Raw genomic sequence first — 42,404 nt, 5'->3', positions numbered from 1 at the left:
CGCTGAGGCCTGGGTTTGGCTCACCGAAGCACGCCGGCTGATGCGGCGGCTAACCGTCTAATTTGTAAACACCCTCTTAAATGACATAGTTGTGACTCATGTCGGATGACTAGTCCGCCCGATGGTTCTACTCGAAAAGGTAGTTTAGATCTCCTTCGTCGCTCGTATTCTCAGCACCATGATCGTGCACTTCCTGAGATGCTGACTCCGCGGGCACCTCTGGCCCGAACAGGGTGTCTGGTAAACGGGTAGCGAGCTCCGGTAGGAGCCAAACCATAAGGAGTGCGGCCAGCTGCAGCACCACGAACGGCAGTACACCGCGGTAGACCACACCGGTTGTGACTGTGGGGGGCGCCACACCGCGCAGGTAAAATAGCGCGAAGCCAAAGGGCGGGGTGAGGAAACTCGTCTGTAGGACCATGCCAATGAGTACCCCCAGCCACACCGGGTCGATTCCGAGTTGGATTAGTGCCGGTGCCGTGATCGGGATAACAATGAAAATCAGCTCGAGGGTGTCCAGGAAGAAGCCGAGCACAAACATCACCGCGAGCACGGTTAGCAGTGCGGCGGAGGGCCCCCCCGGCACACGGGAGAGGAGGTCGGCAACGAAGATATCTCCGTCCAGTCCCCGGAACACTAGGCTGAACAGCGACGCGCCCAGGAAGATGGTGAAGATCATCGCTGTGATGGTTAGGCTGGAAGTCAGTACACTGCGGAGCAGTTCCGTGGTGAGCAACCGCCGTGCCGCGGTCAGAGCCAGCGCCCCGACAGCACCTACTGAAGCAGACTCGGTGGGAGTGGCCAGACCTACGAGGATAGAGCCCAGTACGCCCACGATTAGGGCCAGAGGCGGCGCCAATGTGACGCCCACGCGAGAGAAGGATGGGCGTCCACTGGTTGCCGTGGAAGCGGGCGGGCAATGCTGCGGTCGCCATACAGCTTGGGCACCCACCCAGGCCAAGTAGAGTGCCACCAGCAACAGGCCTGGTAGGAAGGTACCGGCGAACAACTGCCCCACGGACACCGGATCAGGCGCGGGATTGTCCAGGGCCATCTGGGCGCGCTGATTGGCGGTCTGCAGCAGGGTAGCCACGAATATTAAGATCGTGGACGGCGGGATCACCTGTCCCAGGGTGCCGGAAGCGCAGATTAGCCCGGAAGCGAGCCCTGGGTCGTAGTGTGCGCGTAGCATGCTGGGCAGGCTGAGTAGCCCCATGGTCACCACGGTGGCGCCAACGATGCCGGTAGAGGCGGCTAGCATGGCGCCCACCAGCGTGACCGAAATGCCGAGCCCGCCGGGCATCCGTCCGAACAGCCCGGCCATAGTCTCCAGCAGGTCCTCGGCGATGCGCGAGCGCTCCAGGCATACGCCCATGAACACGAATAGCGGCACGGCCACCAAGATCTCATTCGCCATAATGCCGAAGTAGCGAGACGGCAGCCCGGTGAGGAAGATCAGATCGAAGATTCCGAGCGTTTGCCCCAGGAGCGCGAATAGCGTGCCTACGCCGGCCAGGGTGAACGCCACCTGGTAGCCCGCCATTACCGCGGCGATGGCGACCCCGAACATCAGCAATGCCAGTGTCTCGCTCATTGCGGGTCCGTTTCCAGTGCGCCCCCGGGATGCCCCAGGAGGAACAGGCTGCGGCGTATGATGACGGAAATGCCCTGGAGGAGCAGCAACACCGCAAATAGGAGAATTACCGTTTTGAGCGGGTAGACGGCTGGCAGCCCGCCGTATTCAGGTGAGGATTCGCCGACCGCCCATGAGCGGACCACATAGGGGAAAGCGGTCAGCAGTACCAGTAACAGCCAGGGGATGAGAAACACCAAAGTTCCCACAATATCCGTCCAAGCCTGGCCGCGCGGCGAACGCCGTGCATAGAATAGATCCACGCGGACGTGCCCGCCGACCTGCAGGGTGTAGGCAGAGCCGAGCATGAACACGATAGCGTGCTGCCAGACATAGAGTTCTTGGATCCAGACGTACCCGAAGGAAAAGGCATAGCGCAAGAAGGCCGCCAAAAAGCACACGACCACAGCCCCCAGGATGAGCCATCGCACCGCTCTGGCCATTCTGCGGTTAAGGGCATCGATTGCGTCCGCCACGTGGGCAAGGTGGGTTATCCCACCTTTGCCCGCCGTGGGACCCGGAGTGGTCATCGCCAGTAGTCTCCCAGACTAAGAGGGATAGTCGTAATCCAACGACCGGGCGTTGAGGAAGCCCTGCTCGGCAATGCTGGTGTACGCCTTCATGCCGCCCCGCGCTGAGAGGTAGGAGTCGAAGATCCGGCGGGTGAGCTCGTCGCCGTCGTCGCGCATCTCCGTAAGCACTTTGTTGGACGCATCACCCATCGCACGGAGGATCTCCTCCGGTACCCGGCGCAGCTGCACGCCGTGCTCCTGGGTGAGTTTGCGCATCGCCGGCGCGTTCTTGTAGGTGTACTCCGCCCAGCTGTCGGTGTAGCCCTGCAGGCACGCAGTGCGGACAATCTGTTGCAGATCACGCGGTAGCTCGTTGAACTTCTCCCGGTTGACTACGGCGTTGACGATGGTACTGCCTTCAATGACCCCGGGAGCATAGTAGTTCTTGGCTACCTGTTGGATGCCAATGGCGATGTCGTTGAACGGGCTAACCAACTCGCAGGCGTCTACGGTACCGGACTGCATGGCCTGGAATAGCTCGCCCACGGGCATCTGTACCACGGTGGCACCCAGCTGGGACATCACCGCCGCGCCCAGCCCCGGCGTGCGGAACTTTAACCCGCGCAGGTCCTGGACGGTCTCAATGGGCTCGCGGAACCAGCCGAACATCTGGGTTCCCGTGTTACATGCCATGAACGGCTTCAGCCCAAACTCGGCGTAGGCCTCATCCCATAGCTCCATGCCGCCGCCGTGGAGCAGCCAGCCGGCATACTCGTTGCCTACCAAGCCGAAAGGAATGGTCGTGAACAGTGCGAAAATGGGGTTCTTGCCCATGTGGTGGAAAGAGGCATCGTGGCCCATTTCTACCGTGCCACTGGACACCGCGTCGAACACTTCCATCGCCGGCACTACCTCGCCGGCGCCGTGTACCGTTACAGTGAGCCTGCCGTCGCTCATCTCTGTGATGAGCTGGGCCACACGCTCGGCGTTTGTTCCAACACCGGGAAAACCCTTGGGCCAGGCCGTCACCATGCGCCACTCGCGACGCTCACTCGCGATGGCCGGCATGCCCAGCGTCGAAGAGGCCGCCGCCACGCCGCCAGCGCTGGCCAACATACCCCCCTTCTTGAGAAAATTCCGCCGCCCGGTATCATGTTGGCTTGCGCCCGTGGTCGTATCGCTATTGTCGGTCATCGTAGCTCTCCTCATTCTGTCAGTTTATCGTTCTATTGCTTGCTGACTTCTGTTTTGCGGTGGGCCGCTAATCCAGGCAGTCAGGCTCGCGGGCCACGGTCTTGCGACCCCAGTACGCAAATGTTGCACGCACCACCGATCGCAGCATGAGAAAGTCATGGGCGTCTCCCGCCAGTTCCGGGTTCACCGCCTTCATAGCGCCGACCGAGGAGGCCAGGATCTGCATGCGCGCGGCATGCTCTATCCAGAAAGCCAAGTAGGTGGCTTCTTCGATGGATTCGCAGGCAGTGAGCATGCCGTGGTGGGCGAGCAGAATGGCGCGCTTGTCGCCGAGGGCTTCTGAGATGATTCGTCCCTCTTCATCGGCGATGGGCACGCCGGGCCACTCGGATAGGAATGCGCACTCGCCGTAGAGCGGCATGGTGTCCATGTGAGCGGCCATCAGCGGCTCGCCCAGCGTCGACAGCGCCGATATGTACATGGGATGGGTGTGCACTATGGCGTTGACGCCCGGGCGGTTGCGATAGATCCACATGTGAAAGCGGGTGGCAGGGTTGGCCATCCCGTCGCCATCGAGCACCGTGAGATCGTCGTCCACGCGTACCAAGCCCCTAGCGGTCACTTCATCGAAGCCGTCGCCAAAGCGCAGGGTCCAAGAGGTGCGTGGTTCGTTTTCATCCCGTGCGGAGATCTGGCCAGCCAGGCCGGGTGTGTGTTCCTCATGAGCCAGTATTCGCGCGGCAATGGCGAGCTTCTGGCGAAGGGACCAGTCAGCCCCCTTGAGATGGTGTTCCATCTGGGCGCGAACAGACTGGGATGTGTCTTCGGGGAATTGCATGTCTCCTCCTCCCGACCGGTGCTCGGCACGCTGCCGGCGTGCCGGTGTGATTGACTTAGTGCTCCCGTCGGAATATCAGGCAGGGCAAAGCGGCCGAAGCTAAGTGGATGACCACCAGAACCCCGGGCCCGGTGTCGATGCCGACAGTCCCTTTATATCTTTCATACAATCAGGGTGTGGCGTCTTGGACAGGCGTGCCAAAGGAGTTGACCCATTGTGCCAGTGACTGAATCCGCGGCGAGTCTAGTGCGAGAGAATGCCGTTCCGGCCCGGTTCAGCACGGCGGAATTGCAGCCAGGGTCTCGACTAGCGGCATTGCGTACTTGGCTCGATGAGGTGGCATTGCCGGGAGAGCTACATGCTGCTGCCCCGCGGGCTCGAGTTGACCGTATCGGCACCGGTGGTGACTGGGAGGTTACGCGCATCGTCACGGCGCCGTTGGCCGTGATCCACGCGCCCAACCATGTCGCTGCGGGACCTGGTGGCTATTTGTTGTGGTTGCAACTACGGGGAGAGGCTGTGTTCCGCCAAGGCAGCCGGACGGTGGCCGCACGCACCGGCTGCATTGTGGTGCGCAGCGCGGATCTGCCATCGGAGGTCACGGTTACCCGTCGGACTTGCGGTATTCTGGTTCGTGCGCCACGGGCGGCGACGAGCCTTCCCCTGGGCCACGTTGTGACGCTGGATGCCGATAACGGATCTTGCGCTGTGATCCGGCAGTTTCTCCGTGGGCTGGCAACTTCTGGCGTTAGTGCCAATGCTGTGCTGGAGCAGGCTCATGGCACCTTAGCTGGCCTGCTCCATGACGGGCTCAGCGCCAGTTTGCGCGAGAATACCTGTGGCCGGGCCCAACCGATCCTCGCCCGGATCGAGGCTCGGCTAAGCGATCCCGGGCTGGATGCATCACAGATCGCGGCGGAGATGGGGATCTCGTTGCGTACTCTGCACCGAAGTCTCGCCGCTGCCGGGGTAAGTTTCCGCCGCTATCTGCTGCAGCAACGCCTTTTTCGGTGTCAGCGGGACTTGGTGCGTTGCCCCCATGAGTCGGTCACTACGATCTGTCTACGCTGGGGCTTCAGCGACTTGTCCTACTTCTGCCGGGTCTTTCGCCGGCATACCGGCATGACACCTTCTCAGGCGCGACGTTAGCTTATGCGTCTTCATGTCCCTGAAGGGATTCGCCAGTTCGGGGTCATGGCACAACGCTGCGCCATCTTTATTCAAGGAATAGGCGTAGATGGTAGCGCTTTAGTGACCGAAGGGTCCACTCCGTGCCCTTGCAGCACTCACTCATACTGGCCGGCGCAGCCCGTGCCGGCGCATCTTCTGCCATAGCCCTTTGCGGGAGAGGCCCAGGCTTTCGGCGGTGCGGGTGATGTGCCAATCGTGGGCGGCGAGCGCCCGCTCGAGGTGCTCGCGTTCTGCGTCGCCGAGGTGTTGGTCGAGCCGGAAGTCGCCTCTCCCAGGGTGTGCCTCGGGCAGCAGGTCGGCGGCGGTAAGCACCGGCGAGGTGGCGAAGATGCAGGCGCGCTCGATGGCGTGCTCGAGCTCGCGGACGTGGCCGGGCCAATCGTGGGCCAACAGGGCGTTGCGGGCGTCGTCGGAGAGCCGGCGGGGGCCTGCGGGATCGTGGCGCGCGTGCTCGGCGAGGAAGCGCTCCGCTAGCCAGAGGATGTCATCGGGGCGCTCGCGCAGCGGGGGAACCCGTAGGCTGACGACATTGATGCGGTAGTAGAGGTCCTCGCGGAAGCGGCCCGCCGTGACCTCGGCCCGAAGGTCCCGATGGGTGGCGAAGATCAGCCGGGCGGTGACCGCGCGCGGTTCATCGTCGCCGACGGGGGTATAGTTCCGCTCCTGCAAGGTGCGCAGCAGCTTTGCCTGCATCACCGCTGGCATGTCGCCGATCTCGTCGAGGAGCAGGCTGCCACCGCACGCCTGCTCGAACGCTCCCGGCCGGTCGCGTTCGGCGCCGGTGAAGGCGCCGCGGCGGTGGCCGAAGAGCTCGGACTCGATGAGCCCCTCCGGGACCGCGGCGCAGTTGAGGGCCACCATCCGGCCGCTGCCCCCGCTCAGCTCGTGGAGCCGCCGGGCGACCACCTCCTTGCCGACACCCGTCTCGCCGAGCAGCAGCAAAGGGGTGTCGGGATGGCGGGCAAGGCTCTGCAGCCGCGCCTCCAGTTCCCGCATGGCCGGCGAGACGCCGAGCGGGGATTCCCCGCGATAGGCCTCGCAGGCGTCGCAGCGGCAGACCTCGTAGAGCCGACGTACCAGCTCCCGCGCGTCCACCGGCTTGATGAGATAATCCGCAGCGCCCTCCTTGAGCAGCGCCACCGCCTCCTGCACCCGCGCGTAGGCGGTCATGAACACGGTGGGGGGCAGGGCGGTCGGGGCATCGCGCTGCAGGCGCCGAAATAGCGCGCCGCCGTCGCCGTCAGGCAGGCGCAGATCACAAAGCAGGAGGTCGGCGGGCGCGGAAATCAGCCGCGCGTAGCCGGCCTCGGCGGTGGTCACCCAGTCCACGTCCAGACCGTCCAGCGACAGGCGCTCAGAGAGGGTTTCGCCGAGGATGGGATCATCCTCCACCAGCACCAGCTGGGGGCGTGCCGCCGTTGTCGCCGGTGAAGGGGAGCTCGACCCGAAAGAGGGTGCACGATTCATCGCTTTCCACCTCGATTCGCCCGTTGAGGCCACGCACGATCTGGTCGGTGACCCACAGCCCGAGGCCGCCACTGCCACCGTCCACGTGGGGTGGGCGGAACAGGGCATCGCGGCGGCGAACTGGAATGGCTGCGCCGGAGTTGGCCACCCGTAACACCAACGTTGCCTCGCCGGCCTCCAGGGTACAACGGACGTGGCCTTCGGGCCCGCTGGCCTCCATGGCGTTGAGCAGAAGGTTCAGCAGGACCTGCCGCACCGGTGTCGCCGGCAGCGGGATCGGTCCGTGAAGGCGGTTGTCCCATTCCAGCACGCCACCGCGGTGGTGGCTCACCGCCAGGGTCCGCACATCCTCCGCGTCCTGCGCGGTGAACGGGTGCCCGTCCACCCGGGCCTCCACCAGCAGCGCGGAGACGGTCTCGCGGATCTGTGCGAGGCCCCGTTCCAGCAGGTCCGCGGTATGGTGGACGTCGGCGTCGTCGCTGCGCCGGCGCAGGGTGTCCACGGCAACCATGAGCCCATTGAGGGGATTGTTGATCTCGTGGGCGACGCCGCCCGCGAGCTCGCCGATGGTGGCAAGGCGCTCCTGGCGGACGAGCCGCGCCTCCATGGCCTCCTTTTCCCGAAGCGCATCGAGCATGCCGCGGAAACGGCCGGTAAGGGCGCCGATTTCGTCGTCACGCATCGGCTCCGGGGCGCGGATCTGCCCTGGCGGGTCGTGGCCCACCCGGGCCATGGATCGGGTCAGTGCGGTCAGTGGCTCGCTCATACGTTTGCCCCAGAGCCAACCGAGGGGGGCGAGCAGCGCCATTAGCGCCAGGATGGAGAGGGCAGCGTCGCCGGTGATATCCCGAAAGCGTGGCCACATCAGGGTGTCGGGATAGATCAGCAACAGCGCGCCGATGGCGACGCCGTCCTGGTGGATGGGCTCGACCAATACGCGTCGGCCCTCGAGGGCTCGGGGCAGGTCTAGAAACTCGCTGGGGATGCCGTCCAACGCCCCGGCGATACCCTCGAAACCCGGCGCGGCCTCATCAAGGGGTTTCGCCGTCGGGAACGCCTGGGGCCGATTGGCGGCGAAGACGCGAAGCTCATCGTCGACGACGACCAGTGTGGTGCGCTCGTCGAACAGCGCGCCCTCGCTGCCACGCAGGGTGTTGAAGGCCTGCCAGACGTCGTCGTGGCGGAGCGCCGGCTTTACCGCGGTGGCCAGTGCCTGGCCGAGCTGCCGGCCGGTGCTGACCAGGTCGCGCTCGACGTTGCGCCAGGTCTGGCCGGCGATCACCGCTGCGAGCACCACCGTGGTCAGGGCGCTGGCGGCGATCAGGCTCAGCGGGATCCGAACTCGGTAGCTCCGCAGCGCCCGGCGTAGCCTCATGGCAACCGCCCTTGCTCCAGCATGACGCGGATGCCGTCGTACAGTCCCTTGGAGCCGGCGAAAAAGCCGTCCAGGTTGAGGGCATCCAGCAGCTCTGCGCCCCGTGGGTCCTCCTCCATGTGGGTGAGTACCCGGCGCAGGGATTGACGCAACCCCTCGTCGGCGCCGCGGCGGATCACGATGGGCGGGAATCCGAAGCGTTGCGAGTGTTGCACCACCCGGGTCTGGCGCGTGAGCTCGGGCTCGAAGCGCGCGAGGGTCTCCCAGACGTAGCCGTCCACGGCGCCGGCGTCAGCGAGCCCCGCCGCCACCGCCTCGACGACGTGGCGGTGGCCCCAGGCGTTGAAGCTCGCGCGGAACAGCGTGTCCGGTTCCAGGCCCTGTTCGCGCATGGCCACCCGGGGGTAGAGCGCGCCGGAGTTGGAGTCCGGGTCGGAGTAGGCGAATACCTTGCCGCGGAGATCCGACCACTCACTGGTGGAACGGTCCGAGGCGGGGACGATGAGATAGGAGCGATACAGTGGCCGGCCCTGGAACAACGGCACCGCCACCAGCTCCAGGAGGTGCTCCTGGCGCAGGAAGGGGGCACCGCAGATCCAGGCCGCATCCACGTGCCCCCGGGCGAGCAGGTCGTTGATTTCACCGTAGCTGGTGCGCTGGATGAACTCCACCGGCCGCTCCAACTGCGCCGCCAGGTAGTCCCGCCAGTGGTTGAGCAGGCTGACCCGATCGTTCAGGAACACAGGGGTGAGCCCGATGCGGACGGGCTCCGGCGCCGCCGGCGCCTTAGTCGCCAACATTGCGGCGACAATGCAGACCATGAGAATTGGGAGCGCCCTTCGGAGACTGCGTGCTGCGCCGTCCGCCAGCACCCGAAATCTTTGCCGAGATGCCATGGGGCTCCTCCAGGCCGCATGCGAGGGTGAATCCATTGTAACGCCGCTCATGGGGGGGGTCGGTCGTTACCAATCGGTAACGATGCGTCTCGCGATGGTTACCAGGCGGTAACTCATCATACAGGGAGGCCCTGCTGCCAATACCGTGGTGCCGGGGCTGGGGTTACTTGGTCCGGGACTTGCTAGCCAATCGGGCGGGACACGGCAATGATCCGTGTCAATGACACCCGCTAAGGAGGAGAGCATTCATGAGCGGAATCTCGCGACGGAAGTTCCTGCAGGCCAGCGGTGCCGGCGCTGTCGGTGGTGCCCTGGCGCCCTGGAGCGCGGGGCATGCGCAGTCCGGCCCACAGCAGGTGGGAGACGCGACCCTGCCCTATCCCGAGCATGCCCTCGGCAAGGCCGGCGAGTTGGAGCCGGGCAGGCCCGTGACCTTCAACTATCCGGACGAGCAGTCGCCCTGCCTGGTGATCCGCTTGGGCAGCCCCAACCCGGTGGGTGTGGGCCCGGATGGCGACATCGTCGCCTATTCCCAGCTCTGCACCCACATGGGCTGCCCGGTAGCATACTCCGCCGAGGAGAAGACCCTGCGCTGCCCCTGCCACTTCACGGTGTTCGACCCGGAGCTCAAGGGCCAGATGGTCAGCGGTCAGGCGACAGTGAACCTGCCGCGGGTGCTGCTGCGCTATAACCCCGATGACGACAGCCTCCACGCCGTGGGCGTCGAGGGGCTGATCTATGGCCGCCAGGCCAACGTCCTCGAGACCGCGTAAGGGAGGCAGGGATGTACGAATACACTGACGACCGCATCGCGCTGCCGCCGGCGGACGCCGAGAAGACGCAGATGACCTGCCATTTCTGCATCGTCGGTTGCGGCTATCACGTCTATAAGTGGCCGGCCAACCGGGAAGGCGGGCGCGCCCCGGAGCAGAATGCCCTGGGGCTGGACTTCCGCCGGCCGGTGGGCGCCATGCAGCTGACCATGACCCAGGCGATGACCAACATCGTCCAGGACCGCGATGGCAGCTATCACCGGATCATGATCGTCCCGGACAAGGAATGCGTGGTCAACGACGGCCTCGCCTCCACCCGCGGTGGCCAGATGGCGCGGGTGATGTATAACCCGCAGACGACCGTGGGGGCGAACCGCCTGAAGTACCCGCGGGTCTATGCCGGCGACGAGTGGCTGGATACCAACTGGGAGCATGCCCACGCGCTGTGGGCGGGCTTGACCAAGCGCATCCTTGATGAGGACGGGCCGGATCAGCTGGCGTTCAATCTCTTCGATCACGGTGGCGCCGGCGGCGGCTTCGAGAACACCTGGGGTACCGGCAAGCTCATCTTCTCCGGCCTCGGCACCCAGACCGTGCGCATCCACAACCGCCCGGCCTATAACTCCGAGTGCCACGCCAGCCGGGACATGGGCATCTACGAGCTCAACAATGGCTACGAGGACGCCGAGCTCGCCGACTGCATCCTCTCGGTGGGCGCCAACGCCTACGAGTCCCAGACCAACTATTTCCTCGCCCACTGGTTGCCCAATCTCCAGGGGGCGACCACCGGCAAGAAGCGCGATTTCTTCGAGGACGGGGAGACCGCGGGGCGCGCCCGGATCATCTTCATCGATCCCCGGCGCTCGCTCACTGTGGCCGTCGCCGAGCATGCCGCGGGCGCCGAGAATGTCCTGCACCTGGCGATCAAGCCCGGCACGGATACGGCGCTGTTCAACGGTCTCATGACCTATGCCGTGGAGCAGGGTTGGTACGACGCCGAGTTCATCGAGGCGCATACCGAGGGCTTCCAGGAGACCCGCGACGCCAATAGGATGGACCTCGCCGAGTGTAGCCGGATCACCGGCGTGGCGGAGGCGGATATCCGCAAGGCAGCGGAGTGGGCCTACAAGCCCAAGGAGTCCGGGCATCGGCCGCGGACCATGCACGGCTACGAAAAGGGCATCATCTGGGGCAACGACAACTACCGGACCCAGTCGGCCCTGGTGGATCTCGTGCTCGCCACCCATAACGTGGGCCGCCGCGGCACCGGGGTGGTGCGCATGGGCGGCCATCAGGAGGGCTACTGCCGGCCTCCGTACCCGGGCGGGCGCCCCGCGGTGAACGTCGACGAGGAGATCGTACGCGGCAACGGACGGATGCTCACCGTTTGGGCCTGCAATGCCTTCCAGACCACGCTCAACGCCGAGGAATACCGCAAGGCGGTGATGCGGCGCAGCGAGATCGTCAAGCAGGCCATGCGGCGGTTGCGCGGTGCCTCCATCGAGGAGACCGTGGAGGCCGTCTACCGGGCGGTGCGCTATGACGGCGGGCTGTTCGTCACCCTGATCGATCTCTACCCCACTAAGTTCGCCGAGGCGGCCCACCTGATGATGCCCGCCGCCCATACCGGCGAGATGAACCTCACCTCCATGAACGGCGAGCGCCGGATGCGGCTGGCCGAGCGTTTCATGGATCCGCCCGGGGTGGCCAAGCCGGACTGCCTCATCGCCGCGGACATGGGCAAGACCCTGGAGCGGCTGTACCGGGAAGAAGGCAATGATGAGATGGCGAAGCGCTTCACCGGTTTCGACTGGGCCAGTGAGGAGGATGCCTTCGAGGATGGCTTCCGCCGGGCCGGCCAGCCGGATGCCCCGGTGATCCACAGCCAGGGCGGTGACACCGGGCACTTGGTGACCTACGAGCGCCTGCGTGCCGCCGGCAATAACGGTGTGCAACTGCCGGTGAAGGAGTACACCGACGGTACCCTGGTGGGCACGCCGATGCTCTATACCGACGGCAATTTCGACACCGACAACGGGCGGGCGAAGTTCCTGCCGGCGCCGTGGAACGGGTTCCCGGCCACGGTGGAGCGCCAACGGCGGAAGTACCGCTTCTGGATCAACAACGGCCGTACCAACCAGATCTGGCAGAGCGCCTACCACGATCAGTACGTGGAGTTCCGGCGCGGTCGTTATCCCATGGCCCCGCTGGAGATCAACCCGGCCGACGCCGAGGAACTGGGCATCGAGTCCGGGGACGTGGTGGAGCTCTACAACGACTACGGTGCCACCTACGCCATGGCCTATCTGGAGCCGGACATCGGCCGCGACCATGTGTTCATGGAGGCGATGTACTTCAACGCCGTCATGGGCGATCTGGTCACCCCGTGGACGGATCGCAACATCATCCCCTACTACAAGGGGACGTGGGCGGACATCCGCCGTGTCGGCCGCATCGAGCGCTTCAGCGAAGGCGTGAGCTTCAAGCGGCGGCGTTACGTCTGACCCCAAACCCAGGGGCGCTGGCGCGGCCGGCGCCCGCTGGTCTGCGTTTGTGCTCGGGCGTGGTGGATTCTCGCCTGACGGCCTCCATCCACCCGACGTCGTTGGGCATCCGTCCGGCCTGGCGGGGTAGAAGCCGGCCTCGCCGGCGAAGAACCGCCGGGCGCGGCGGTTTGTGGCGTAGGGTGGACGGAGCGTAGCGTAGTCCACCTGCTTTGTTATACCCGGCCCTTCAGCCGTTGCTCACCTTGCGCGAGGCGCGCTTGCGTTCGTGCTCCTTGAGTAGCTTCTTGCGCAGGCGCACGGCGGCGGGCGTGACCTCGACGAGCTCGTCGTCGTCGATGAACTCCAACGCCTGCTCGAGGGTGAAGCGTGTCGGTGGGGTGAGGATGATGTTCTCATCGGAGCCGGCGGCGCGGACATTGGTGAGCTGCTTGGCCTTCATCGGATTCACCACCAGGTCGTTGTCCCGGTTGTGGATGCCGATGACCATGCCCTCGTAGACCTCGTCGCCCGGGCCGATCAGCATCTGGCCGCGGTCCTGGAGGTTGAACAGCGCGTAGGCCAGGGCCTTGCCGGCGGCGTTGGCGATCATCGCGCCGTTGATGCGCTGGCCGTAATCGCCGCTCTTCACCGGCCCGTAGTGGTCGAAGACGTGGTACATCATCCCGGTGCCGGAGGTCGCGGTGAGGAACTCGGTGCGGAAGCCGATCAGCCCGCGTGCGGGGATGATGTAGTCCAGCCGCACGCGGCCCTTGCCGTCGGGGAGCATGTCGGTGAGCTCGCCACCGCGCCCGCCGAGCTTCTGCATTACCGCGCCCTGGTAGTCCTCGGCGGTGTCGACGGTCAGCTGCTCGTAGGGCTCCTGCTTGATGCCGTCCACCTCGCGGACGATGACCTCGGGGCGGGAGACGCCGAGCTCATAGCCCTCCCGGCGCATGTTCTCGATAAGCACCGCCAGGTGCAGCTCGCCGCGGCCGGAGACCCGGAACTTCTCCGGGTCCTCGGTGGGTTCCACGCGCAGGGCGACGTTGTGCTGGAGCTCGCGCTCGAGGCGCTCGCGGATCTGGCGGGAGGTGATGTACTTGCCTTCCCGTCCGGCGAACGGCGAGGTATTGACCTGGAAGGTCATGCTGACCGTGGGCTCGTCGACGGTGAGCGCCGGCAGCGCCTCCACGGCCTTGGGGTCGCAAAGGGTGTCGGAGATATGGACACCGTCGATGCCGGTGAAGGCGATGATGTCACCGGCCCGGGCCTCTTCCACTTCGGTGCGCTCGAGCCCGAGGAAGCCGAGCACCTGCAGGATGCGCGCATTGCGCCGGTTGCCGTGGCGGTCCACCACCGTGAGCTGCTGGTTGGGACGCACCCGCCCGCGCTTGATCCGGCCGATGCCGATCACGCCGACATAGCTGCTGTAGTCCAGTGAGCTCACCTGCATCTGAAACGGTCCGTCCGGATCCACCGCCGGCGGGGAGACGCGGTCCCGGATCACCTCGAACAGCGGCGTCATGTCCCCGTCCCGGGCCTCGGGATCGGTGTTGGCATAGCCATTGAGCGCCGAGGCGTAGATCACCGGGAAATCCAGCTGCTCGTCATCGGCACCGAGGTTGTCGAACAGATCGAAGGTCTGGTTCAGGACCCAGTCCGGGCGTGCGCCGGGACGGTCGATCTTGTTGATCACCACGATGGGTCGAAAGCCCTGGGCCAGGGCCTTCTGGGTGACGAACCGGGTCTGGGGCATCGGCCCGTCGACGGCGTCCACCAGCAGCAGCACCGAATCCACCATGGACAGCACCCGCTCCACTTCGCCGCCGAAGTCGGCGTGACCGGGGGTGTCGACGATGTTGATGCGGTACTCGCCCCACTGGATCGCCGTGTTCTTGGACAGGATGGTGATACCGCGCTCGCGCTCCAGGTCGTTGGAGTCCATGACCCGGTCGGGGGCGTCGCCGCGAGTAGCGAGGGTGCCGGACTGCTGCAGGAGCTTGTCCACCAGCGTCGTCTTGCCGTGATCCACGTGGGCGATGATGGCGATGTTGCGGAGCTTTTCGATCACTTCTGAGCGCGCCTCGGTGCCGGGAACGGGCGCGTATCTTCAGGGATTTGCATGCTTCTGTCGAGTGCGGCGGGCGTGAGCGGCGGTCTGTCCCGAACCTGCGACGGTCAATTAGCGCTTGACGCCTAAAAGGTTTAAGTATTAGATAAAAGCCACACGAAAACACTGATAAGTTGACAACAAGATCAGCGTAAAACGAGAACGCCCGGAGGAGAGGGCCGTGCCCGCCCCACGTGTGACGGGTCCGGTCGGTACCGCATAAGTCGTCCCCGTGGCATCGCCCGTGACCGCCGATATGGCGGTGTGGGTGCTCGTTGAAGCGCGAACGTTGCGGAGACAGACGGCGGGGGCGAAATGGCCGCAAGGCACCTCATCTACACCTTCGAGATCGCGCTTTCCGCGCTCATCCTGCTCGCCCTGTTCTGGGTGGCGTTCTTCGTCGAACCCGCCGTGGAGGTGCCCGAGATCCAGCGCTCGGCCATCGAGGCGCGGGATGATTTCTACGGCATCGCTGCCCCCCGTCGGAATGGCCGGGTGATCTGGGCCGTCGGACGCTACGGCAAGGTCATCCGCAGTGGCGATGCCGGGGACAGCTGGGCAATCCAGAACACACCGGTGGAGCAGCATCTCCAGGCGATCGCTGCCTGGGACGAAACACACGCCCTGATCGCCGGCGACGGGGGCACCGTCCTGGTCACCGAGGATGGCGGCAAGCAATGGGCCCAGATTGCGGTAGAGACGCGCCCCATGGGCGGCGACCAGCTCCTGCGCGCCCGAGTGGACGAGCAGGGACGTGGCTGGATCACCGGGGCCATGGGGACGGTGCTGGTGAGCACCGACGGGGGGCAAAGCTGGCGCCACACCCACCCGGAGGAAGACATCGGCTTCAACGACCTCGCCCTCGCGCCGGACGGAACCCTCTGGCTGGCCGGCGAGTTCGGGGTGCTGCGTCGCTCCCGGGATGATGGCGAGAGCTGGGAGGAGGTCCCGGCACCAACGGACTCCAGCCTCATGGCGATCGCCTTCGCCGATGCCCGCCACGGTGTGGCGGTGGGGCTCTCGGGGACGGTGCTCACCACCGACGATGGCGGCGAGAGCTGGCACGCGGGCGAGGCTCTGGCGGCGGGCCATTTCTTCGATATCGCCTGGCATGACGGCGGCTATCTGGCCGTGGGTGATGGCGGTGTGGTCGCCCGTGCCGGGCGCGAGGGGCGGGAGTGGGAGGTCGCGCAAATCGCCGCCGGCAACTTCGCCTGGTACACGAGCGTCGCCCCGGCGGGGGCCGGGCATTACATCGGTGGCGATGAGCTGGGGGCGCTGGGCGCCGATGGGTGGCGTGCGTTCTCGGCGGCAGTGGCCGGCAAGGGGGATAAAAACAATGGTTGAGCGCCTGGCAAGCGCCTGCATCCGCTATCGCGTCGCATTCATGGCGCTAGTGGTCGGGCTGACCGCGGTAATGGGGTGGTTTGCCTCGGGACTGGAGGTGCGGACCATCTTCACGGACCTGCAACCGGCGGGCCATCCCTATATCGAGACCAACGAGCAGTACAAGAACACCTTCGGCGGTGCCAACACCGTGACCATCATGGTCGAGGTCGAGGAGGGGGATATCTTCCGGTTGCCGGTGCTGGAGACGGTGCGGCAGATCACCCGTGACCTCCAGCAGGTGGAGGCGGTTAACCAGTTCCAGATCGTCTCGCTGGCCACCAAGAAGCTGAAGAACGTCCGCGCCTCCACTTACGGTATCGAGTCGCTACCGCTGATGTGGCCGGAACTGCCGGAAGACGAGCAGGCCGTTGCCGAGCTCCGCGAGGCGGTGATCGCTAACCCCACCGTCTACGGGCAGTTCGTCTCCCGGGATCTGAAGGCCGCGCTGATCACCGTCGACTTCATCGACCGGCTCATCGATTACAACGCCGTCTATCCGCAGCTCCGCGAGGTGGTGCAGCGAGCCGATGCCGAGGGGATGCGCATCCGGATGGTGGGGCAGCCGGTGCTCGCCGGCCTGGTAGTGGAGCACCTGCCGGAGACGATGAAGATCGTCGGCCTGATCGTCGTCGCCATCGCGATAATCCTTCTGCTGGCCAAGGGCACCTTCCGCGGCATGGTGCTGCCCCTGCTCTCCGGCGGGGTTACCGGTGTCTGGGTCCTGGGGGCGATCAACCTCTTCGGGATCAACCTGGATCCGCTGGCAATCGTCATCACGTTCCTCATCTCCGCGCGGGCGATCTCGCATGCCGTGCAACTGAGCGCCGGATTCGACAACGAGCGCCGTAACGGGGTGCTGGACTCGCGGCGTGCCGCGCGGATCGCGCTGCGCAAGCTCTTCCGACCGGGCCTGCTGGGCCTCGCTACGGATGCCGGCGCCATGCTGGTGGTGGCCCTTACCCCGATCCCGCTGCTGCAGAAGGCGGCCCTGATCGGAGCCACCTGGATCGGCGCCATGGTCATTGGGACCATCATCATGGTGCCGGTGGCGTTGTCCTGGGTGCGTGCCCATCCGGACCGCCAGCTCCTCGACGCGCGCGCCAACGCGGCCATGAACGCCTTTTTGCGCGGCTGCACGCGACTGACCACGAGCCGCGCCGGAGCCGCGGCGGTGATTGCCATCGCCACCGGCGTACTCGCCATCTCCGCCTGGCATGCGCGGGACATCCAGGTGGGTGATGCCAACCCCGGTTCCCCCATCCTGTGGCCGGACTCCGAGTACAACCGGGCTGACGCGGCGATCAACGAGCGCTTCCCCGGCAGCGACCGGATGTTCGTCGCCGTCGAGGGCGAGTCGCCGGACACCCTCAAGCGCCCCGAGGTGCTCACCAACATGACCCGCCTGCAGGCCTACATGGAGGCCCAGGAGGCGGTGGGCGGGACCCAGTCGCTGGCCGACGTAATCCGGCCGGTGAACATGATCCTCCACGAGGGCAACCCGCGTTACTTCAAGATCGGTGATGACGCACTGATCAACGGCGAGATCCTGTTCATCGCGCTCTCCGGCTCCGACCCGGGCGATATCGCTCGGTTTGCCGACACCCAGTACCAAAGCGGCGCGGTGCAAATGAGCTTCCGCGACCATCAGGGCGAGACCATCCGCACGGCGATCGCGGCGGTGAAGGAGTTCGCGGCAGCGAATCCGGTGGAGGGCATGGAGTACCGCCTCGCCGGGGGGCTGATCGGGGTCCTCGCCGCGGTCAACGAGGTGATCTTCTCCGGCCAGATCCAGAGCATCGCCCTGGCGCTGCTGGTGCTGTTCACCTTCTGTGCGATCGCCTACCGCTCGCCCCAAGCCGGGCTGTTCTTCCTGCCACTGGTGGTGCTTTCGAACACCATCACCTTCAGCTTCATGGCCTGGCAGGGTATCGGTCTCAACGTCAATACCTTGCCGGTGGCGGCCCTCGGCATAGGTCTCGGCGTGGACTACGCCTTCTACATCGCCGACCGCATCCGCGAGGGCTACGCCCAGACCCGGGACGCCGCCAAGAGCATCGGCTTCGCCCTGCTTACCGCCGGGCGCGGCGTGATCATTACCGCCGCCACCATGATCGCCTCGGTGGTGCTCTGGTACGTCTTCTCCTCCCTGCGCTTCCAGGCCGAGATGGGACTGCTCATCGCGCTGTGGATGAGCGTCTCGGCGTTGAGCGCCCTCGTGGTGATCCCCTCGATGATCTATCTGCTGCGCCCGCGCTTCATCTTTGGCACGGCGTCCGATGTGGCCTCGGCGGCCGAGGCGCGCGTGAGCACGGCGACGTCCATGGGGGCGGACGTATGGGAGGAGGACACGGCCCAGGCCGAACGGAAGGTGGCCTGCCGCTGAGGAGCAGTCGGGCTACCAGGCCCGTTAACAACGACGACAAACCCACACGGGAGGCAATATGCGCAAGGCATTCAGGAGGGGGTTGACCCCGACCCTGGCGGGGGCGGTGCTGCCGCTGTCCTTGGGGCTCACCGATGCCGTCGCGGCGGCGGAGATCGGTGGCTTCGACGTCAACGGCTACGTCCGCCAGTATCTGAGCTGGAACCTCGACGACGTGCCCGAGACCGAGGCCAACGACGAGGGCGATCTGTCCATGGCGCGGACCACGCTGCTGCTGCAGGCACGTGGCGATGTGGGGCCGGGACGGGTGACCGCCATCGGCCGGGCGAGCCGCGAGGTAATGACCGATTACCTGGACCGACTCGAAGACCGGACCGCCGAGACCGGCACAAGGGCGGATTTCCAGGATGAGCTCAACGAGACCGATCTGCGCGAGTTCTACGTGGACCTCAACCCCAGTGACCGGGTGTTCCTGCGCCTGGGTAAGCAGCAGGTGGTCTGGGGCGAGACGGACTTCTTCCAGGCCATGGATGTGGTCCACGGTTACGACCAGTCCTGGCGTTCGTTCCTCGAGCCCGAGAACGAGGAATGGCGCAAACCGTTGACCCTGGCCAACGCCAACATCCGTATCCCCGAGCTCACCGGGGAGCTGCAGCTACTCTTCCGCCCCGGCTGGGACCGCGGCTCCGATGTGGGCAACACCTATGACCTCTTCGGCGGCCGCTGGGCGGGCAAGGGCAACCGCGGGTTCAACACCCAGGGCACGCTGTTCCCCATCGAGTACCACCACGATGAGGGCGACACGGACGACCCCCACTACGGCCTGCGCTGGTCGGGCGCGTTCGGCGAGTACGACGGCATCTCCTATAGCCTGAACTACTACCACACCCAGGCCCAGGACCCGGTGCTGTACCCGAGCGACCGCGCGGACGCGCCTATGGGGCGGGCCTTCATCTATCCGGAGATCGACATCTTCGGCGGTACGCTGAGCGGCTATATCCCCGCCATCGACAGCGTCTACCGCGCCGAGCTCGCCTATATCCCGGATCAGCCCTACAACAACTTCAACCTGGGCGTCACCGAGCACGACACCTACCGGTTGATGCTCGGCCTCGATACCAGCCTGCGCCTGCAGGACACGCTCGGCACCAGCAACGCCAGCACCCTGAGCCTGCAGGCGTTCAACACCTACCTGGAGGGGCACAGCCAGGACCGTTCCGACCCGGATGCGGTGCGTAACGCCTTCGGCAGCACCAAGGACGAGCACACCACCTGGCTGACCGGCATCCTCACGCTCCCGTACCGCCATGACACCATCACCGGACAGCTGGTGGTGGTCCACGACGCCAGCAACGGCGGCGGGGTGATCGTGCCCTCACTGGAGTGGCAGGTCGGCCGCCACTGGCGAATCAAGCACGAGCTGGATCTCTTCTACGGCGGCCGCCACCAGGGCAGCAACGGCGGCAACAGCCTGTTCGGTTCCTTCGATGGCGCCGACCAGTTCTATACCCGCATCACTTATCAGTTCTGACGGCTCCGGGAGGATTCGTAATGACGATTACACGCAACCGAAGGATCGCGTCCGCGGCGTTGCTGACCGCCACAGCTGGTGCGCTGGCCGGCGCCCCCAGTGCCGCCAGTGCCGAAGAGGTGGCCGAGGCAACAGTGCTCAGCGCCGATAACCTCGATACGCTCAAGGACCAGACCCTGGATGGCATCCCCATCGGGGAGATGCTCACCGAGCGCTTCGAGATGTGGGTCCGTGACTACGGGCTGACGATGGAGCTCGGCAAGACGAAGGAGCCGGAGCTCGATCCGGCATACTTCGAGGCTACCGCGGCGCATGCGGGAGAGGCCACGCTGGATTCCGAGACGAAAAAGGTAGAGGGTTACGTTGCGGGGGTCCCCTTCCCGGATGTCTCCGAGGAGGACCCCCATGCCGGCTACAAGCTCGCCTGGAACCACTACTACGCCAATCCCATCATGGGCGACAACTGGATCGCCATCGGTGATACCCGGGTGATGGAGGCGGACTCCGGGGTGATCGACCGCTTCACCGCGGTGAGCGCCAAGATGCTCATGGAGGGTCGGACCACCGGCGAGCCGGTGGACCTCGGTAGCGGGGACGAGCACGCCAACTACCTACTGGTGCTCACCGAGCCCTACGACGTCGCGGGCCTCGGCATCTTCACCAAGCAGTACAACACCGGCAAGGCGGACGATGCCTGGGTCTACGTCAAATCCATCCGTCGGACGCGCCGCGTGGCCGGTGGTAAGTCGTGGATGGATCCACAGCCGAAGATGGACCTGCTCAATGATGACAACCAGGCGGTGAACGCCTATCCCCTCTGGTACCCGGAGTGGGAGGTGGTCGGCCGGCGCCATATCCTCACCGTTACCGACGCCCACAACCCCAACGAGGCGAATCCCCTCGAGGACGAGGTCGCCATGGAGCCGCCGTACTGGAACCCCATCAACGTCACCTGGCGGCCCCAGGAGGTGTTTGTTATCGAAGCCACGCCGCCGGAGGAGCACCCCTACGGCAAGAAGGTTTTGTACATGGACACCGACTATCCGTTGATCTATCACAGCGAGATCTATGACAAAAAGGGTGAGTTCTGGCGGATGTGGCGCCAGTCGTACGGGCCGATCACCGCTGGCAACGGCGCACCGGGGCTCGGGTTCATCCACACCCAGGCCATCGACTTCCAGCGCGAGCGGGCGACCTATATCGATATCGTCAGCAATAAGCTGAACACGCCCAAACTGACCGCCGACAGCTTCACCCCCCGGGTGCTGCAGCAGGCGGCCAGCGGCCAGCTGGAGGAGCTCGCGGAGTAAGCGCGCCGCCTGCCGGCAATTCCGGGAAAGCCGCCCCGCACCGGCGGGGCGGCCCCTACGTTGGTAGCCGGAAACGCGTATAGCCCGCGAGCGTGTGCCGACGCCATCATCGTTCCTGCCCGATTGCAGGGATCACGCGAGCATTGAGGAGGAGCGATGTACACAGGGAAACTCGACAGGCGTCGTCGTCTGCTGTTGCGTACCTCGGCCGCTGCCGCGGTGGCAGTGCCCCTTGCGGGCCTGGTCCGGCTATCTCCGGCCCGCGCCGCCGACGGCAAGCCGTTGCTCTCGCCGGACGACCCGGCCGCCGAGCGGTTGAATTATCACGCGGATGCCTCGGAGGCGCCCGCGGATCAACGCGAGGGCAATGCGTTCTGCCGCAATTGCACCTTCTTCAAGGGCGAGCGCGATTCCGCCGATGCTGGCGGATGCGTGATCTTCCCCGAGAACCGGGTGAATGCGAAGGGCTGGTGCCAGTCCTGGCGTGCAGCCTGACCACGTAAGGCGGGCCACATCCGCGGGATGCGGCCCGTCCGGCGCATTTCCCGGGGGGTGTCCCTAGAAACGGTCGTGATTGAAGACCAGATCCTCGCCCGGTGCCGCCTGATGGCAGGCGATACAACCCTGGTCGCTGCCCTTGGCCACCCGGCCGGCTAGCTGCATGTCCTTGGGATTGCGGTCCAGGCTACCGTCGGGCAGGTATTTGGCCCAGAACCAGTTGCCGTTATCCGGATCGTAGCCCGCCTCGCGCCGGAACATTACGGTAACCGACTTCAACCACTCGTCCGGATTGTTGGCCACTGCCGTTTCGCTCACGCCGTCGCCGCCGTAATTGCGTTTCACGATCACATGGCCCCTGTGGCCATTGAGGGTCATGGGCCGCTCGATGGTGTCAAGTACGGCGCCGTGGGGATGCTGTCCCTCGTAGGGGGTCGACATGATGCTGTTGACGCCGACCAAGTCGGCCTTCTGCATGGCGCTCCAGAGCTCCTCGGCGTAGGCAATGCTGTCGGGGCCGCCGAACGACGGCTGTGTGCCGGCGGTGGCTTCGCCGCCATCGCCGCCGTATCCGGGCATGGTGCAGCCGGCGATCGCCAGCCCGGCGGCCGCCGATAGCGCCGCGGCTGTTATGCGTTTGCTCATGGCGTCGCTCCTCCTCGGGTGATGCTCAGGGTCAGGATCAGTGGCCCTTGGCGAGAACGCTAGCAGCCGTGGTCCCCGGGGTGAGTACGGTGCACTACGTATTCCGGTGCCAACCGTCCGTTCGCCGGTGTCTTGCTGCGGCCTGCCATCAATGGCAAGGCCGCAGCAATTCCCCACTCCAGGTATTGTTCCCGCTACGTGCGTCGGTGAAGCAATATTGGTGGCCGTATTGGCAGAGACGCCGCGGGCAGTGAGGTGGAATGGGATGAGCCGGTTATTCACCATTGGCTATGAGCGGGCGTCGCTGGAGAACTTTGTGGCGACGCTGGAGCACGCAGGCGTAAGCGTGCTCGTGGACGTGCGGCTGAGCCCCCATTCGCGGCGGCGTGAGTTCGCCTTGAAGCATCTCGCCGCCACTATGGACGAGCACGGGATACGCTATGAGAGTTGGCCGGAGCTGGGCACCCCTCGGCCGGCGCAGGACGCGGCGAAGGCCGGTGACATGGCCACCTTCGAGCGCCTGTACCAGCAACGCCTCGAGACCGACGCGGCCCGGCAGGCCCTTGCCGAGCTGGTCGACCTCGTGCGCGACGAGACCCCGTGCCTCCTCTGCTACGAGCGCGACCCCAGCCGTTGTCACCGCCGGCTGATTACCGAGGCGCTGCGTCGCCGGGCGGGTGTGCTCGCGCAGGATCTGGTGCTGCCGCGATAAGTTGCGCCGGCGTTCATCGCCGGGCCGGTTTCGATGCCGGCTCGCGGCCCGCCTTCTCTGCTCAGAGGTTCAGGCGGCGCGCTTGCGCACAGGGGGGCGAGGTATTGCGGGCCACCCGCCGCTGGCAACCACGGCCCCGCCCACCACGCCAATAGCCGCGAGGGCGAGCCGGGGGGCCGGCAGGTGGAGGTGATCAGCGTGCCCACAACCGGGTCGCCGCGGTGCTCAGCACGGCCGCGGTGGTAAGGGCGATGGCGGCCACCTGCATGGGCGGCAGCTGCGCCAGCGAGCGCAGCAGCGGCAGCGCACTCCAGAGCGGGATCGTGAACACCCCAGCCATCAGGCCCCTTACCACCGCGTCGTTCCGCATTCATCACCTCCGTTATCCCTGAAGTGGCGTTACGCCGGTGAGAATGGGGGGCAAAGGGCGATTAGGGAAACGAATTCACATGATAGGTCGATCACATTACGTGATGACTGGGAACGGTCTTCGGGTACGGGCAATCCCGGCCATGGTCGTGGCCCTGCCGAGTTGGACGAAGGCGCGGCGCTGGGACGAAGCGTTGGGTGGTTAGCGCCTGCATGCGGCTCAGTGGTGGTTGCCGGCTCGGCTCGTTGCCAGCATCCGTCGATACCAGCCGGCGAGGGCTTGGCCGATCCGGTGGGGCTGATCCTCCGGGAGGTAATGTAGCCCCGGCCCGACGTGCTCGGTTTCCAAGGCTTGGAGATTCGCGCGCGCCCACGCGAGTGTGCGCGTGCCTACCAGAAGGCCTGGCTCTCCGTGCAGGAGCAGTTTCGGCACTGGGCTCGATTGCAGGGTGGCAGTGATGGCCTCGAAGGCGGCATGGACGTCGGCCGGATGGCCGCCCACGGGGATCTCCCGCGGCCATTGCCGGATCGGCCGGCGGCTGGCGATGCTGCGGAACGGTGCACGGTAGTAGGTCTTTTCTTCGGGGCTCAGGCGGCGGAGTGTCGCCATCGGCAGCACCAGCTCCACGAACAGATTGGCGGCGCTCAGCATCAGCCAGCCGAGCCCGGGCGTACGCATCATCCGGAAGCCCGGGCGATAACGGGCGGGGAAGTCCCTCCACTCCAGCGGATGGAGCATCACCTCCATGAAGGCGAGGGCCCGCACCCGGTCGGGATGATGGCGCAGGTAGTTGAAGGCGATGGAACCGCCCCAGTCGTGGGCGACCAGGGTGGCGGGCGCGACTCCGAGCGTCTCCATGAACGCCTCGAAATAGGCGTACTGATCGAAGAAGCGATAGCCGATATCGGGCTTGCCGGAGCGGCCCATGCCGACGAGGTCGAGCGCGATACAGCGGCCATGGGGCGTGAGATAGGGGAGGATGTTGCGCCACAGGTACGAGGAGGTGGGGTTGCCGTGGAGGAATACCAGCGGGTCGCCCTGACCGACGTCCACGTACGCCATGCGCGAGCCGAGAACGTCGACGTAGCGGGGCTCGAAATCGAAGCGGCCGTCGATGGGCGTAGCCCGCTCAGGCATGGAGATGTGCTCTGCATCTGCCAGGTGGCATGCCGGAAATACTATCCGTTGTCGCCGGTGTTGTCCCGTCGTAGCAACGCGTGGTTGACGTCACGCTGGCGGTGCGGCCTCGAAGTGAACGGCAAGCCAGACCGTGGGCTGATCCGGATGGGTCCATTCCACGCGGTGGCGCCGGTGGGCCGGGATGAGCATCCAGTCGCCGGGGGTCAGGACCCACGGGCGATCTTCGCCTTCGAAGCGAAGCCCCGCTGAGCCGCGTAACACCACCACCCACTCGGCGCGTTCCTGGTCATACCATTGACCAGGGGGCGTGGTCTGGCCGGTGGAAACGATGCGCTCGATCATGGTCCCGCCGCCGCTGACGAGGGCATCAAAGCGCTCCGCGTCGAGTTGCTGTGGCAGATCGTAGAAGAGATTCCCGTTTTCCAATTCCGCCCCCTCCGGTTCCGGGAACGGCCCGTGTTCAGCTCTGGGCCGCGAGTGTCGCCACCGCCCCCGGGATCAGCGCCATCAGTGCGAGGGCGACCAACGCCAGCAGGCCGTCGTCGGCGATGATGGCCAGCGCCAGCAGGGTGATCAGCACGCCGGCCGAGGTGGCGGCGAAGGGCATCAGCTCCAGCGGTGGCATGGAGATGGCGATCAGCACGCAGGCGGTCGCGGTGACGCGATTGCCGGTCCCGGCGGTGAGCACCGTCAGCCGCGGACGCAGCAGCTGGTCGATCCAGGCAGCGGGCCGGCGCACAGCGCGCAGGGCCCGTCGGGTGCTCCGGGCGGGAAAGCGGCGGGAGAGGATCCACTCCGGCAGCCAGATATGCTCACGGCCGGCCAGCAGCTGTAGCGCGACGAGGAGCACGATGACCCCGGTGAGGGTGGGTACGCCAAAGATCCCGCTGAGCGGGGAGGTGGCGATGAGCCCGGCGAGCAGCAGCAACGGCGCGAAGGAGCGCTGACCGACGACGCCGAGCATGTCGCGTACCGAGACCCTCTGCCGTTCCTCGGTCAGCGCCAGCAGCCGGGTCAGCAGCTCGACCAGGCCTTGGGGCGGGCCCAGGGACTCGGCCTCGACGAGCGCCCGGCGGCGATTTTCGCTGGATTCAGGCATTGTTGCCTACTATAAACCAACCAGACGGGCCGCTGCGGCGTCGCCTGTGCAGAGGGCCCATGGCAAGGGGACCGGGAATACCGGTTGGGGTTCCCCTTGGCAATTGTCTGAGTTGTTGCGCGCAAGAGGCCACCTTGTTTGACAACCCCGATGGTGGTTTGATGATAGGCACACGATAACGAATCCGCGAGGAGGAGAAGACCATGAATCGACGTTTCGCTTTGCGTCGGATGGGCGCGGCGGTGAGCGCGCTGTGCCTGTCCCTCGGGGTCGCCGCTGGCGTCCAGGCCCAGGAAGATCCGGTGCGCCTCGGTGCGATCTACATCATGTCCGGCACGCCGGCGGTCTACGGCGAGTTCGCACGCCAGGGCATGGAGATCGCGGTGGACGAGATCAACGAGGGTGGCGGCATCCTCGGCCGGGATGTGGAGTTCCTCCTCGAGGACAGCCAAATCAAGGCGGACGCCGCCATCCAGGCGGCCCGCAAGCTGGTCTACCAGGAGCAGGTGGATGGCCTGATGGGCCTGGACAGCTCCGGTGTGGCCACGGGCGTGGTCCCGGTCGTCCCCGAGCTGCAGCGGCCGTTCCTGATCACCCACGCCGCCACGCCGGATGTCACCGGCAAGCTCTGTAACCGCTATACCTATCGGCTGAGCGTCAACATCAGCCAGAACACCAAGGCGGCCGCCGAGATCGCCGCCGAGACCGGGGCCAAGCGCTGGACCACCCTGGGCCCGGACTACGCCTTCGGCCACCAGTCCTGGGAATTCTTCGGCGATTACCTCCAGGAACTGGATTCGGAGGTGGAGCTGATGGAGAACACCGCCTTCCCGCGCTTCGGCAATGAGGACTTCACGCCCTTTATCAACAACGTAATGGATGCCGAGCCGGACGGGGTGCTGGTGTCGCTATGGGGCGGTGATCTGGTGAACTTCATCCGTCAGGCGAATAACCTCGGTTTCTTCGAGCAGGACTTCGAGGTGCTGATGACCCTGGGTGGTGCCACCGAGGTACTCTCGGCGCTGGGCGAACAGATGCCCGAGGGGGTGTGGGTGGGCACACGCTACTGGTTCGATGCCCACGACAACCCCATGAACGACCACTTGGTGCGTACCCACATGGAGCGCTACGGCGCGCCGCCGAGCTATAACGCCGCCGGTGCCTATGCGGGCATCCATGCGTACAAGGCGGCGATGGAGAAGGCCGGCACCACCGATCCGGAGGCGGTGACCGATGCCCTCTCCGGTCTCACCTTCCAGGCGCCCAACGGCGAGCTTACCCTCCGCGAGGGGGATCACCAGGCGGTGGTCGGGCCCACCTGGGGCGTGACCTCGGCGGTGAGCGAGGAGTACGGGGTGCGCATGCTCGATCCCATGCGGACCTTCGACGGTGAGCTGGTCACCCCGGACGTCGCTGACACCGGCTGTAACCTCTAGGAGCGGTGCGCGCCGCCCCTGCGGGGGCGGCGCCGGAGCCATCCCATGCAGAGTTTCGTCGCGGCCCTGCTCAACAGCCTGGATATCGCGCTGCTGCTGTTCGTGATCGCCGTGGGGCTGAACATCATCTTCGGTGTGCTCCACGTGATCAACTTCGCCCATGGCGCGCTGTACATGCTTGGGGCGTATTTCACCTACACCATCGTGGGCATCCTCGGCCTGCCGTTCTGGCCATCGCTGATCGTCGCCCCACTGCTGGTGGCGGCGGTGGCCATCGTCATCGAACGGCTGGCATTGCGCTATGTCTATGACCGCCACATTACCGACAGCCTGCTGCTGACCTTCGCGCTGTTGCTGGTCATCGATGAGGCGGTACGCATGATCTGGGGCTCGTCGATTCACGTGGTGGATCCGCCGCCGCTGCTGGAGGGGACGGTGCCGGTGTTCGATGCGAGCTACCCGGTCTACGGGCTGTTCGTGATCGCGGTGGGCATCGCCATGATCCTCGGGCTGTGGCTGCTGTTTACCCGCACCCGGCTCGGGCGGACTGTGCGCGCCGCCGCCATCGACCGGGACATGGCGCAGGCCGTTGGTATCAACGTGCCCCTGATGATCACCGGGGTGTTTGCTTTCGGTGCCTGGATCGCCGCGGTGGGCGGCGTAGTCGCCGCGCCCATGCGCGCTATCGGGCCGGCCATGGGCGACAAGATCATCATCGAATCGTTCATCGTGGTGGTGATCGGCGGGCTCGGCAGCTTCCCGGGGACCTTCCTCGGGGCCATGATCCTCGGGTTGATCCATGGCTTCGGCGGGCGCTTCGTCCCGGAGATCAACCTGGTGCTGCCGTACATCGGCATGGCGCTGGTCCTGCTGCTTCGGCCCCAGGGACTGATGGGCGGGGGTGCCCGGGCATGAGCGCACGGATTCTCCTCGGCGCCGTGCTGGCGCTGGTCCTCGCTGGCCTGTTCGCGCTGCCCTACGGTGTGCCGTTTTTCTACATCTTCGTCGCCACCGAGATCCTGGTCATGGGCCTGTTCGCGGCGAGCTTCAATCTGGTATTCGGCTACACGGGGATGCTGTCCTTCGGCCATGCCGCCTTCTTCGGCATGGGCACCTACACCACCGCCATGCTGCTGCTGCACCTTCAGGTGCCGTTGTTCTGGGCCATGCTGGCGTCCATGGCCACTGGCATGATGCTCGCTGCGGTCATTGGCTTCTTCTGCGTGCGCCTGAACGAGGTGTACTTCGCCATGCTCACGCTGGCGTTCGGGATGATGGTCTACTCGGTGGCCCACCAGTGGCGCAGCGTGACCAACGGCAGCGATGGCATTACCGGCTTTCGCGTCGGCGAGTTCGGACTGGGACTGGATGTCACCCTAGCCAACCCGACGGTCTACTACTATGTCGTGCTGGTCTGTGTGCTGATCGCCGCGGCGGTGCTCTATCTCATCACCAAGTCGCCGTTCGGGCTGATGCTGCGTGCGATCAGCGAGAACCCGGAGCGGGTGTCCTTCTGCGGGATCAACGAGCGCCGCTACCGCCTCATCGCCTTCACCATCGCCGGTCTGTTCGCCGGGTTGGCCGGTGCGCTGTTCGCCCCGTTCAACCGGGTGGCAAGCCCGGACGTGATCCACTGGAGCCAGTCCGCGGAGCCGGTGCTCATGACCATCCTCGGTGGCTCGGCGTATTTCCTCGGCCCCTTCTTCGGGGCCGCTGTGTTCGTGCTGCTGGAGACCTGGATCACTAGCTACACCGACCACTGGATGCTCTTCCTCGGCATCATCCTGGCGCTGATGGTGATGTTCTTCCGCCGCGGGCTGCTCGGTACCGCCCTGGATCGGATACTTGGAAGATGACGGAGCCCATCCTTTCCATACGCGATCTCGGCAAATCCTTCGGTGGCGTGCGCGCCGTCGATGGCGTGAGCCTGGAGGTGCAGCCCCGGGAGACGGTGGCGCTGATCGGGCCCAATGGCGCCGGCAAGACCACCTTCTACAACATGATCTCGGGGCGCATGCGTCCCACCCAGGGCAGCATCCACTATCGCGGCGAGGACATTACCGGTTGGCCCCCGCACCGGATCAGCCGGCTGGGCATCTCGCGCTCGTTCCAGATCAACAATGTCTTCCAGGAGTTGAGCGCCCGCCAGAATGTGGAGGTGGCGCTGCTGGCGCTGCACCGCAAGTCGCTGTCGATGTTCCGCTTCGCCGCCCGTGATCGGGCAATTCGCGAGGAAGCGGAGGCCGTGCTGACCCGCCTGGGGTTGGAGGAGCTCGCCGAAACCCGTGCCGGGATTTTGAGCTACGGCGATAAACGGTTGCTCGAGATCGCCATCGTACTGGCGACGCGGCCGAGCTTGGTGCTGTTGGACGAGCCCACCGCCGGCATGACCCCGGAGGAGACCCGCAACGTCACTCGGCTGGTGGCCGGATTGGCGGAGACCGGCGAGTACACCTTCCTGATCACCGAACACGACATGAGCGTGGTCTTCGACCTGGCTGACCGGATCATGGTGATGCACCGCGGCCAGCGCCTGGCCGAGGGCACCCCGGAGGAGATCCGGGGTGACCCGGAGGTCCGCAAGGCCTATCTGGGCGAGGAAGTGACGGAGGGGGAGGCGGCCTCGTGATGCTGCGCGTGGAGGGGATCCACACCTACTATGGCGAGAGTCACGCCCTGCAGGGCGTGAGCCTGGAGGTGGACGCCGGTGAGGTGGTCTGCCTGCTCGGGCGCAACGGCGCCGGCAAGAGCACGACGCTGAAGAGTGTCATCGGACTGACGCCGCCCCGTCGTGGTCGGGTGGTCTTCGAGGATCAGGACATCACCGGCCGGCCTGCCCATTGGATTGCCCGGCGGGGGATCGCCCTGGTGCCCGAGGACCGGCGGATTTTCCCCGGGCTGACGGTCTACGAGAACCTGGAGGTGGCGATGAACCGCCGCCCGGAGAGCGGGCAGCGGCGCTGGAGCCCGGAACGGGTCCTGGAGGCGTATCCCATGCTCGCCGAGCTGCGCAACCAGGACGGCGCCACGCTCTCCGGCGGCCAGCAGCAGATGCTGGCCATCGCCCGCGCGCTGGTCACCGAGCCGCGGCTGCTGTTGCTCGACGAGCCCAATGAGGGCCTCGCCCCGGTGATCGTTCAGCAGATCGGTGCGCTCATCGACGAGCTCGCGGCCACCACCACCATGCTGTTCACCGATCAGAGTGTCCCCTTCGCGTTGCGCCACGCCCAGCGGGCCTACATCCTCGAGAAGGGCGAGGTGGCCTACGCGGGTACCACCGCCGAGCTTCGCGAGCATCCGGAACTCCAGGAGCGCTATCTCTCCGTCGCCTGACGCGCGACTGACGGGGTGCCCGGATTACGGCCCCGGGCGCTGCGGGGCGGCATTGCATTTGGGAACGGCATGGGGTATCCATTGGCCCCGGAAACGGTGCGGCCCCTACGATAACGAGCATTAGAAGGGAGGGTCAGTGATCCAGATACTCATCGACAGCCTGATACGCACCTCGGAGCTGGCGCTGCTCGCGGTCGGGCTGACCATGGTCTACGACGTCCTGCGCTTCCCGAGCTTCGCCCACGTGGATTTCGGCACAGTAGGGGCCTTCCTGGCCCTGGCCATCAGCGTATCACTGCCGCTGGGTCCGGCGTTCAGCATCGTCGTCGGTGCGGTGTTCGCCATGGTGGTGGTGGGCCTGCTCGGCGTGGCCTCGGACCGGCTCGTGTTCTCCCGGCTGCGCACCGGCTCACCCATCCTGCTGATGATCACCTCCTTCGGCGTCGGCATCGTGTTGCGCTATACCGCCCAGGCGATTTGGGGGGCGAGCCCCCACAGCTTCCCCCTGCCGCTGGTCCGCCCCTGGGTGATCGGTGACGGGCGCATCAGCCCGGACAATGCGGCGATCATTGCCGTGGCGGTGGTGGCCATGCTCGCCCTGCACCTGATGCTCAACCGCACCACCCTCGGCATTGCCATGCGCGCCACCGCTGACAACCCCTCGCTGTCAGAGGCGAGTGGTATCTACACCGAGCGAGTGATCCGGGTGGTGTGGTTCATCGGGGCGGCGCTGGCGGCCCTGGGCGGCATCACCTTGGGGCTGGCCACGCAGATCCAGCCGAACATGGGCTATGAGATCATGCTGCCGGTGTTCGCCGCCGCAATCCTCGGGGGGATCGGCAACCCCTACGGCGCCGTGCTGGGCGCGGCCGTGGTCGGTTTCGCCGAGAACGTGGGCCTTGCCATCAACTGGGGGGCGCTGTTCTCGCTGTTCGGCATGGTGGATGCCGAGTACGTGTTCATCCCCGTAGGGTTCAAGCCGGCCATCCCGTTCACGCTGCTCATCATTATGCTGCTGCTGCGGCCCCAGGGCCTGCTCGGGGGGCGACGCTCATGACCGCGTATCTCGTCTACCTGCTCACCATGGCCGGCATCTACGGCGTGATGAGCCTCAGTCTCAGCCTGCAGTACGGCCAGACCGGCCTGGTGAATCTCGGCCAGGTGGGCTTCTTCATGGTCGGTGCCTATGCCTCGGCGATCTGCTCGGTGCTCTTCGGCTGGCCCATCGCCGCGGCGTTCTTGGTAGGCATCCTCGCCGGCGCGCTGTTCGGCGTGCTCATGGCCCTGCCCATTGGGGATCTGCGCCAGGATTACTGGGCCATCGTCACGATTGCGGCGGCGGAGCTCGCCCGCGTGGTCTTCCTCAACACCAATCTGGGAGACGACTACACCGGTGGATCCTACGGCCTGACCGGCATCCCCAGCCCGATGCAGGACGTGCTCAGCGGTGGTGCGTTCGATCTGTTCTACCTGGGCCTGGTGCTCGCGTCGGTACTGGTCTGCTACCTGTTGGTCGCCTGGGTGAGCCGCTCGCCCTACGGCCGGGTGCTCAAGGCCGTGCGCGAGAGCGACGAGGTCGCCCAGGCCCTGGGCAAGGACGTGCGTGTCGCCCGGATCTGGGCGATGGCCATTGGCGGGGCGGTGGCGGGCCTCGGTGGGGCGCTGTTCGCCCACTTCATCGGCTTCATCGACCCGACGTACTTCCTGCCCCTGGAGACCTTCCTCATCTGGGCGATGGTGATCCTCGGCGGACCGGGCAATCACCTGGGTGCGCTCGCCGGGGCCGTGATCATCCAGGCCATCTACAATTCCACACGGTTCATCGGCTTCGGGGACGAATATTCGGGGCTGGTGGCGTCGCTGCGCATGGTGCTTATCGGCGTGCTGATCATCGTGGTCATCCTCTACCTGCCGCGGGGACTGATCCCCGAGCGGCGTCGGCGTTATGGAGCGGGTCATGCTGCTGAGCGTTGAGAACGTCCACAAGCGCTTCGGCGGCCTGGTCGCCCTGCAGGATGTCACCGTGGGCATGGACGAGGGGCGGATCTTTGGCCTCATCGGGCCCAACGGCTCGGGCAAGACGACCCTGGTGAACATCATCTCGGGCTTCCTCCGGCCCACCTCGGGGCGGATCGTCTTCGACGGCCGCGAGATCCAGGCCGAGCCGCCCCACCGTATTGCCCGCGCGGGACTGTGCCGGACCTTCCAGATCACGCTGAATCCCGCGCGCATGACGGTGATGGAGAATATGCTCCTCGGGGCCAAGCAGCAGACCGGCGAGCAGGTGCTCCGTGGCGCTTTGCACCCCATGGCGGTGCGCCGCGAGGAGGCGGCCAACCTGCAGCGCGCCTGGGAGCTGCTGGAGATGGTCAATCTGCACCACCACGCCGACGAGTTCGCCGGCAGCCTCTCCGGCGGGCAGAAGAAGCTGCTGGCGTTGGTGCAGATCCTCATGGCGGAGCCCCGGTTGATCCTCCTCGACGAGCCGGTGGCCGGGGTCAACCCGCGGCTCATCGACGACATCGTGGACGTGATATTCCGGCTGCGGGAGGCGGGACACAGCTTCTTCATCATCGAGCACAACATGGGCGTCGTCCGGCGCCTGTGCGACCGCATCTGCGTGCTCGACATGGGGCAGGTGCTCGCCGAGGGTGCGCCGGATGACGTGCTCGCCCGCGAGGAGGTCCTGCAGGCCTATTTGGCCGCGGGCGGCGATGTGGAGGACGCATGACGGAGCAACAGCGAGCGCCGGTTCTCGAGGTCGAGGGGGTATGCGCCGGCTATGGCGATACTCAGATCCTCCACGACGTCAGCCTGAGCGTGGTCGAGGGCGAGTTGGCCACTATCATCGGGCCGAACGGGGCCGGCAAGTCCACCCTGCTCAAGGCGCTGATGGGCTATCTCATCCCCACCGCCGGAGAGGTGCGTTTCAACGGCGAGGCGGTGACGACGCTGCCGGCCCACGTCCGGGTCACCAAGGGTATCGCCTTCGTCCCCCAGCTCGACAACGTCTTCCCCACGCTCACGGTGGAGGAAAACCTGGTGATGGGCGGCTATACCTTCGCGAAGGACAAGTCGCTGCTGCGCGAACGCATGGATCTACAGTTCGAGCGTTTCCCGCGGCTCGCCGAGCGCCGACGCCAGCGGGTGCGCACCATGAGCGGCGGCGAGCGGCAGATGCTCGCCTTCGCCCGGGCATTGATGACCGAGCCGCAGCTACTGCTGCTCGACGAGCCGTCGGCGGCGTTGTCACCGAAGATCGCCGACGAGGTCTTCGCCAAGGTCAGCGAGATCAACGCCCAGGGCCGGACGGTGATCATCGTCGAGCAGAACGCCGACCGCTCGCTGCGTATCTCGGATCGGGGGGTGGTGATGGCCGACGGCCGCAAAGCCTTCGAGGGGGCCGCCCAAGCCATCCTCCACGACGAGAAGATCCGCGAGGCCTATCTGGGTACCGGCGAGGAGTGATCCCGCGGGGTGCCCGGCGGGCCGACCATTGAGAGAAACCCGATGAAACGGGAGGGAGAGAGAGCCATGAAACGACTCATCAGCACGGTGGCAGCGGTGACCGCCTCGGCGGCGCTGCTCTTCGGGGCGAGTGCTCCGGTGCATGCCCAGGAGGGCGAGGCCATCAAGGTGGGGGTGATCGTTCCCCTGACCGGGCGCAATGCGGTCCAGGGCGAGGACATCCTCCGGGGGATCCAGCTCGCCACCAAGCGTATCAACGAGGGCTATGACGTCCCAATGAAGGACGGCTCGACGGTGACCGTGGGCCCGGAGCAGCTCGGCGGCGAGATCGAGCTCATCGTGGAGGATAACGAGTCCCGGCCCGCCTCGGCGCTGGACGCCGCCCGGAAGCTGGTTAACGTCGACGAAGTGCCGGTTGTCCTCGGCGTGCTCTCCAGTGGCGTGGCCGTGCCTACCGGCGAGTTCACCAATAAGAACGAGGTCGTCCAAATCGTCTCCGCCTCCACCTCGCCGAAGCTCCGTGACATCGGCCCGTACTTTTTCGACATGATGGGTCTCGATCACCTCATGGGCCAAGGTGTGGCCGAGTTCGCCCGGGAGGATTCGGGGGCCGAGCGCTTCGGCAGCATCGTGGCCAACAACCCCTTCGGCGTGGGCATGGAGATCCAGACTTGCAAGGCCCTCGAGGAGGACCTCGGCGGGGAGTGCGTGACCACGGTGCGCTACGAGCAGGGTAAGTCGGATTATCGTCCCGACCTGCGCCGGGTGGTCTCCGAGGATCCGGAGGCGGCGTTCTACGTGGCCTACGGCACCGACGCGCGGCTGATCCTGGAGCAGGCCTACCAGAGCGGCATTGAGCTGCCCCATGGGTGGTATGCCGGCTACATGACCCTCTGGGCCAACGAGGTCAAGGAGACCCCGCAGATCGCTGAAGGCATCAAGGGCCTGGTGGTCGGTGTCGAGGGTGAGTTCTATCAGAACAACTACGCCCAGCCCTACGAGGCGGAGTTCGGTGAGGCCCCGACCACGGCCTTCGGCGCCTACGCCTACGACGCGGGCATCCTCACCGCCCTGGCCATCAACGCCGCCGGTGAGGCCAGCTCCGAGGCCATCCGTGACCAGCTCCAGGCGGTCTCCGAGCCCTACGAGGGCGTCACCGGCGACAAGACCCTGGACGACGATGGCATGCAGGTCGACGAGAGCTACCTGCGGCGGATCTACCAGGACGGCGAGCTCGTGCCTTACGAAATGGAGTGATTGCGCCGGTGCCGCGCGCCGGTACCACTATGGATAAAGGGGCCCCGTGGGGCCCCGTCTTACATAATGGGTCCATATGTCGGAACAACGTTTTGATGTGGTGATCGTCGGCGGGGGCGTGATCGGTAGCTCCATCGCCTGCTTCCTGGGCCTGGACCCGGATTTCGACGGCAGCGTGGCGGTGGTCGAGCGCGATCCTAGCTACCAGGGCTGCTCGACGGCGCTATCCGCCGGTGGGATCCGCCACCAGTTCTCCACCGAGACCAACATCCGGATCTCGCAATTTGGCTCCGCGTTCCTGCACAACATCGGCGACTATCTCGCCGTGGATGGCGAGGTGCCGGTGGTGGACTTCGTCGAGAATGGCTACCTGTTCCTGGCCAGCGATGCCGGCCGCGACGTGCTGGAGCGCAACCATCGGCTGCAGACCGGCCTCGGTGCTGAGATCGCATTGCTGGAACCGGTCGAGCTCGCCGAGCGTTTCCCCTGGCTGCACGTGGACGATCTCGCCGGCGGTGGCTTCGGGCTCCGTGGCGAGGGCTGGCTCGACCCGTATTCCCTGTTGCGCGCCTTCCGGCGCAAGGCCCGCGCCCTCGGTGTCACCTACATCGACGGCGAAGTGACGAGCCTGCAGCGCGAGGGGGCGCGGATCACCGCGGTGACCCTCGCCGACGGCGGGCGTATCATCTGTGGCGCGCTCGTCAATGCCGCCGGGCCCCGGGCGGCGGCGGTGGCCGCCATGGCCGACGTCCCGGAGCTGCCGGTGCGACCGCGCAAGCGCTGCGTGTTCGTTTTCCAGGCCGACGGTCCGCCGGGGCATTGCCCGCTGACGGTGGACCCCAGTGGGGTCTATTTTCGTCCCGAGGGCGACCGCTATATCTGCGGGGTGGGCCCCGAGGAGGACCCGGACTGTGACGATTACATCGTCGACCATGAGCTCTTCGAGGAGGTCATCTGGCCGACGCTCGCCCACCGGGTGCCCGCCTTCGAGGCGCTGCGCCCCGGTCCCGCCTGGGCGGGGCACTATGCGGTGAACACCGCCGATCACAACGCCGTCCTCGGGCCCCATCCCGAGGTCGGGAACTTCTACTTCGCCAACGGCTTCAGCGGCCACGGGCTGCAGCAGTCCCCGGCGGTGGGCCGCTACATCAGCGAGCTGATCACCCACGGGGCGCCACGTACCCTGGACCTCGGTGAGTTCGCCTTCGAGCGGCTCGCCGAGGGCCGGCTGGTGCGCGAGCTCAACGTCGTCTGAGCCATCGACCCATAGGACAAGAGCCATGACCGATCCCAACTTCAAGACCCTCGGCCTCGACCGGCTGCTCGCCGGCGGTTCCGCGCCGGCCGCCATCTGCGGCACCGAGCCGCTTGCCGGTGGCGGGGCCCCCCTGGCGGTGACCTGCCCCATCGATGGCGCCAACCTGGCCAGCGTGGCCACCGGCACGCCGGAGATGCTGGAGGAGCTGACGGAACGGGCCACTGAGGCGTTCCGCGCCTGGCGAACCGTGCCCGCCCCGCGCCGCGGCGAGCTGGTGCGCCTGATCGGCGAGATCACCCGGGAGCGCCACCACGAGCTCGCCCGCATGATCACCCTGGAGGCGGGCAAGACCACCCAGGAGGCCCTCGGCGAGGTCCAGGAGTGGATCGACGTCTGCGACTTCGCGGTGGGCCTGTCCCGCCAGCTCTACGGGCTGACCATCGCCAGCGAGCGCCCCGACCACCGCATGATGGAGCAGTGGCATCCGCTGGGGCCGGTGGGCATCATTACCGCCTTCAACTTCCCCATGGCCCCCTGGGCCTGGAACGCCATGCTTGCCCTGGTCTGCGGCGACAGCCTGGTGTGGAAGCCCTCGGAGCAGGGGCCGTTGTCCGCCTTCGCCTGCCACAACGTGGTGCAGGCGGCCATAGAGCGCATGGACGACCCGGAAGTACCCCGCGAGCTCTCCAGCGTCATCATCGGCCGCGCAGACGTCGGCCAGGCCTTGGCGGCGGACCGGCGCCTGCCGCTGATCTCCGCCACCGGTTCCGTGCCCATGGGGCGGAAGGTTTCCCAGACGGTGGCCGCGCGGCTCGGCCGCACGGTGCTGGAGCTCGGCGGCAATAACGCCATCGTGGTCGCACCGTCGGCGGATCGGGAACTGGCGCTGAAGGGCTCGGTATTCGCCGCCGCCGGCACCGCGGGCCAGCGCTGCACCACCCTGCGGCGGTTGATCCTCCACAGCAGCATCGCCGACGAGTTCACCGCCCAACTCAAGACCGCCTACCAGAGCCTGCCCATCGGTGACCCCCGCGAGGAGGGCGTGCTGGTGGGGCCGCTCATCGGCGAGCATGCCTATGACAGCATGCAGCGCGCCCTGGAGGCGGCCCGGGAGCAGGGCGGCCAGGTGGTTTGTGGTGGCGCCCGGCGCACCGAGGGCGTGCCCGCCGGTGGTGTCTACGTCGAGCCGGCCATCGTGCGCATCCCCGCCGATGCCCCCATCGTCCAGGAGGAGACCTTCGCGCCCATCCTCTGGGTGATGACCTACGACACCCTCGACGAGGCCATCGCCATCAACAACGGCGTGCCCCAGGGCTTCTCCTCGGCGATTTTCACCGAGGATCTGCGCGAGGCGGAGCGTTTCCTCTCCGCGGCGGGTTCGGACTGCGGTATCGTCAACGTCAATATCGGTACCTCCGGGGCCGAGATCGGCGGCGCCTTCGGTGGCGAGAAAGACACCGGGGGCGGCCGCGAGACCGGTTCCGACGCCTGGAAGAACTACATGCGCCGGGCCACCAATACCATCAACTACGGTACGGCCTTGCCCCTGGCTCAAGGCATTCAGTTCGATATTTGATCGGTGACGTATCGCGGGCCGTGTGAATCGTTCCGATGCGACAAGTGCTGAGCACTGGTGGTGCTGTTTTATTGGCGGCGGTGGCCTGCACGGCCGCCGCCGGGGAGCAGGTCTTTGAACCCGCGGATATCCTCCAGTGGTCGCACCATTCCTTCACCGGCGAGACGACGTATCGGCTGGTGGAGAAGGACGGAGCGCCGGCGGTCCAGGCCATTTGCGAACAGGGCACCGCCTCCGGGCTGTTTTTCCGCGGCGGGATCGACCTCACCGAGACCCCGATACTGGAATGGCGCTGGCGCGTGGAGGAGGTCCTGGAGGGCGTGGATGAAACCCGGCGCGCCGGTGACGACTACCCGGCCCGGCTCTACGTGGTCGACGAGCATACCCTGCTGCGCTGGCGCACCCGGGCGCTGAACTACGTCTGGAGCTCCGCGATGCCAGAGGGCGCCGACTGGCCGAACGCCTATGCCGAACAGGCGCGGATGATCGCGGTGCGCTCGGGCGCCGGGGAGGATGGCTGGGTCATGGAGCGGCGCAACGTCCAGAAGGACTTCCGCCGCTACCACGATCGGGAGGTGGATACCGTGGACGCGCTGGCGATCATGACCGACTGCGACGACACCGGCCAGCGCACGGAGGCCTGGTATGGCCCCGTACGCTGGCTCGCCGAGTGAGGCCTCAGCGCCCCGCCTCCGGTGCCTCCTGAGCGCCTCGAAGGGGCCGTCCCCGACGCCAGGCGTGGTAGCGCTCCAACCAGGCGAGGACCCGCTCCGGCGCGTGCGCCTTCTTCCACTCCCCGGCGGCGAACTTGTTGGCCTCTGCCAGGGTGGGATAGACGTGGATGGTGGAGAGGATCTTGTTCATCCCCAAGCCATGGCGTATAGCGGTGACGTACTCGCTGATCAGCTCGCCGGCGTGATCGCCGACAATGGTGGCGCCCAGGATCCGGTCCTTGCCGGGTACGGTGAGCACCTTCACCAGCCCGCGGGCCTCGCCGTCGGCGATGGCCCGGTCGAGATCCGAGAGGTCGTAAGTGGTGACCTCGTAGTCGATGCCCTGGGCTCCGGCGTCCTGCTCGTTGAGGCCCACACGGGCGACCTCGGGCTCGGTGAACGTGGTCCACGGCAGCGCCGAGTAGTCGACGCGGAAACGGCGGAAGGTCCCGAACAAGGCGTTCACCGTGGCGTGCCAGGCCTGATGGGCGGCGGAATGGGTGAACTGAAAGGGCCCGGCTACGTCGCCCACCGCGTAGATATTGGGATAGCGGGTCTGGAGGTAGTCATTGACCTGGATGGTGCCCCGCTCCGTGGTGGGGATGCCGAGGGCCTCGAGACCGAAGCCCTCGGTATTGGCGCGCCGACCCACGGCGATGAGCACCCGGTCGAAGGGGATGGCCTCCTCGCCGTCGGCATGCTCGACCACCAGGGCCCGGCCGCCGTCGTGATCGATGACCCGCACGGCATTGGTGTTTACGCGGACGTCCACGCCCTCCTCGGCGAAGCGGGCCATGACCTGCGCCGCGGCCTCCGGATCCTCCCGGGGCATCAGCCGCGGGCCGCGTTCCACCTGGGTGACCCGGCTGCCAAGACGCGCGAAGGCCTGGGTGAGCTCTGAGCCTATAGGCCCGCCGCCGAGGACCACCAGGCGCTCTGGCAGCTCGCGCAACCCCCAGACGCTGTTCGAGGTGAGGTAGTCGCTGCCCCGCAGCCCTTCGATGGGCGGGACGAAGGGGCGCGCGCCGGTGGCCACGATGATGTGACGGGTGGTCAGCGTTCGCCCGCCGACCTCCACCGTATACGGTGAGGTGATCTCCGCCTCGCCCTGGATCACGTCGACGCCCAGGCCCTCGAATCGCTCCACCGAATCGTGGGGGGCCACCTGCCGGATGACCCCCTGCACTCGCTCCATGATCTCGCTGAAATCGAACTCTACGCTGGTGCTACGGATGCCGAACTCCCGGGACCGGCGGGCCTGGTCGATGAACCGTGCCGAGCGCAGCAATGCCTTGGAAGGCACGCAGCCTGTGTTCAGGCAGTCACCGCCCATCTCGTTCTTCTCGACGAGGCTGACCTTGGCGTTGACCGCCGCGCCGATGTAGGCGCTGACCAGCCCGCCGGAGCCCGCGCCGATGACGACGAGATCTCGGTCGAAGGACGCCGGCCGCTCCCAGCCACGAAGGGCCTTGCGCGCCTGTAGGGTCTGCAACAGCTTGCGGGCGGCCAGCGGGAACAGGCCCAGCGCGGTGAACGAGGCGATCAGCGAGGGCGAGAGCAGCCCGCCGAGGGATTGCAGGCTCGCCAGCTGGGTGCCCGCGTTCACGTAGACCACCGTACCCGCGAGCATGCCCACCTGGCTGACCCAAAAGAACGTCCAGGTGCGCATGGGCGTAAGGCCCATGACCAGATTGATGACGAAGAACGGAAACGCCGGCACCAATCGCAGGCCGAAGAGATAGAAGGCGCCGTCGCGTTCGATGCCCTTGTTGATGCGCTTCAGGCTCGCCCCGAAGCGACGTTGCACCATCTCCCGTAGCAGCACCCGCGCCACGAGGAAGGCGAGGGTGGCACCGATGGTGGAGGCGAAGGAGACCAGTATCGTGCCCGTGGCCAGGCCGAACAACGCGCCCGCCGCCAGGGTCATGATGGCTGCCCCGGGTAGCGAGAGCGCGGTGACCGTCACGTAGCCGAGGAAGAACACCGCTACGGTGGACAGGGGATGCTCCGCATAGACGGCCTCAAAGGCGGCGCGCTGGGACTGCAGGTACTCCAGGCGCAGGTATTGACCGAGGTCTAGGGCGAAGAAGGCCCCGACCAGGCCTGCGATGACGGCGAGAATCAGGATCTTGCGTTGACTCATGGTTGTCACTCATTGATTTCCGGAAAGTTCTCGGGACGGTTCAGGGACCAGTCATAGGCGAGGGCGCCGTCGTAGTCGAAGGCGGAGACCAGCCCGCCGCCGTCGAGGTCATACTCTTCGAGATGGCGCTCGAGCAGCTGGGCGTAGGGCTCGAAGAGTGTGTCCATGGCGGGGGGTTGCCCGGCGTGCCCTGCGCCGGTGATTCCCAGGAGAACGGCCGCCGTTAGGACGGCGAGTCGGTGCTGCATCGCTGCGCTCCCTGATGGCCTGGTTTGCACGCCCACTCTAGGGAGCACGACGAGGGTGGGCTATTCGGAGCGATACCTACGTCTTGACCCGGATGCCGCTCCCTGCCGCCGCGCCGTCTCCGAGGGCCTCATCCAGCATGAAGGCCGGCCCGGGATCATTGCACACGCCCCCGGTGCCCTACGGGCAACCAGAAGAGCAGGGTGCACAGGGCCAGTCCCCAGGCGTTGACGCCCAGCAGATCGGCATAGTCGCCTTCGCCGATGCGTGCCCATGGGGGGACTTGACCTGCGGCATGCAACAGGCCCAAGGCGAGCCCCGTCCAGAAGCTGAGGTGGAAGTTCAGCGGATGACGCCGGGTGCCGTGGAAGAGGAAGACTGGGGCCAGCCCGACGACCATAGTGCCGCTGATGGTGGTGGCCTTGAGGATGTCGGTGCCGGCGATCATGGGCAGATTGCCCAGCACCGCGAAGGCCACCATCACCAGAACGCCGACGCGGACGCTGGCGCTGCCGCCGCGCAGGCGCGGGAGATCACGCCCGAGGCTGCGGGCCAGGGAGGTGAAGGTGGAATCCAGGGTGGATCCCGTGGAGCTCATCATCACCACACTCATCACGAAGAAGGCCCCCAGACCCATGGACTGTGCCACCACCGCGGGGACGTTGCCGTCGCCCACGAGCCCCTCTAGGCTGGCATGCACCCCGATCAGTCCGAAGGCGGCGATGGCGACGAACCCCAAGACCCCGGCGAGAACGAACGAGGCCAGCATGGCGCGCACGCGGGCGAGGAAACCGCGGTCGGTAAGCACGGGGTCGTGGAACGGATAGCTGAACAGCTGTAGCGCCGCCACCAGCAGGAGATCGAGGCCGGCATCGAGCCGCCAGTCGCCGCTGGCGAGCAGCCGCGCGGCACCGTGCTCGGGGATCACCCACACTGCCAATACCAATACCAACCCCACGAAGATCAGTGCCTGGGCGACGTCGGTGACGATGGAACCGCGCAATCCCCCTTTGATGCTGTAGGCCAGGGTGACCAGTGTGAAGGCCACCGCCGCGCCGATATAGGCCGTGCTCCCCGGGGCGCCGAAATAGCCGCCCACCACGGCGGTATTGCTCCAGATCTCGTTATACAGCCGGATGAGCACCGCCACGGAGAAGGCGAGGGCGGCGGCCCGGCCATAGCGACTAACGAGGAATCCCTCCAGGCTGGTGGCCCCCAAACGGGTGCGTAGCCGGTAGATCACTACTCCCGCCACAGGGATGGAGAGCCAATGAACTACTCCCGCCAAGCCTTTCAGGCTATGGCGTGAGTTTCGCGTCTCATTGGGCGTGCCGGCTCATCCGGGGGATGATTCGGTCTTACCGCCCTCCACGCCTCGGCCGGTTCCCGACCGGATAACTGCTGCTCGGCCCAGCTCATCAG

At 66.2% G+C, this 42,404-nt stretch carries 38 protein-coding genes; 22 read left to right on the top strand and 16 right to left on the bottom strand.

Annotated features, from left to right (window positions below):
* Positions 1-127: 127 nt before the first annotated feature.
* From ACQ754_RS15740 to ACQ754_RS15725, 4 genes are all read right to left on the bottom strand, one after another.
* Positions 128-1,594 (bottom strand): TRAP transporter large permease, encoded by a 1,467-nt coding sequence (locus ACQ754_RS15740; RefSeq protein ID WP_440998001.1) that lies wholly within the window; start codon positions 1,592-1,594, stop codon positions 128-130.
* Positions 1,591-2,163, bottom strand: coding sequence for a TRAP transporter small permease subunit (locus ACQ754_RS15735; protein WP_440998000.1), 573 nt, complete (start codon positions 2,161-2,163; stop codon positions 1,591-1,593). The genes ACQ754_RS15740 and ACQ754_RS15735 overlap by 4 nt, the downstream gene beginning before the upstream one ends.
* An 18-nt stretch (positions 2,164-2,181) precedes the next feature.
* Positions 2,182-3,339: a TRAP transporter substrate-binding protein gene (locus ACQ754_RS15730; RefSeq protein ID WP_440997999.1), complete on the bottom strand. Its 1,158-nt coding sequence runs from the start codon at positions 3,337-3,339 to the stop codon at positions 2,182-2,184.
* Positions 3,340-3,406: 67 nt separating this feature from the next.
* On the bottom strand, positions 3,407-4,177 hold the full coding sequence (locus ACQ754_RS15725; protein ID WP_440997998.1) for an aldolase: 771 nt from the start codon (positions 4,175-4,177) through the stop codon (positions 3,407-3,409).
* Positions 4,178-4,393: 216 nt separating this feature from the next.
* Here ACQ754_RS15725 and ACQ754_RS15720 point away from each other — a divergent pair, with 216 nt between their 5' ends.
* On the top strand, positions 4,394-5,326 hold the full coding sequence (locus ACQ754_RS15720; RefSeq protein ID WP_440997997.1) for an AraC family transcriptional regulator: 933 nt from the start codon (positions 4,394-4,396) through the stop codon (positions 5,324-5,326).
* A 141-nt stretch (positions 5,327-5,467) separates the two neighbouring features.
* On the opposite strand, the gene ACQ754_RS15715 is transcribed toward ACQ754_RS15720, so the two are convergent.
* From ACQ754_RS15715 to ACQ754_RS15705, 3 genes are read right to left on the bottom strand one after another with little or no spacing between them, the layout of a single operon-like run.
* Positions 5,468-6,760 carry a sigma-54-dependent transcriptional regulator gene (locus tag ACQ754_RS15715; protein WP_440997996.1) on the bottom strand — a complete coding sequence of 431 codons (1,293 nt, stop codon included), beginning with the start codon at positions 6,758-6,760 and terminating at the stop codon, positions 5,468-5,470.
* Positions 6,750-8,210 (bottom strand): sensor histidine kinase, encoded by a 1,461-nt coding sequence (locus ACQ754_RS15710; RefSeq protein WP_440997995.1) that lies wholly within the window; start codon positions 8,208-8,210, stop codon positions 6,750-6,752. Before ACQ754_RS15710 ends, ACQ754_RS15715 begins: the two co-directional genes overlap by 11 nt.
* Entirely contained in the window at positions 8,207-9,010 is an 804-nt protein-coding gene (locus ACQ754_RS15705; RefSeq protein WP_440997994.1) for a substrate-binding domain-containing protein, read from the bottom strand. The genes ACQ754_RS15710 and ACQ754_RS15705 overlap by 4 nt, the downstream gene beginning before the upstream one ends.
* 344 nt (positions 9,011-9,354) lie before the next feature.
* On the opposite strand from ACQ754_RS15705, the gene ACQ754_RS15700 reads away from it, so the two are divergent.
* Positions 9,355-9,879 carry an arsenate reductase (azurin) small subunit gene (locus ACQ754_RS15700; protein ID WP_440997993.1) on the top strand — a complete coding sequence of 175 codons (525 nt, stop codon included), beginning with the start codon at positions 9,355-9,357 and terminating at the stop codon, positions 9,877-9,879.
* 11 nt (positions 9,880-9,890) lie between these two features.
* On the top strand, positions 9,891-12,383 hold the full coding sequence (locus tag ACQ754_RS15695) for an arsenate reductase (azurin) large subunit (protein ID WP_440997992.1): 2,493 nt from the start codon (positions 9,891-9,893) through the stop codon (positions 12,381-12,383).
* Positions 12,384-12,612: 229 nt separating this feature from the next.
* On the opposite strand, the gene typA is transcribed toward ACQ754_RS15695, so the two are convergent.
* Positions 12,613-14,436 carry a translational GTPase TypA gene (gene typA / locus ACQ754_RS15690; RefSeq protein WP_440997991.1) on the bottom strand — a complete coding sequence of 608 codons (1,824 nt, stop codon included), beginning with the start codon at positions 14,434-14,436 and terminating at the stop codon, positions 12,613-12,615.
* A gap of 354 nt (positions 14,437-14,790) precedes the next feature.
* Between typA and ACQ754_RS15685 the strand changes: the two genes are divergently transcribed.
* The 5 genes from ACQ754_RS15685 to ACQ754_RS15665 all read left to right on the top strand — a co-directional run bounded on the left by ACQ754_RS15685 (position 14,791) and on the right by ACQ754_RS15665 (position 21,583).
* A complete protein-coding gene (locus ACQ754_RS15685) occupies positions 14,791-15,822 on the top strand; it encodes a WD40/YVTN/BNR-like repeat-containing protein (protein ID WP_440997990.1) in 1,032 nt (343 codons plus the stop codon).
* Positions 15,815-18,247 carry an efflux RND transporter permease subunit gene (locus tag ACQ754_RS15680; RefSeq protein WP_440997989.1) on the top strand — a complete coding sequence of 811 codons (2,433 nt, stop codon included), beginning with the start codon at positions 15,815-15,817 and terminating at the stop codon, positions 18,245-18,247. Before ACQ754_RS15685 ends, ACQ754_RS15680 begins: the two co-directional genes overlap by 8 nt.
* Before the next feature lie 58 nt (positions 18,248-18,305).
* Positions 18,306-19,778 carry a DUF1302 family protein gene (locus tag ACQ754_RS15675; RefSeq protein WP_440997988.1) on the top strand — a complete coding sequence of 491 codons (1,473 nt, stop codon included), beginning with the start codon at positions 18,306-18,308 and terminating at the stop codon, positions 19,776-19,778.
* 20 nt (positions 19,779-19,798) lie between these two features.
* Positions 19,799-21,088, top strand: a complete 1,290-nt coding sequence (locus tag ACQ754_RS15670) for a DUF1329 domain-containing protein (protein WP_440997987.1) — start codon at positions 19,799-19,801, stop codon at positions 21,086-21,088.
* A 156-nt stretch (positions 21,089-21,244) separates the two neighbouring features.
* Positions 21,245-21,583 (top strand): high-potential iron-sulfur protein, encoded by a 339-nt coding sequence (locus ACQ754_RS15665; protein WP_440997986.1) that lies wholly within the window; start codon positions 21,245-21,247, stop codon positions 21,581-21,583.
* 63 nt (positions 21,584-21,646) lie between these two features.
* On the opposite strand, the gene ACQ754_RS15660 is transcribed toward ACQ754_RS15665, so the two are convergent.
* Positions 21,647-22,231, bottom strand: a complete 585-nt coding sequence (locus ACQ754_RS15660) for a cytochrome P460 family protein (protein WP_440997985.1) — start codon at positions 22,229-22,231, stop codon at positions 21,647-21,649.
* A gap of 265 nt (positions 22,232-22,496) precedes the next feature.
* Here ACQ754_RS15660 and ACQ754_RS15655 point away from each other — a divergent pair, with 265 nt between their 5' ends.
* Complete coding sequence (locus tag ACQ754_RS15655; RefSeq protein WP_440997984.1) at positions 22,497-22,943, top strand: DUF488 domain-containing protein; 447 nt, start codon at positions 22,497-22,499, stop codon at positions 22,941-22,943.
* A gap of 193 nt (positions 22,944-23,136) precedes the next feature.
* On the opposite strand, the gene ACQ754_RS15650 is transcribed toward ACQ754_RS15655, so the two are convergent.
* The 4 genes from ACQ754_RS15650 to ACQ754_RS15635 all read right to left on the bottom strand — a co-directional run bounded on the left by ACQ754_RS15650 (position 23,137) and on the right by ACQ754_RS15635 (position 25,552).
* Entirely contained in the window at positions 23,137-23,313 is a 177-nt protein-coding gene (locus tag ACQ754_RS15650) for a hypothetical protein (protein ID WP_440997983.1), read from the bottom strand.
* Between the two features lie 219 nt (positions 23,314-23,532).
* Positions 23,533-24,450 carry a haloalkane dehalogenase gene (locus tag ACQ754_RS15645; RefSeq protein WP_440997982.1) on the bottom strand — a complete coding sequence of 306 codons (918 nt, stop codon included), beginning with the start codon at positions 24,448-24,450 and terminating at the stop codon, positions 23,533-23,535.
* 90 nt (positions 24,451-24,540) lie between these two features.
* On the bottom strand, positions 24,541-24,879 hold the full coding sequence (locus ACQ754_RS15640) for a cupin domain-containing protein (RefSeq protein WP_440997981.1): 339 nt from the start codon (positions 24,877-24,879) through the stop codon (positions 24,541-24,543).
* Between the two features lie 34 nt (positions 24,880-24,913).
* On the bottom strand, positions 24,914-25,552 hold the full coding sequence (locus ACQ754_RS15635; RefSeq protein ID WP_440997980.1) for an exopolysaccharide biosynthesis protein: 639 nt from the start codon (positions 25,550-25,552) through the stop codon (positions 24,914-24,916).
* Between the two features lie 203 nt (positions 25,553-25,755).
* On the opposite strand from ACQ754_RS15635, the gene ACQ754_RS15630 reads away from it, so the two are divergent.
* The 13 genes from ACQ754_RS15630 (at position 25,756) to ACQ754_RS15570 (ending at position 38,554) form a co-directional block, all read left to right on the top strand.
* Positions 25,756-26,988, top strand: coding sequence for an ABC transporter substrate-binding protein (locus tag ACQ754_RS15630; RefSeq protein WP_440997979.1), 1,233 nt, complete (start codon positions 25,756-25,758; stop codon positions 26,986-26,988).
* Between the two features lie 45 nt (positions 26,989-27,033).
* On the top strand, positions 27,034-27,903 hold the full coding sequence (locus tag ACQ754_RS15625) for a branched-chain amino acid ABC transporter permease (RefSeq protein ID WP_440997978.1): 870 nt from the start codon (positions 27,034-27,036) through the stop codon (positions 27,901-27,903).
* Positions 27,900-28,844, top strand: coding sequence for a branched-chain amino acid ABC transporter permease (locus ACQ754_RS15620; RefSeq protein ID WP_440997977.1), 945 nt, complete (start codon positions 27,900-27,902; stop codon positions 28,842-28,844). The genes ACQ754_RS15625 and ACQ754_RS15620 overlap by 4 nt, the downstream gene beginning before the upstream one ends.
* Entirely contained in the window at positions 28,841-29,617 is a 777-nt protein-coding gene (locus ACQ754_RS15615) for an ABC transporter ATP-binding protein (RefSeq protein WP_440997976.1), read from the top strand. The genes ACQ754_RS15620 and ACQ754_RS15615 overlap by 4 nt, the downstream gene beginning before the upstream one ends.
* Complete coding sequence (locus ACQ754_RS15610) at positions 29,617-30,321, top strand: ABC transporter ATP-binding protein (protein WP_440997975.1); 705 nt, start codon at positions 29,617-29,619, stop codon at positions 30,319-30,321. The genes ACQ754_RS15615 and ACQ754_RS15610 overlap by 1 nt, the downstream gene beginning before the upstream one ends.
* 136 nt (positions 30,322-30,457) lie before the next feature.
* The gene (locus ACQ754_RS15605; RefSeq protein ID WP_440997974.1) at positions 30,458-31,378 is read left to right on the top strand and encodes a branched-chain amino acid ABC transporter permease; all 921 of its coding nucleotides are present in this window, start codon (positions 30,458-30,460) and stop codon (positions 31,376-31,378) included.
* Complete coding sequence (locus ACQ754_RS15600) at positions 31,375-32,295, top strand: branched-chain amino acid ABC transporter permease (RefSeq protein WP_440997973.1); 921 nt, start codon at positions 31,375-31,377, stop codon at positions 32,293-32,295. Before ACQ754_RS15605 ends, ACQ754_RS15600 begins: the two co-directional genes overlap by 4 nt.
* The gene (locus ACQ754_RS15595; RefSeq protein WP_440997972.1) at positions 32,279-33,052 is read left to right on the top strand and encodes an ABC transporter ATP-binding protein; all 774 of its coding nucleotides are present in this window, start codon (positions 32,279-32,281) and stop codon (positions 33,050-33,052) included. Before ACQ754_RS15600 ends, ACQ754_RS15595 begins: the two co-directional genes overlap by 17 nt.
* Positions 33,049-33,789: an ABC transporter ATP-binding protein gene (locus tag ACQ754_RS15590; RefSeq protein WP_440997971.1), complete on the top strand. Its 741-nt coding sequence runs from the start codon at positions 33,049-33,051 to the stop codon at positions 33,787-33,789. The genes ACQ754_RS15595 and ACQ754_RS15590 overlap by 4 nt, the downstream gene beginning before the upstream one ends.
* A gap of 66 nt (positions 33,790-33,855) precedes the next feature.
* Positions 33,856-35,046, top strand: a complete 1,191-nt coding sequence (locus ACQ754_RS15585; protein ID WP_440997970.1) for an ABC transporter substrate-binding protein — start codon at positions 33,856-33,858, stop codon at positions 35,044-35,046.
* Positions 35,047-35,122: 76 nt separating this feature from the next.
* The gene (locus ACQ754_RS15580; protein WP_440997969.1) at positions 35,123-36,301 is read left to right on the top strand and encodes an NAD(P)/FAD-dependent oxidoreductase; all 1,179 of its coding nucleotides are present in this window, start codon (positions 35,123-35,125) and stop codon (positions 36,299-36,301) included.
* Between the two features lie 25 nt (positions 36,302-36,326).
* Positions 36,327-37,880: an L-piperidine-6-carboxylate dehydrogenase gene (gene amaB / locus ACQ754_RS15575; protein ID WP_440997968.1), complete on the top strand. Its 1,554-nt coding sequence runs from the start codon at positions 36,327-36,329 to the stop codon at positions 37,878-37,880.
* 35 nt (positions 37,881-37,915) lie between these two features.
* The gene (locus tag ACQ754_RS15570; RefSeq protein WP_440997967.1) at positions 37,916-38,554 is read left to right on the top strand and encodes a DUF3047 domain-containing protein; all 639 of its coding nucleotides are present in this window, start codon (positions 37,916-37,918) and stop codon (positions 38,552-38,554) included.
* A gap of 4 nt (positions 38,555-38,558) precedes the next feature.
* Here ACQ754_RS15570 and ACQ754_RS15565 read toward each other — a convergent pair whose 3' ends face one another.
* The 3 genes from ACQ754_RS15565 to ACQ754_RS15555 all read right to left on the bottom strand — a co-directional run bounded on the left by ACQ754_RS15565 (position 38,559) and on the right by ACQ754_RS15555 (position 42,225).
* Positions 38,559-40,736, bottom strand: a complete 2,178-nt coding sequence (locus tag ACQ754_RS15565) for an FAD-dependent oxidoreductase (RefSeq protein WP_440997966.1) — start codon at positions 40,734-40,736, stop codon at positions 38,559-38,561.
* A 5-nt stretch (positions 40,737-40,741) separates the two neighbouring features.
* Positions 40,742-40,984: a hypothetical protein gene (locus ACQ754_RS15560; protein ID WP_440997965.1), complete on the bottom strand. Its 243-nt coding sequence runs from the start codon at positions 40,982-40,984 to the stop codon at positions 40,742-40,744.
* 155 nt (positions 40,985-41,139) lie between these two features.
* Positions 41,140-42,225 (bottom strand): sodium:solute symporter, encoded by a 1,086-nt coding sequence (locus ACQ754_RS15555; protein WP_440997964.1) that lies wholly within the window; start codon positions 42,223-42,225, stop codon positions 41,140-41,142.
* Positions 42,226-42,404: the final 179 nt, after the last annotated feature.

It is taken from the genome of Arhodomonas sp. SL1, from assembly GCF_052060015.1.
In the GTDB taxonomy this organism is placed as follows: Bacteria; Pseudomonadota; Gammaproteobacteria; order Nitrococcales; family Nitrococcaceae; genus Arhodomonas.
This window is presented reverse-complemented; position numbering and strand designations above follow the sequence as displayed.

Bases quoted from the DNA above. Each gene is read 5' to 3' on its own strand.
- ACQ754_RS15740 (WP_440998001.1), bottom strand. From the start codon at position 1,594: ATGAGCGAGACACTGGCATTGCTGATGTTCGGGGTCGCCATCGCCGCG.
- ACQ754_RS15735 (WP_440998000.1), bottom strand. From the start codon at position 2,163: ATGACCACTCCGGGTCCCACGGCGGGCAAAGGTGGGATAACCCACCTT.
- ACQ754_RS15730 (WP_440997999.1), bottom strand. From the start codon at position 3,339: ATGACCGACAATAGCGATACGACCACGGGCGCAAGCCAACATGATACC.
- ACQ754_RS15725 (WP_440997998.1), bottom strand. From the start codon at position 4,177: ATGCAATTCCCCGAAGACACATCCCAGTCTGTTCGCGCCCAGATGGAA.
- ACQ754_RS15710 (WP_440997995.1), bottom strand. From the start codon at position 8,210: ATGAGGCTACGCCGGGCGCTGCGGAGCTACCGAGTTCGGATCCCGCTG.
- ACQ754_RS15705 (WP_440997994.1), bottom strand. From the start codon at position 9,010: ATGTTGGCGACTAAGGCGCCGGCGGCGCCGGAGCCCGTCCGCATCGGG.
- ACQ754_RS15700 (WP_440997993.1), top strand. From the start codon at position 9,355: ATGAGCGGAATCTCGCGACGGAAGTTCCTGCAGGCCAGCGGTGCCGGC.
- ACQ754_RS15695 (WP_440997992.1), top strand. From the start codon at position 9,891: ATGTACGAATACACTGACGACCGCATCGCGCTGCCGCCGGCGGACGCC.
- ACQ754_RS15685 (WP_440997990.1), top strand. From the start codon at position 14,791: ATGGCCGCAAGGCACCTCATCTACACCTTCGAGATCGCGCTTTCCGCG.
- ACQ754_RS15680 (WP_440997989.1), top strand. From the start codon at position 15,815: ATGGTTGAGCGCCTGGCAAGCGCCTGCATCCGCTATCGCGTCGCATTC.
- ACQ754_RS15675 (WP_440997988.1), top strand. From the start codon at position 18,306: ATGCGCAAGGCATTCAGGAGGGGGTTGACCCCGACCCTGGCGGGGGCG.
- ACQ754_RS15670 (WP_440997987.1), top strand. From the start codon at position 19,799: ATGACGATTACACGCAACCGAAGGATCGCGTCCGCGGCGTTGCTGACC.
- ACQ754_RS15665 (WP_440997986.1), top strand. From the start codon at position 21,245: ATGTACACAGGGAAACTCGACAGGCGTCGTCGTCTGCTGTTGCGTACC.
- ACQ754_RS15660 (WP_440997985.1), bottom strand. From the start codon at position 22,231: ATGAGCAAACGCATAACAGCCGCGGCGCTATCGGCGGCCGCCGGGCTG.
- ACQ754_RS15655 (WP_440997984.1), top strand. From the start codon at position 22,497: ATGAGCCGGTTATTCACCATTGGCTATGAGCGGGCGTCGCTGGAGAAC.
- ACQ754_RS15650 (WP_440997983.1), bottom strand. From the start codon at position 23,313: ATGCGGAACGACGCGGTGGTAAGGGGCCTGATGGCTGGGGTGTTCACG.
- ACQ754_RS15645 (WP_440997982.1), bottom strand. From the start codon at position 24,450: ATGCCTGAGCGGGCTACGCCCATCGACGGCCGCTTCGATTTCGAGCCC.
- ACQ754_RS15635 (WP_440997980.1), bottom strand. From the start codon at position 25,552: ATGCCTGAATCCAGCGAAAATCGCCGCCGGGCGCTCGTCGAGGCCGAG.
- ACQ754_RS15630 (WP_440997979.1), top strand. From the start codon at position 25,756: ATGAATCGACGTTTCGCTTTGCGTCGGATGGGCGCGGCGGTGAGCGCG.
- ACQ754_RS15625 (WP_440997978.1), top strand. From the start codon at position 27,034: ATGCAGAGTTTCGTCGCGGCCCTGCTCAACAGCCTGGATATCGCGCTG.
- ACQ754_RS15620 (WP_440997977.1), top strand. From the start codon at position 27,900: ATGAGCGCACGGATTCTCCTCGGCGCCGTGCTGGCGCTGGTCCTCGCT.
- ACQ754_RS15615 (WP_440997976.1), top strand. From the start codon at position 28,841: ATGACGGAGCCCATCCTTTCCATACGCGATCTCGGCAAATCCTTCGGT.
- ACQ754_RS15610 (WP_440997975.1), top strand. From the start codon at position 29,617: ATGCTGCGCGTGGAGGGGATCCACACCTACTATGGCGAGAGTCACGCC.
- ACQ754_RS15600 (WP_440997973.1), top strand. From the start codon at position 31,375: ATGACCGCGTATCTCGTCTACCTGCTCACCATGGCCGGCATCTACGGC.
- ACQ754_RS15595 (WP_440997972.1), top strand. From the start codon at position 32,279: ATGCTGCTGAGCGTTGAGAACGTCCACAAGCGCTTCGGCGGCCTGGTC.
- ACQ754_RS15590 (WP_440997971.1), top strand. From the start codon at position 33,049: ATGACGGAGCAACAGCGAGCGCCGGTTCTCGAGGTCGAGGGGGTATGC.
- ACQ754_RS15585 (WP_440997970.1), top strand. From the start codon at position 33,856: ATGAAACGACTCATCAGCACGGTGGCAGCGGTGACCGCCTCGGCGGCG.
- ACQ754_RS15580 (WP_440997969.1), top strand. From the start codon at position 35,123: ATGTCGGAACAACGTTTTGATGTGGTGATCGTCGGCGGGGGCGTGATC.
- amaB (WP_440997968.1), top strand. From the start codon at position 36,327: ATGACCGATCCCAACTTCAAGACCCTCGGCCTCGACCGGCTGCTCGCC.
- ACQ754_RS15570 (WP_440997967.1), top strand. From the start codon at position 37,916: ATGCGACAAGTGCTGAGCACTGGTGGTGCTGTTTTATTGGCGGCGGTG.
- ACQ754_RS15565 (WP_440997966.1), bottom strand. From the start codon at position 40,736: ATGAGTCAACGCAAGATCCTGATTCTCGCCGTCATCGCAGGCCTGGTC.
- ACQ754_RS15560 (WP_440997965.1), bottom strand. From the start codon at position 40,984: ATGCAGCACCGACTCGCCGTCCTAACGGCGGCCGTTCTCCTGGGAATC.